We start from the raw sequence: 56,612 nt of genomic DNA on the forward strand, positions 1-56,612 counted from the left end.
GGAAGACATCACCGTGGTGGCGTACAGCATCGCCCCGGGCTCTGTCGGCGCCTACTACCCGGAGGCCAACGTACTGGTCCCGCTCGATTATCTGGACAAGGACAGCGGTACGCCGTCTTATAAATCGGTTCCGGTTCGCATCACCCTGCGCTCAAAAGAGATCCGCATGCTGTAACGCCGTTTGCGCAGAGAAAAAGATGGATATTAAACAGTTAAAATATTTAATCGCACTCGACGAGACCCGGCACTTTGGTAAAGCGGCCTCCCAGTGCAACATCACCCAGCCGACCCTCTCCATGCGTATCCGCAGCCTGGAGGAGGAGCTGGGGCTGGTGCTGATTGTGCGCGGACAGCGCTTTGAAGGGTTCACACCGGAGGGGGAACGCATTCTCGCGTGGGCTCGCGCGCTGCTGGCCGCGCACGACGGGTTACAGGCGGAAGCGTCGCTGTGCAAAGGCCAGGTGGTGGGTGAATTACGCCTGGGGATGGTGCCGCTGGCGAGCGTGGATCCGATGATCTTCATTCGCCTGCTGACGCAAAAATACCCGGAGCTGACCTACAGCCTCTATTCCATGTCCTCGGCGCAGATTGCCGATGGCGTCAGCCGCAACCAGCTCGAACTGGGGATTTGCTACCTGAACAGCATCGACACCAGCCTGTTCGATATTATCCAGTTGCCCAAAACGAAGATGGGCCTGCTGCACGACACCCGCCATTTCCGGTTAAGCCAGGAGAGACTGACCTGGCCCGATCTGACGGCGTTTCCGCTGGGGTTTCTGACGAAGGGGATGCACTACCGGGCGCATATGGAGGCCAGCTTCCAGTCTGCCGGCATCGAACCGACGTCGGTGTTTGAAAGCGACTCCACGTACCAGATCATTCAGGCGGTTCAGAGCGGCGTGTGTTGTGCCGTGATGCCACTGAACAACGGGCTGGAAGAGTTGAACAGCCATTTCAGGATAGTCCCGATTGCCGACGCGGATATCGAGGCCCCTGTCGGCCTGATTATGCGCCGACAGAGACCCGTCTCCTCGCTGGCGCTGCGCTGCTTTAACGACGCGCAGGGGATTTTTCAGTCGGACAGTACGGCGTAAGCCTGACGCGTCACCACGCTAAAACCGCCGATCAACACCGCGTCGCACACCTCCCGGTGTGCTGGTGAACTCACCAGCGCGTGGAGCGCATCGCGAATGGCGTTCAGGGTTTCAGGCAAGGTGTGATGCGAGGTGATTAGCGGCAACCCAGGCGTCAGGGGGGTGCGGTCAATGACCGCCAGCCCCGCAAGCCGTTCCGGCTCGTGATGCTGGAGCAATGCCCAGGTAACGCAGTCGATGGCCGCGATATCCCCTGCCCCGCGTTTGACCTCAATCAGCGACTGGCGATGGCTGCCGCTAAAGGACGTTTGCGCGAAAAACGGGCCGTCCTTCACCAGGGGAGCCACTTTTTTTCGCAGCGCATGATAGCCGGACTGCGAGTCGGCCGAATTACAGACCGCCCGGCGTCCGCGAAAATCAGCCAGCGAGAGATGCCGATCCTCCGCACGCACCGCCAGCACGCTGCGGTACTGATACCCTTCACAACCGGGTGCCGTGTAGTGAAAACAGCCAACCACCTGCACGTCAGGGAGCCGCGTGACCAGCGGATAACCACAGGTCTGGCTGAGAATAAGCCCGGGCTGTTGCCAGTGCGTCAGCAGTTCAGACTCCGGCCAGTCCGGGTCACCCTCGACGGGCACACCGCGCGCGGCCAGCAAACCTTTTACCGTCCGCCTGAGCGCGCGGGTGTCAGCGCGATCTACCGCGTACATGGGAAACGCCAGCAGGTTACTCATACTTCTCCCCTTGTTGAGCTCCGGGATGAACGGTGACATCGACGGGCGCGGCCCAGAACTGACGTAACCATTCGCCATAGCCCCTGACGAGAAAACCGTGGTTTCGCTCCCGGTACGCCTCCCGGTTCTGCTGGTAGATACGCTTCAGCGCGTACCAGGGGACGCCAGGTAAATCATGGTGTACTGAATGGTAGTTGAGATTTAAAAACAGCATCCGCCAGAACAGCCCGGCCTCGTTGATGACGGAGCGCGCGAACGGGTCATCGGCCGCACGGTGTTCGTAAAACGATCGGACCTTGGTCAGCGCCAGCGCCGGATAACTGACCGCCAGCACAAACCAGACGGGGGAAAAACCGACGTGCGTCATCCAGGCGAAGAGTGCCGCCAGCAGCGTGATGTGAACCAGCCACATCGTCATCGCCCGAAGCTGTAGATAACGAAACGCCGCGACGGCGCTGCCCAGCGTCTGCAGAATATCCAGCAGCGGCGCCAGCAGCAGCCGTCCGGCAAAGGTGTTTCGGGCGCGGATCGCACGCTTCTGCCAGGGGGAAAAGCGCGCCCAGCTCTCCTCGGTAAAATAGTACGACTCCGGATCATCCACCGGATGGGTCAGGCTATCGTACCGGTGGTGGGCCAGATGAGAATCCCGGTACAGGCCATACGGGTACCACACCGCCAGCGGGAGCGTGCCAAACAGCTGGTTAAGCCAGGCAAAACGCGTGGGGTGTCCGTGGATCAGTTCATGCTGCAGGGACATGTACCAGGCGGTAAACCCTGTCAGCAGCAGCGTGGCGGGCAGCAGGCCGAGCGTTTGCCAGAACGCCAGCGTGGCAAACCAGCCCGCATAAATCGTCACGATCAACAGCCAGGTGGGCAGTTCGCTTCGCCACAGAAATCCCGATGCGAGATGGTGGATTTGATTGCGTTGTTGCGGATGTAAATAGAGGGAGCTTCGTTTACCCATTCCTTCAGACGCCGTTTCGCCAGAGACAGTGCCCTGACGATCGGGGATAACATCTGAAATCACAAACAACTTAAATCGCTTTGCTTTGCCAGAAACGTGCAGTGCGGGCACGCTTGACTTATTTTGTAATAAAGGTACTTTTCAGGACATGAAGAAGATCCTGATTATTGTTCCTGACGGCGGCATGCTGTTTGAATCTGCCGGTATCGCCGACATTCTGATGCAGGCCAACCGGCTGCACCCGGAAGGACCGGCGAAGCCCTGCTATCGCATCATCATTGCGACCACCCAACCGCACCAGGTGATCCACGGTCAGTCCGGCCTCAATCTGCTGGCGGACTATCGCCTGCCGGACCTGGATCCCCGTGAGCCGCTGGATACCATCATCATTACCGGTCGCGGGGTGAACGAGCAGGAAAGCCTCGCGGTGGTGGACTGGCTGCATCTCGCCGCGCCCCATGCGCGGCGGGTCGCCTCCATTTGCGGCGGCGCGATGCTGCTGGCCCAGAGCGGCTTGCTGGACGGTCGTCGCGCGACCACCCACTGGCGGCTGCTGGAGACCATGCAGGCTCAGTACCCGTCAATCCGGGTCGAAGGCGGCCCGCTGTATATTCAGGATGGGCCCGTCTGGACCTCCGGCGGGGTGAGTTCCGGGTTTGATCTGACCCTGGCGCTGGTGGAAGACGACTACGGATTTACCCTCGCCCGCGACGTGGCGCAGGATATGGTGATGTATCTGCGCCGCCCCGGAGGGCAGCTGCAGTTCAGTCGCTACAACCTGCAGCAGCCCGGTACATCGGGTCCGATAAGCGAGCTGCAGGCCTGGATGCTGCAGAACCTCACCGCCGACCTGTGTGTGGAAACTCTGGCTGAAAAAGCGGCGATGAGCCCGCGCAATTTCACCCGCGTGTTTACCCGTGAGACGGGCGTCTCGCCTGCCCGCTACGTGACCGAAGCGCGTCTGGCCGCGGCCCGCCAGCTGCTTGAGCAGACCAGCGATCCCCTTGAGCGCATTGCTGAACAAAGCGGGTTTGGCACCAGTATCAATTTGCGGCGCGTGTTCGAGAAACAGCTCCACCTCACCCCGGGCGAGTATCGCCAGCGATTTCACTGCCGGAAAATGGCGTAATCTGATCCTTTTTTGTCGTTTACGCCATCCCGCCTGACGCCTACAGTGACTCCAGACAACAGAGATAAGGAGTGCACCATGGTTAAGGTCGGTATTAACGGTTTCGGCCGTATCGGACGTAATTTCCTGCGCGCGGCGCTGGGCAACCCGGATCTGCAGATTGTGGCCATTAACGATCTGACGGACAGCAAGACCCTCGCCCATCTGCTGAAACATGACTCCCTGCTGGGGAAACTGCCCGCTCCCGTTGAAGCGGCCGACGGCGCGCTGCAGGTCGACGGGCAGAGGATCACCGTATTCAGCGAACGCGATCCGGCGAATATCCCGTGGCGTGATGTCGGCGTGGACGTGGTGATTGAGGCCACCGGCTTCTTTACGGAACGGGAAAAAGCGGCGGTACATATCACCCACGGTGGCGCAAAACGCGTCATTATCTCCGCCCCCGGAAAGAACGACGACCTGACGATTGTTATGGGCGTCAATCATGACCAGTACGATCCCGCCCGGCACGTTGTGGTGAGTAACGGGAGTTGCACCACCAACGGTCTGGCACCGGCGGCTCAGGTGCTGCATCAGCAGTTCGGGATTGAGCATGGCCTGATGAACACGACGCATGCCTACACCAACAGCCAGGCGCTGCACGACCAGCCAGAGAAGGATCTGCGCGGCGCGCGCGCGGCGGCGCTGTCGATTGTGCCTTATTCCAGCGGCGCGGCGAAAGCGCTGGGGAAAGTGATCCCCTCCCTGGACGGTAAGCTGACCGGGTATTCCCTGCGCGTGCCGGTTCCGGTGGTGTCGATTGTCGACTTAACGGTGACGCTGAGCCGTAACGTGACCGTCGAAGAGGTAAATGAGGCCTTCCGCCACGCGGCCGCCAGTGGCCCGCTGAAAGGTATTCTGGGGTACAGCGATGAACCGCTGGTCTCCAGTGATTACCAGGGTGATCCGCGCTCCTCAATTATTGACGGGCTTTCCACGCTGGTGATTGGCGGGAATATGGTGAAAATCCTCGCGTGGTATGACAACGAATGGGGATTCTCAAACCGTCTGGTGGATCTGGCGGTGTGGATGGATAAGAAAGGGTTGTAATACCTGCATTAATCCCGGGTGGCGCTTGCGCTTACCCGGCCTACATATTATGTCATTATTCAAAATATCTCTCCCCCCCTCGCAGAATTAATAAATTAAGATTATCCTAAGCCTATTCAACGGCTGCTAATTCATCACATCAATTATAAAAAAGCATCCATTGACTTAGAAAATAGGTTAGTGGATATTCTTTATTTTACTTTTAAAAATGCGAGTGCGATCGCTGTCCACAGGTGACAACGTAGCCCATGATAAACTCTGTACACAACAGGGACAGGCTATGTATTACAGTAAATCGATTATCGAAAAAATAGGGTCCGATAAAGAACTTGCTTTAAGGCTTGATCGCGCCATAGCTGGAGTGAGAGACGGAGCTATTGAATATTTAAATAATCTTGGCGATGCTACAACACGCTTACTCTATTATACGTCTTGCTTCACGGATAATTACCAGGATGTATGTAAGCGATTAGGTTATGAAGATTTAAGGTTTTTAGCAGGAGTAGCACAACTCGTTAAGCATAGAGATATAATTTTTAGAATGGTTAGGATTTATATTGAAACGATACTTCATAACAAATCCAATAGCCAAAGAAAAAGCATTCTTGAAAGTATAATACCATTTACAACAAACTACTCAGTAAAGCAGGTCTCTAAAAATGGGTTGATTTATGCCGTCACGTCATACATCTGTTATGGTAATAACATGAACGCGGCCGTACAAAGTGCATTTGTGAAAAAGATTGGTTGGGGCACAGGAGGTGTAATTAGCGTATTAAACCTTTACGCTATAGTCCAGCATGCGGCAGACAGCGCAAATACACTGAAAAAATTCCAACCGTTGTTTTACCATGCGCTGTATGTTGAAAAGCTGGAAATGATGTATTTTCTTATTGAACCCGTGATAATGAAGACCGGATATCTTAACTTAAACACTGCATCCGATGGTGAAATTGCTGATGCGATAAATAAAATGATGCGATAATGTGGGAATCTATAAAAGAATTTTTGATGCAATTTTTAAAAAGTTTTTTAAAAGATATTATGGATGATTTTTTTTGGTATGGCACTGGAATATTCGCTGTCATTCTAGGTGCTGTCGCAGTGAGTTTTATAGAAGATGAAGAAATTGCACTAAGGATTTTTGGGATTATTTTATTAGTTGTTTACTTCATTGCATTTCGCTACAAAAACAAAGGGTAAATAAATGTCTACACCAGCACATATATGGCTCACAGATGAAAATAACGCCCCGATTACAGGGGAGTGTTTAATGCCTACGAGATTGGGCTCTACCGAACTAAAATCGTTTAACCACTCTGTGTGGATCCCCACCGATTCCAACACAGGAAAACTGACAGGAACACGACTTCATGTGCCAATTACCTTTGAAAAAGAAATAGATCGCATCACACCCTATCTATTTCGTGCCGTCTGTACAGGTAAAATCTTCAAAACAGCATTAATCAAAATGTATAAGATTAATGACGCCGGGATCGAGCGTGAATATTTCAATATCATTCTGGAAAATGTCAAGATAACAAGAATCTCCCCTTTACTGCACCCGTTAGGTATCGCAAGTGCTCATATGGAAGAAGTCGAACTGCGATATGAATCAATCGAATGGAAATATTGTGACGGAAATATAGTGTTTAAAGACACCTGGAATGAAAGAGCGACTGCCTAGAATAATGGATATCTATAAATACCCTCTCCCGAAGGAGAGGGAAAAAATCACTCCGCCTTAACTTTCACGCCCATAAATACAATCACCATCGCCGTCACCAGCAGGAAACCGCTGCCGGCGAAGACGCCTGTGGCACCGTTGAGATCAAACACCGCCCCGCCGCCGGCAGCGCCAGCGCTTATCGCCAGCTGGATTGAGGCCACCAGCAGCCCACCCGCACTTTCGGCTTCATCCGGTACGGTGGTGGCGAGCCAGGTTGACCAGCCCACCGGAACCAGACCAAAGGCAAAGCCCCACAGCGCAACCAGTAAGCCGTCCAGCATGGCCAGATGACCAAACGCCACCATGGTCAGCGCCAGTACGCCCATGGCGAACGGCACCAGCGCGAGCGTCAGATGCAGATTGCGTGACAGTAAATGCCCGGCAACCGACGTTCCCACAAAGTTGGCGATACCAAAGCCCAGCAGGATCAGCGAGATACTCTCCACGCCCACCTGACCAACCGTTTCCAGGAATGGACGCAGGTAGGTAAAGAAGGCAAAGTGGCCGCTGAAGATCAGGATGGTCGCCAGCATGCCGCCGATCATCCCCGGACGACGCAGCACGCGGAACAGCGTCCCAAGACTGCCGCTGCTCTCAGGTTTCATAGAGGGCAGCACCCACAGCTGCCACAGCAGCGCCAGCATGCTCGGCAGAATGCAGAGAATAAACACGTTGCGCCAGCCAATCAGGCTGCCAAGATAGCTGCCCAGCGGCGCCGCGACCACCGTGGCAATCGATACGCTGGAGAAGATCACCGCCAGCGCCTTCGGCACTTTATCGGCAGGAACCAGACGCATCGTCGTGGCCGTCGACATCGCCCAGAATCCCCCGATGGCAATCCCTAACAGCAGGCGTCCCATCAGCAGAACGTGCAGCGTGGGCGCAAAGGCTACCAGCAGACTGGAGATGATTTGCAGCACCGAGAAAAACATCAGCACCCAGCGGCGGTCGATACTCTTGGTCGCCGGAGTAATCAGCAACCCGGTGACCAGCGCCACCAGCGCGGTGGCGGTTACCGCCTGCCCGGCCATCCCCTCGGTGACGCCCAGGCTTGCGGCCATCGGCGTTAACAAACTGGCGGGCAGAAATTCTGCCGTGATCAAACCAAACACCCCCAGCCCCAGTGAATAGACGGCCCGCCAGGCGGGTTTTGCAGGCGCAACAGCCTCTCTCGCCGCGACACATGAACTCATCTGTTGATCTCCCGTTATGAAAATGTGACAACTGTCGCAAAAGCATAGAGGGTTCACCGTGGACGATCTATGACATATAATCTCCACTTATTGATTATTCGTCCGGAGTTTTGCCATGACCGCTCAGTCCCCCGATCTGATCAGCGAACTTTTGCACGGCATGCGCTTGTCGGGCGTGAAATATCGTCGCATTGAAGCCAGCGCGCCGTTCGGAGTGGCGTTCAACCAGGCCCCCGGCCGAGCGCAGTTTCATTTCGTCAGCCGCGGCAGCGCCCTGCTGCGTATGGAGAGTGGCGCAACGTTCACCTTAAGCAGCGGTGATGCCCTCTTTATTCCGAATGGCGACGCACACGCCCTGCTGTCGGACGAACAGGCCACCCTCACCCCGGTCACCGCGTTTCCCAGCGAGCCCATCTGCAGCTCAGTTTGCGCGATCACCTGCGAGCCGTGTCCGGACAGCGAGAACACCATCATCTTTAGCGGCTGTATGGATTTTGAACTGGGCGGGATGCAGCCGCTGATCAAAGCGATGCCGGAGGTGATGATGGTCAGCCGACTGATGTCCACGTGGCCGGAGATCCATCCGCTGCTGGCGGCGATGGAGCGTGAATCCCTGACGCGTCAGGCCGGTTTCGCCGGGATCCTCGCGCGTCTGGCCGACGTGGTGGCGGCATTAATCGTGCGCGGCTGGGTGGAAGGCGGCTGCGGGAAAGCCACCGGCTGGGTGCAGGTCCTGCGCGACCCGCGTCTGAGCCGGGCGATCTACGCCATGCACCAGCAGCCGGGGCTGAACTGGAGCGTGGCGGATCTGGCGAAAGAAGCCGGCACCTCCCGCTCCGTGTTTGCAGAACGCTTTCTTGCGGCGACGGGAACCACGCCGGCCAGATATCTCAGCGAGCTGAGAATGCGGCTGGCCATTCAGTATATTCGCCATGAGAACCAGCCCATTGAAACGGTGGCGCTGCGGCTGGGGTATGGATCGCTCGCGGCGTTCAGCCGGGCGTTTAAGCGGATTATCGGCCATGCGCCGGGGATACTGCGGGAAGCCAGCCAGACCCCGGAAGAGGCCTGACCGGCGTACGGCATCAGAAATAGTATTTAAAGCGCACGCGTCCGCCGTAGCGATCGTCGCTTCGGTCATCGCCATCGTTCGGATGCGCTTCCACCCAGGAAGCATACGCGCCAAGATAGATGTTGAAATTCTTCATCTGCATCACGTTAGGGATCAGGTATGACGCATGAATGGTGTGAATATCATAATCCCCGGGATCGGTCACCCAGCAGTCGCCGTCGCAGTCCGCGTCGAAGTTTGCGGTGTTGAAATTGTCGATCTGGTTATGCGCGTAGATATAGCCCAGTTCGAAATTGCGCCATAAGCCATTCACGCCCGCGGTGAAATCCGTCTCATCCGTGGCATCCATGTAGGCGGTATTCAGATTCGCCACGATCCCGTCATCCGGATCGGTTTTTTGCCCGTTCCAGGTCAGGGTGAAACCGTAGCCGGTGCGCTCAGACTGGTCTATCCATTTTCCTGACGCATCACGGTAGCCATAGGCGTTGTTGACGAGGTTGCTCTCCATCGCGATGGCCGTCGAGAAGTTCCCTTCCTGCCAGGCAATGACCGGCCGGACATAGGCGACGTTTTTATCGTTATCCAGGTCCACACCGTGATACTGCTGGTCCACAAACAGCGAACTGCCATCTTCCAGCAGGGTGTTAACCTCGAGATACCAGTTACCCAGCGTTTTGCTGAGCAGGAAGTTACCGCCGCTGTCGCTACGCCCGCGCCCCTCTTTCATCATGTAGATGTAGCCGTAGCCATCGCTGTAGAGATCGTTGGCGGTGTTGCCGGAATATTCAACGAAGGTATCCTGATTAAGCGGGAACATGTCATAGGCTTCGAAGCGGCCCACTTTCACCTTCCAGTCGTTTTCTGTGCCAAAGAAGAAAACGGCATCATCGAGGTTCATTTTGCCCGTTAAGTCAGCCAGCGGCTGCACGGAGAAGCCGGTGAAATTGCCGTTTGCCATCCGTTTATAGCCGTCAAAACCTAACAGCAGACGCCCGTTAATATCCCAGCGTTCATGGCTGCCGGGCGCCCAGTCTTTGTTGGCCGTCGTTTTCATGGAGGTTAAACTGCCGGTCTTGCTGGCTGCGTCCATATTAAATTCAACGTCGCCATAAAACTTAATATCACCGTAGCCGGATAACGTCAGCTTCGGTGCCGCTTGTGCTGTCGCAGGCTCCGTCGCTTCCACCACAACAGGATTTGCGACCGCGACCGTTTGCTGCTGTTTTTCCAGTACCTGAATTTGTGCCTCCGCCTTTGCCGCCCGGCTTTCGGCTTTTTCGAGACGCGCCTCCAGTTGCGCCAGTTTATCTTCCAGACGCTGGGTATCGTTTGCTGCCATTGCTCCGGTAGTACAAAACGCACTGACAATGAGTGCAAGGGTTTTCACTTTCATCGACTCCATCCTCGTGAGTTAATCATTATTTCCTGACGGACACAGAGAACCTCACCGATAATTCGCATGAATTATCGGCTTACTACTGAAAGCATTATGAGTTAGCGAATTCGCCTTTATTTAAATCATTCACCACGCCATTCATGACGTTTTCCGTTAATTTATAAAACTTAATGGAGAATGCAGTGAGTAAATAAAAGAGAGAGGGAATCAAGGTAAACAGCAGAATGACGCCCTGAACGGCGGATTCCGATTGTACCGTGCTGCTGGATTCATAATTGTACCAGGCCAGTACCCAGCCCAGAATAGCACCGCCGACCGCCACCCCTAATTTAATGACGAATATATTGGCCGCAACATTCATACCTGTAATTCGACGCTGGGTTTTCCATTCACCGTAATTATTTGCATCGGTGATCATCGACCACTGCAGCGCACCGTTACCGCCCTGAACAATCTGAATAAGAATGTGGGCAATTAAGGGAATAACCCAAAATTCCAGCGGCAGCCAGAAACAGGCCACGCCTAACACCGCATTCAGAATATTGATCCAGAACGAGAGTTTGACCTTGCAAAAACGGGTGCCAAATGGCTGTGCCAGTACGGAGCCCAACATCGAGGCCAGCATCCCGCCCAGCATAAAGTACGAGATGATGTCGGCTCCTTTGTTCAGAACGGTATTAACGTAATAGACCACCGCGCCGCCGCGGATCACCACCGCTACCAGCATCATAAAGTTGTAGATGGAGAGAATGCGCCACTGATCGTTACGAAAGAGGATCTTAACGTCACGGGCAATGTTGAGATTCTCTTCTTTGATAGGCTGCACGCGCTCTTTGGTGGTGACAAAACAGACGATAAACATCAGGCAGCCGATCGCGCCGAAGAGCGCCATCGCCACCTGAATACCTGTTGCTCTGTCGCCCGGGTAGAGGTAATCAGCCAGGGGCAGAATGAGGGCGGTGCCAAGCGCCCCGCCAATCGGGGTGATGGCAAAACGCCAGGACTGCAAAGAGAGGTTTTCGCGTGGGTCGGACGTTAACGCCGCCCCCAGGGAGCAATACGGGATATTAATGGCGGTATACATCAGGGTCATAAATATATATGCGCCGACGGCATAATAAATTTTTCCGGTTTCGGTAAAATCCGGAATGGAATAAACCAGCACGCAACTCACCGCAAAAGGAACGCATATTGCCAGCAGCCAGGGCCGAAAACGGCCCCAGCGCGTGGAGGTTGCATCAGCAATTGCGCCCATAATCGGGTCGGTAATCGCATCTAATAAACGCACCAGAAGAAACATGGTTCCCATGACGGCCGGGGGTAATCCATAGATATCCGTATAGTAATACGCCAGAATGGCCACCGATGAGTCAAATACAATATGACTCGCTGCATCGCCCAGGCTATAGCCTATTTTCTCTTTGACCGGAATTTTCTCTGCAATTGACATCGCGTGACTCCTCATTTATGAAACCGGTTTCTTTCGTAGCGACAATTTCGCCTGAGAGCCATGCGGCGATCCATTATGTTTTTTCACCTCGAACTTATGTTTTTTGCTTTATGTGATCGTGATAATTAAAAGAAAGCGTTCATCGGACACATTCTGTGCAACGGATCGCACTTTATTTTCTGTGCCGTTAGATATTCACAAAATCAATATTCCAGCGCGTCATACCGGGCATGAAACGCAACGGTAAATAGTCTGGATTTGTGCAAAATGCGATGTTCGGCACGCGAAGCGCGTCATATTCGACTAAGGTTTTCTGGTGATTGATGACAGCGTAACTGCTGCTCAGTGAAATAAGGAGAAGCACCAATGATAATCCCACAAAAGCTGCGCCCTCGCCTCTTACCTGTGGTTCTGGGCAGTGCGCTGCTCGCGGTGGCCGCTTCTGGCTACGCGGAAGAGATGAACGCAGGCCAGACGAATTCACCGGATATTTTGCTCGGGCCCCTCTTCAGCGACGTTCAGAGCGCCAAACTCTTTCCCGATCAAAAAACCTTTGCCGACGCGGTGCCAAACAGCGATCCCCTGACAATCCTTGCCGACTACCGTATGCAACGTCGTCAGTCCGGGTTTGACTTACGCCATTTCGTCGAGGTGAACTTTACGCTGCCGGGTGAAGGAGAAAAATATGTTCCGCCCGCAGGACAAAGTTTACGTGAGCACATTGACGATCTCTGGCCGGTGCTGACGCGCACCACCGACAAAGCCAGCAATAAATGGGATTCCCTTCTGCCGTTACCGAAGCCGTACGTTGTGCCTGGCGGACGTTTCCGTGAGGTCTACTACTGGGACAGCTATTTCACCATGCTGGGCCTGGCGGAGAGCGACCACTGGGACAAAATCAGCGATATGGTGGACAACTTTGCGTATGAAATTGACACTTTCGGGCATATTCCCAACGGCAACCGCAGCTATTACCTGAGCCGCTCCCAGCCGCCGTTCTTCTCGCTGATGGTTGAACTGCTGGCGACCCACGACAGCGATGCGCTGAAGAAATATCGTCCGCAGATTGAAAAAGAGTATGCCTACTGGATGGATGGCGTTGACGCCCTGCAACCCGGGCAAGCCAACAAACGCGTGGTGAAGCTGGATGATGGCGCTATCCTCAATCGCTACTGGGATGACCGCGATACGCCGCGCCCGGAATCCTGGCTTGATGATGTGAATACCGCCAAAAGTAACCCGAACCGTCCTGCGACCGAGATCTACCGTGATTTGCGTTCCGCTGCGGCCTCGGGCTGGGACTTTAGCTCCCGCTGGATGGATGACCCGCAAAAGCTCGCCACTATCCGGACCACCAGCATCGTGCCCGTGGATCTGAACGCCCTGATGTTCAAAATGGAAAAACTTCTGGCCCGGGCAAGCCAGGAGAGTGGCGATGCCGCCAGCGCAAGCAAATATGAGGCGCTGGCAACGGCACGCCAGAAAGCCATCGAGAGCCACCTGTGGAATGATAAAGAGGGCTGGTACGCTGATTACGATCTGAAGAGCAAAAAGGTACGTAATCAGCTCACCGCCGCGGCCCTGTTCCCGCTTTACGTGAAGGCCGCGGCGCAGGATCGTGCCGATAAAGTCGCAGCGGCAACCTCATCGCGCCTGCTACAACCGGGTGGGATTGCGACCACCACCGTCAACAGCGGCCAGCAGTGGGATGCACCAAACGGCTGGGCTCCGCTACAGTGGGTGGCCACGGAAGGATTGCAGAATTACGGACAAGATAAGGTCGCGATGGACGTGACCTGGCGCTTCCTGAAGAACGTTCAGCATACGTACGACCGTGAAAAGAAACTGGTCGAGAAGTATGACGTGTCGACTACCGGTACTGGCGGCGGCGGTGGAGAGTATCCGCTTCAGGATGGCTTCGGCTGGAGCAACGGCGTGACGCTGAAGATGCTGGACCTGGTATGCCCGAAAGAGAAACCGTGCGACAGCGTGCCGGAGAACCGGCCTGCAGCGAATGACGAGGTTGCGCCAGCAAAAGCTACGGCGCAGTAACGTGTATTGCCGGGTGGCGGCTACGCCGCCCGGCCTACATTTTGCCCTCAAAGGGCTTTGCTCAGAAACTGTAACTCGCCCCTAACTGATACGTCCGGTCACGCCCAATCCAGCAGTTTGTTGCGTCGTAACAGGTAAGCGTCTCTTTGTTGGTGATGTTCTGCGCGCTGGCTTTAAGCGTTAGCCCTGCAAGCGACGGCAGGATTTCGCCCATCCGGTAAGAGGCCGACAGATCGTACTGCGTGGTCCCGCCCAGTTTACCCGCATCGTTAGCTGGTGAAATCTCCATGGAGCCAGTGTAACGCGCCCCCGCACCCAGCATGAGCCCTTTCAGCGGCGTGTTTTCAAAGGTGTAATCTCCCCAGAGGTTAAAAGCATTCTCCGGCACCTGCGTCGGCCGTTTGCCCTGGTACTTATCATCTTCGGTATTGATTGCGTGGGTGTAAGCATAGTTGGCAATGAGCGTCAGATTATCCGTCGGACGGCTGACGACCGAGAGCTCTGCCCCTTTGGATTCCACCTCACCGGTCTGGCTGTAATTCAGGAACCCCGGATCGGAGGTGACGACATTTTTCTGACGGATGTTAAACACCGACGCCGTCAGGGTGGTGGCATAATCGGCCAGCAGGTATTTCACCCCACCTTCCACCTGTTTGCTGGTGGTCGGTTTCACCTCTTTCGCCGTGAGCGTTCCCTTTGGCGACACTGGCGCAAAACCTTCGGAATAGCTGATAAACGGTGAAATTCCGTTGTCGAAAGCGTAAAGCGCGCCCAGACGTTTAGTGACGCGATCCTGGGATACCCATGCCTTGTCGCCGTTCTGCAGGTAATTGGTGGTAACGGAGCGATAATCATCGTAGCGCAGGCTGGCCAGCAGATTTAAGCCGCCAAACGCGACCTGATCCTGCAGGTAATAGCCGTTCTGCTGATAGCTCAGACGGTTTTTCTGGGCGGTATAAAGCCCCAGCGCGTTTTCATGGATCTGCGAATAGTCAGGATCGCGCATATCGATACCCGGCGTGGCCGCCGCATACCGGTAGTGGAAGTGGGAGTTCAGCTTCTGATAGTCAAACCCGGCCAGCAAGTGATGTTCCCAGTCGCCCAGCGCCACGGTTTTGGTGACCTGGTTATCGATATTGAAGCTCTGCAGATCTTCATCCGTGGTATAGGCAAAGCGGTTGAGCTGATAGACCTCGCTTCCCGTGCCCGTTGCATAGACGCTGCGCTGATGCGTGTCGACGTCGAAATAGCGTGCCTTCTGGTTAAAGCCCCAGCCGCTGTCAAACGCGTGTTCAAAGCTGTAGCCCAGCATCCATTGCCGCTGCTTAAACCCGCTCCACTCATCGCCGGCGTAATCGCGCTTGCCCGCGTATTTCGAGCGCAGGTAAGAGAGCGGCAGCGGGTTCGATGGGGTCAGACCTGGGCTGTTCTGCGCCAGCGCATCCACGGTGAGGCGGGTTTTGCTGTCGGGCTGCCAGGTGACAGACGGGGCAACGAGATAATTTTCATAGCGGCTGGTGTGCGGCTGATCGTCATTTTCCGTCGCTTTGCCCAGCAGACGGTAGTTCCAGTCGCTGCCGGCAATCTGCCCGGTTGAGTCAAGATAACCCTCTTTCAGATTGCGGTTGCCGGTGTTGAAGCCGAACTCGGTTCGGGCTTCCCGCTGCGGCTTTTTACTTTGAATATTCACCAGCCCGCCCGGCGAGGCGCCGCCGTAGAGCACCGATGAAGGGCCTTTCAAAATATCCACGCTGTCAATCAACAGCGGATCGATACGGGCCTGAGTATTGCCGGTCACGTTGTAGGGCAACTGCAGCCCGTTGTAGAACTCCTGGTCGACGGTAAAGCCACGAATTTTATATTCGCTCAAATAGGAGGTATTCCCCCGCACCTCCGTCGAGACGCCCGGCGCATAGCGCAGAATTTCATTCACCGAATTCGCGTGACGCTTTTCAATTTCCGGGGCAGAGAGGGTCGTGATGACCTGCGGCGTTTTACTTTCTGCCACGGCCGATTTCGTGGCACTGTTTGTCCAGGTTGGCAGCGCGCTGCCCTGCTCTGAGCCCGTGACGACGATGGTTGATTCTTCGGCGAACGCCTGAACCTGTAATGCCAGCGTGATAGCGCCCGCCAGGGCGCATAGCGTAAAACGTGAGGTATGCATAATGTCGTCTTGTTGTTGAATGCAATTCGGAACGACAATTATTATCATTTAGATTAACAAATCAATATTCAGGCAAAAAAAACGGCCCTCCGCAGAGAGCCGTTTCCGTTAATTTATGCTCGTCGCAGTAACCTGAATATGCCCAGCACCACAATGGCGCCCACAACAGCGACCAGAAAACTGTGCAGGTCAAAACCACTTATGTTGCCGCCAAAGCCAAACATCGTCGCCAGCCAGCCGCCCACAACCGCACCAACGACCCCGAGTACGCAGGTCAAAATAAAGCCGCCGCCGTCGTTTCCCGGCATGATCAATTTCGCGATAGCGCCAGCAATAAGACCGAAGATAATCCAGGCGATGATACCCATAGCGATGCCCTCTTGCAGGTTTAACGCATGCGCAGAAAACCTTCTGCGCAGCTAACTTAAGTATAGGTTATCGCCAGAAAACCATTTTCTTCTCACCGACTTATCTTTGCTGAAGCCGAAAAAAAACTCACCGGTTTGTATTAAGTTTCATTGCGGCGTGCCGATAACGCTAAGACAGTCTGTCATTTATCAAGGAGCCATCCGGCGTGAGTCATTACAGTGAGCAGTTCCTCAAGCAAAATCCGCTGGCTGTATTAGGGGTATTACGCGACCTGCAAAAAGGCGAAGTGCCGCTGCGCATCAGCTGGTCGAATAATCAGTTCATCAGCAAGATCCTGGACGCCTCGCAGGAGCGGCTGGTGATTGATTTAGGCAGTCAGGAGTATGAAAACCGTGCGGCGCTGAAAGCAGAGAATCTCGCGGTGATGGCCGAAACCCAGGGAGCTAAAGTGGAGTTTGTCCTGTCGCGACTGGAACTGCGCGAATACCAGGGACTTCCGGCCTTTGTGACCCCGCTTCCCTCCAATCTCTGGTTTGTTCAGCGTCGTGAATATTTCCGCATCAACGCCCCGCTTCATCCCGCCTATTTTTGTAAGGCCAAAATGCCGGACAAAAAAGAGATCCGCTTCCGTCTCTTCGATCTGTCGCTCGGCGGTATGGGCGCACTGATGGATACGCCGAAACCTGACGGACTGGTAGAAGGCATGCGGTTTACACAAATCGAACTGGATATGGGTGGCTGGGGCCGTTTTTATTTCGACGCGCAGTTGATTGCTATCAGCGATCGCACCGTTGTGGACAGCAAAAATGAAACCATCACCACCCCGCGTCTGAGTTTCCGTTTCCTCAACGTCGGCCCCGGTGCAGAGCGTGAGCTGCAGCGCATTATCTACTCACTGGAGCGAGAGGCGCGGGAGCGCGCCAATAAAATTCTGTAAGGAAAATCGGGCAGCGTGACCGCCGCCCGTCTGCGGCATTACATGGCATCCATCGCTTTCTGTACTTTCCAGATATAACGAGGCGCCTGTGGTGCCGGATGATTTTTCACCACATGCTCAAAGAATTCGTCTTTGTCCATGCCGTTAATCTCTTCTATTGCCTCTTTGCGGTCTGATGAGAAGGTCCTGAGCAACGCGCCGGCACCGTTGACGTAAGAGACCACCAGCGCGTACTGCATCACATCCGGATCCTCAATGCCCTTCAGCACGCCATGTTCCATAATGCTCAGATAGGCTGTGCCCATTGAAATGTTGCGCTCCGGGTTCTTCAGCTCGCTGGTTGACGGCTGGCCGCTCCAGCCCATATAGCGGTACACTTCTCTCCCCGCCGTTGACGCTTTAAGCTGCATCAGCCCTACCGCGTTGGACTTGCTGACAAGCGTGGGGTTACCTCCGGACTCCACCGCAATAATCGCCGTGATCAGACGCGGGCTGACGCCCCAGGCCTTCCCGGCTTGTTCACTGATCGGCATCCACTGCATCGCCCGCTTCACCGGCACTTCCGGGTTCCACGGCGGATTTTGATAATCATGCTTTGAACTACAGCCAGCGAGCAACACAATCAAAAAAGCAAACCATCTTAATTTCACGTCATCTATCCTTATAGCCGGTCATCGCGGTGCGCCGCCCTTGAAGCAGGCAGCGTATAAGCGGCATGATATAGACAATTAGTTTCTCATTCAGCAAGGAATTGCCATGTCTCAGTTTCATCTCATCGCGCCATCCGGCTACTGCATTAACCAGGACGCGGCACAGCGGGGCGTTCAGCGTTTGCTGGAGTCCGGCCATCAGGTAGAAAATCAGACGATTATCCCCCGCCGCCAGCAGCGTTTTGCCGGCACGGAGGCGCAGAGGCTGAATGATATCAACAACCTGGTGAACCTGAAGGGTGCAAACCAGATCGTTCTGGCGGTACGCGGCGGATATGGCGCGAGCCGTCTGCTGGAGAGTATTGACTGGCAGGGCCTGGCGCAGCGTCAGCAGCAGGATCCGCTGCTGATCTGCGGCCACAGCGATTTCACCGTCATCCAGCTTGGGCTGCTGGCGCTGCATAACGTCATTACCTTCAGCGGCCCGATGCTGGCCGGTAACCTCGGCGCGCCGGAGCTGGACGCGTTTACCATGGACCATTTCTGGCGCGCGCTGCGTAATCCGACCTACAGCGTGGAGTGGCAAGGCAATGGACCGCACTGGGAGTGTGAAGGCCAGCTCTGGGGCGGCAATCTGGCGATGCTGGTCTCGCTCATTGGCACGCCGTGGCTGCCGCACATCGAAGATGGCATTCTGGTGCTGGAAGATATCAACGAACATCCGTTCCGCGTCGAGCGCATGCTGTTGCAGCTTTATCATGCCGGTATTCTTGAGCGCCAGTCCGCCATTATTCTGGGCAGCTTTAGCGGCTCTGCGCCTAATGATTATGACGCGGGTTACACCCTTGAGACCATGATCGACTTTGTTCGCTCGCGGCTGGATATTCCGGTCATTACCGGTCTGGATTTCGGTCATGAGCAGCAAACCGTCACCCTGCCGCTGGGGGCGCACGCCTCCCTGATTCATAATGATTCGGGCAGCCGGCTCACCCTCAGCGGCCATCCTGTCATAAAGGCATAAAAAAGCCGTCAAACCCGCTTAATAAAACGCTGTTGCCGTGGTTAATATGTTAGGGTTTTAGTAACAGCGTTAACATTGAGGTGGGAGTAAGAGAACATTGGATGCCGCAGCGATAATCAGTCTTTTCATTCTGGGTTCGGTCCTTGTAACCAGCAGTATTTTATTAAGTTCATTTTCATCGCGTCTCGGCATACCTATTCTTGTTATTTTCCTTGCCATCGGCATGCTGGCTGGCATTGATGGCATCGGTGGTATTCCTTTCGATAACTACCCTTTCGCCTATATGGTGAGTAACCTTGCGCTGGCCGTGATCCTGCTTGACGGCGGGATGCGCACCCAGGCGAGCTCCTTCCGCGTGGCCTTAGGGCCTGCACTGTCGCTGGCAACCGTCGGTGTGTTGATAACCTCAGGCCTCACCGGGATGATGGCCGCCTGGCTTTTCCATCTCAATATCATGGAAGGACTGTTGATTGGCGCTATCGTCGGCTCAACCGATGCGGCAGCCGTGTTCTCCCTGCTCGGTGGTAAAGGGCTTAACGAACGCGTGGGCTCCACGCTTGAGATTGAATCCGGCAGTAACGATCCGATGGCGGTGTTTCTCACCATCACGCTTATCGAGATGATTCAGCAGCACGAAAGCGGGCTGAGCTGGATGTTTGCGTGGCATATCCTGCAGCAGTTCGGCCTGGGGATACTCATCGGCCTGGCGGGAGGGTATCTGTTACAGCAGACCATCAACCGCATATCGCTGCCGCTGGGGCTCTACCCGCTGCTGGCGCTGAGCGGCGGCATTCTTATTTTCGCCGTCACCACAGCGCTGGACGGTAGCGGCATTCTCGCCGTTTATCTGTGCGGGTTCCTGATGGGCAACCGCCCTATCCGCAACCGTCATGCCATTTTGCAGAACTTCGACGGCCTGGCCTGGCTGGCGCAGATCGGCATGTTCCTGGTGCTGGGGCTTCTGGTGACGCCCTCGGACCTGCTTCCCATCGCCATTCCGGCGCTGCTGCTGTCGGCGTGGATGATCTTCTTCGCCCGTCCGCTGTCGGTGTTTGCGGGGCTGCTGCCGTTTCGCGGCTTCAACCTGCGCGAGCGCGTCTTTATCAGCTGGGTGGGCCTGCGCGGCGCGGTGCCGATTATCCTTGCCGTCTTCCCGATGATGGCCGGTCTGGATAACGCCCGGCTGTTCTTTAACGTGGCGTTCTTCGTGGTGCTGATTTCGCTGCTCTTCCAGGGAACGTCCCTCGGGTGGGCGGCGAAAAAAGCCAAAGTGGTGGTACCGCCTGTGGGCTGGCCGGTGTCCCGCGTCGGGCTGGACATCCACCCGGAAAACCCGTGGGAACAGTTTGTCTATCAGCTCAGCGCCGACAAATGGTGCGTGGGTGCCTCACTGCGCGATTTGCACATGCCCGCCGACACGCGGATTGCCGCCCTGTTCCGCGATAATGTCCTGCTGCACCCGACCGGCAGCACCCGTCTGCGCGAAGGGGACATTCTGTGCGTGATAGGCCGCGAGCGCGACCTGCCCGCGCTGGGCAAGCTGTTCAGCCAGTCGCCGCCGGTGGCGCTGGACCAGCGTTTCTTCGGCGATTTTATTCTGGAAGCCAGCGCCAAATTTGCGGATGTGGCCCTGATTTACGGTCTGGATGAGGGGGCTGAAGACGGTGATAACCAGCAAACGCTGGGCGAAATCATCCAGCAGCGGCTTGGCGCGGCCCCGGTAGTGGGTGACCAGGTGGAGTTTGCCGGGATGATCTGGACAGTTGCCGAAAAAGAAGATAACGCGGTACGGAAAGTCGGCTTGAGGCCGAGGGAAGAGGACGTGGAGTAGTTTTTTTGCCGGGTGACGGCTTCGCCTTACCCGGCCTACAAAACCCTCGAACGTAGGCCGGGTAAGCGTTAGCGCCACCCGGCGAACTCAAGTTACACCGTCACAACAGGCACTCGCGGTGCCAGCGCGCACATCAGTTCATACCCTACAGTCCCCGCCGCGGCGGCCACGTCATCAATTTTGATTTCGTTACCCCACAGCTCGACCGGTGAACCGATGCCCGCCTGCGGGCATGGCGTCAGGTCAACGGCCAGCATATCCATCGATACGGTGCCCACCGTTCCCGTGCGGACGCCATCCACCCATACCGGCGTCCCGGTCGGGGCGATGCGCGGATAGCCGTCAGCATAGCCGCCTGCCACAATACCAATCCGCTGCTCACCCGTCGCCCGGTAGCGGCTGCCGTAGCCCACCGTGTCGCCGGCCTTCAGCGTCTGCACGCCAATGATTTCACTGCGCAACGTCATCACCGGCTTCAGGCCGCTGTTGGCAATATCCTGCCACTGGCCTGAGGGTGACGCACCGTACAGTACAATCCCCGGACGCACCCAGTTGTAATGCGCCTCAGGATGCCACAGGGTCGCTGCGGAGTTTGACAGCGAGCGCGGGCAGTCCAGCCCCTCTGCAGCCTGCTCAATACGGACCATGGCATCAGCAATGCCGTCCGGTTTTTCCGCATCGGCAAAATGGGCCATCAGCGTCATTTCACCCACGTTCTTCAGGGCGCGCAGCTGCTGCCAGACGGTATGTACCCGCTCAGGCTGGAAGCCCAGGCGGTTCATGCCGCTGTTCACCTTGAGATAAATATCCAGCGGCGCATGGAGCTTCGCATCCTGAATCGCCTTAATCTGCCAGTTGCTGTGAACGCTGGTGGTCAGCCGGTACTTATCCAGCAGCGGCAGGTCGTCGGCATGGAAGAACCCCTCCAGCAGCAGAATGGGCCCTTTCCAGCCGCGCTCGCGCAGCAGAATGGCCTCTTCCAGATTCAGTAACGCGAAGCCGTCGGTGGCGCTCAGCGCGCTCCAGATACGGTCAATGCCGTGGCCGTAGGCATTGGCTTTCACCACCGACCACACGCGGGCGCCAGGTGCTGCCCGGCGAACAATCTGCAGGTTATCCTTCAGGGCCTGCAGGTTCAGCTGAGCGAGAACAGGACGGGACATGACAGCTCCTTAGTTATGCGCGCCGTGCAGGTGCTGTGGACGCGAAGGCGTAAACCCCGACTGATAGCGTGCTGCACTTAAATCGTCAAACGGAATTGCCGGCGTGCGCCCGGAGATCAGATCGCTCAGCAGCTGGCCCGAGCCACAGGCCATCGTCCAGCCAAGCGTACCGTGTCCGGTATTGGTCCACAGGTTTTTGTATGGCGTGCGTCCGACTATCGGCGTGCCATCTGGCGTCATTGGACGCAGACCGGTCCAGAAGGTTGCCTGCTCAACAAAACCGCCGCGCGGGAAGAGATCGCCCACCACCATCTCCAGCGTCTCACGGCGCGGCTGCAGCAGTTCGGTGTTAAAGCCGACAATCTCCGCCATGCCGCCTACGCGGATGCGGTTATCAAAGCGGGTAATGGCAATTTTGTAGGTCTCATCCAGAATGGTCGACACCGGCGCCCCGCTCTCCTCTTTCACCGGAATGGTCAGCGAGTAGCCCTTCAGCGGATAAACCGGAATATCGAGAATGCCTTTCAGCATCGCGGTGGAGTACGAGCCAAACGCCATGACGTAGGCATCGGCTTTGATCACCTCTTCACCACACTTCACGCCATAAATTTTTTCCCCTTCCGACAGCAGTTTGTCGACAGAGGTGTTGAAGCGGAACGTCACGCCCGCCTGCTCGCACATTTGCGCCAGACGCTGCGTAAAGAGCTGGCAGTCACCGGTTTCGTCATTCGGCAGACGCAGACCGCCCGTCAGTTTATGCGCTACTTCCGCCAGGGCCGGTTCAACCTGACCAAGCTGGCTGGCTTCCAGCAGCTGATACGGTACGCCGGCATCTTCCAGCACGGCGATGTCACGGGTCGCATTTTCGTACTGTTGCGCCGTGCGGAACAGCTGCAGCGTCCCGCCCTGACGACCTTCATACTCAATCCCGGTTGAGGCGCGCAGCGCTTTCAGGCAGTCACGGCTGTATTCCGCCAGGCGCACCATGCGCCCTTTGTTCTCCATATAGTGGCGGGTGTCGCAGTTGCGCAGCATCTGCCACATCCACTTGAGCTGGAACTGCGTGCCGTCAAGGCTGATGGCCAGCGGCGCATGGCGCTGGAACATCCATTTAATCGCTTTCAGCGGAACACCCGGAGCCGCCCACGGCGCCGCATAGCCCGGGGAGATTTGCCCGGCGTTCGCCGCGCTGGTTTCCAGCGCAGGGCCTGGCTCACGATCGATAACGGTGACGTCATGTCCCGCCTGACTTAAATACCAGGCGCTGGTTACCCCAACGACACCACTTCCCAGTATGACAACACGCATAGCCACTCCATTATGTGCAAAAGAACAATCTTCTAATTACAGATTGATAACCTAGTTGAAAATATTATTCAACATACGACTTTTTTATGGTGACTTGCCTCACACATCCCCCAGCATCAGGGGATAGGGCTAATTTGGGATCTCCTGCTGCGCGTTATTTTTAGCCAGCATAATATGCTGAGAGATACCGTTTTTTTGCCGTATCAAAAACGCGAAATCGCAAAGAAAAAATTTCTGCCCCAGCACGCTTTTTAACACGTTGATCTATGCTTGAAAGGAGGCTCTCCAGACAGAGAGAGCACCCACAACGAGGGCGCGCTAATGGCTACTATTGATTCCCTGAACAAGGACAACACACGTCTGAGCGATGGACCCGACTGGACCTTCGAGCTGCTGGATGTCTACCTCGCCGAAATCGACCGGGTCGCGAAGCTGTATCGCCTGGATACCTATCCCCATCAGATTGAAGTCATTACGTCCGAACAGATGATGGACGCCTACTCCAGCGTCGGGATGCCAATTAACTATCCGCACTGGTCGTTCGGTAAAAAATTCATTGAAACGGAGCGGCTGTATAAGCATGGCCAGCAGGGGCTGGCGTATGAGATTGTTATAAACTCCAATCCGTGTATCGCCTATTTAATGGAAGAGAACACCATTACCATGCAGGCGCTGGTGATGGCGCACGCCTGCTACGGGCATAACTCTTTTTTCAAGAACAACTACCTGTTCCGCAGCTGGACGGACGCCAGCTCCATCGTCGATTACCTCATCTTCGCGCGTAAATACATTACCGACTGCGAAGAGCGCTACGGCGTGGACGAAGTGGAAAAACTGCTCGACTCCTGTCACGCGCTGATGAACTACGGCGTTGACCGCTACAAACGCCCACAGAAAATCTCCCTGCAGGAGGAGAAAGCCCGGCAGAAAAGCCGCGAAGAGTATCTGCAAAGCCAGGTGAATATGCTGTGGCGTACCCTGCCGAAGCGTGAGGAGGAGAAAGCGGTCGCCGAAGCGCGTCGTTATCCGTCTGAACCGCAGGAAAACCTGCTCTATTTTATGGAGAAGAACGCCCCGCTGCTGGAGTCGTGGCAGCGTGAGATCCTGCGCATCGTGCGCAAGGTGAGCCAGTATTTCTACCCGCAAAAGCAGACCCAGGTGATGAACGAAGGCTGGGCGACATTCTGGCACTACACCATTCTCAACCATCTTTACGACGAGGGAAAAGTCACCGAGCGGTTTATGATGGAATTCCTCCACAGCCACACCAACGTGGTGTTCCAGCCGCCCTATAACAGCCCATGGTATAGCGGTATCAACCCGTATGCGCTTGGTTTTGCCATGTTCCAGGACATTAAACGTATTTGTCAGTCGCCAACCGAAGAAGACAAGTACTGGTTCCCGGATATCGCCGGCTCTGACTGGCTGGAAACGCTGCATTTTGCGATGCGTGACTTTAAGGATGAGAGCTTTATCAGCCAGTTTATGTCGCCGAAGATCATGCGTGATTTCCGCTTCTTCACCGTGCTGGATGATGACCGTAACAACTACCTGGAGATTTCAGCGATCCACAACGAAGAGGGTTACCGGGAGATCCGCTCTCGCCTCTCTTCCCAGTACAACCTGAGCAACCTTGAACCGAATATTCAGGTATGGAATGTGGATTTGCGCGGTGACCGTTCCCTGACGCTGCGCTATATTCCGCACAACCGCGCGCCGCTGGATAAAGGACGCAAAGAGGTGCTGAAGCATGTGCATCGCCTGTGGGGCTTCGACGTGCTGCTGGAGCAGCAGAATGAAGACGGGAGCGTCGAGCTGCTGGAGCGTTGCCCGGCGCGGTTGAATACGCTGTAGTTTTTTTGCCGGGTGGCGGCTACGCCTTACCCGGCCTACGGGTTTTGTAGGCCCGGTAAGGCGTAGCCGCCACCCGGCGAAAAAAAACCTCTCATACGAGAGGTTTTTTATTTCAGCGACTCTGAATCGCTAAATCACCCGGCAGGGTTTTCTGCATCCGGTGCCAGATTTCACCGGAATCGTGGCCGTAGCGACGCACCGTTTCATAAACCTGATCGTGCAGGCCTTCGGAACAGAGCTTGCTCAGCTTATGGTAGAAGCCCAGCGCCAGACTACGCGCCTCAGGGTTGGCAAAGTAGTGGCGGCCGATGCGGGTATAGAGCCCTTTCATACCGTTAAGGATAAGACCGTATACCGGGTTGCCGGAGGCGAACGCCAGACCGCGAAACACGTTGTAATCGAGGGTGGCAAACGCGTCGGCGTGATCTTCCACCTCGTTCGCGCTGGCCAGCACCGCAAGGGCATCGTCCGGGTGCTGACGAAAAGCCGTGCGAATAAAGATCGTCGCGATGTTGGTGCGAACGGAGAGCAGATTATCAATGAGCTGCGGCACGCTTTCATGATCGAGGCGCGCCAGCGTTTCAAGAATATTCAGCCCGGAGGTTTCCCAGAAATTGTTTACTTTTGTTGGCTTACCGTGCTGGATCGTCAACCAGCCATCGCGCGCCAGCCGCTGGAGCACTTCACGCAGCGTGGTGCGAGTGACGCCAATCAGTTCAGAGAGTTCGCGTTCAGCAGGAAGAATGGACCCCGCAGGGAAACGATTATTCCAGATGCTTTCAATGATGTACTCTTCCGCGAAACCCGCCGGGCTCTGCGCCTTAATGACCATAGTGAGATTTCCATTACACAGCTTTAGCAAATTGGACTCATCATACCAGAGGCACGCAGTGGCAGGTAGCGCGGCAACGAGAGAAAAGAGGGATCACCGTTTCATTTTTGTGAAATTTACAATGCGCGCTGATCCGCGTCCGGGCCGTGATTTTTGCGTATACTGATGTTTTGTCTTACTTGACGGGGAAGGACGTCTGTCGTGGAAATTTCTTTTGGTCGCGCACTGTGGCGCAATTTTTTAGGCCAGTCTCCTGACTGGTACAAACTGATACTTCTGGTGTTCCTGGTTGTTAACCCTCTCCTCTTTTATGTGAACCCGTTCGTTGCCGGGTGGCTGCTGGTGGCGGAATTTATCTTCACCCTGGCGATGGCGCTGAAATGTTATCCTCTGTTGCCCGGCGGCTTGCTGGCGTTTGAAGCCGTGGTTATCGGCATGACCCGCGCGGAGCACGTCAAAGCGGAGCTGGCGTCAAATCTTGAAGTGCTTCTGCTGCTGATGTTTATGGTGGCGGGCATCTACTTTATGAAACAGCTGCTGCTGTTTATCTTCACGCGTCTGCTGCTCAGCATTCCGTCGAAAATGTTCCTCTCGCTGGCGTTTTGCCTGGCGGCTGCCTTCCTGTCAGCCTTCCTGGACGCGCTGACGGTTGTCGCGGTGGTGATAAGCGTCGCGGTGGGATTCTACGGAATCTATCACCGTGTCGCTTCATCTCGTCCGGGCGAGGATCTGCAGGATGACAGCCACGTCGAAGCGCATAACCGTGAAGTCCTGGAACAGTTTCGCGCCTTCCTGCGCAGCCTGATGATGCATGCCGGCGTCGGTACCGCCCTGGGGGGCGTTATGACGATGGTGGGTGAGCCGCAAAACCTGATCATTGCCAAAGCGGCAGGCTGGCACTTCGGCGATTTCTTCCTGAGAATGGCACCGGTGAGCGTACCGGTGCTTTTCTGCGGTCTGGCGACCTGTCTGCTGGTGGAGAAATTTCGCCTCTTTGGTTATGGGGCGCAACTCCCGGAGCCGGTGCGCCAGGAGCTGCATAAATTCGATCTTCAGAGCCGAAGCCAGCGGACGCGCCAGGAGACGCTGCGTCTGATTGCCCAGGGAATTATCGGCGTCTGGCTGATTGCGGCGCTGGCGCTCCATCTTGCCGAAGTGGGACTGATTGGCCTGTCGGTCATTATTCTCGCCACCACCTTTACCGGCGTGACCGATGAACATGCCATCGGTAAAGCCTTTACCGAAGCCTTGCCGTTTACCGCCCTGCTGGCGGTATTCTTCGCCGTCGTGGCGGTGATTATCGACCAGCACCTGTTCGCGCCGATTATAGCCTTTGTTTTACAGGCCGCACCGGACGCGCAGCTCTCGCTGTTTTATCTGTTTAATGGCCTGCTCTCGTCGATCTCCGATAACGTCTTTGTCGGGACGGTCTACATCAACGAAGCCAAAGCCGCCATGGAGCAAGGCGTCATCAGCGCCGGTCAGTTTGAGCTGCTGGCCGTGGCGATCAATACCGGCACCAACCTGCCGTCGGTGGCAACGCCCAATGGCCAGGCCGCTTTCCTGTTCCTGTTGACCTCTGCCCTCGCGCCACTCATACGGCTTTCTTATGGAAGGATGGTATGGATGGCGCTGCCCTATACGCTGGTGCTCACGTTCGTGGGATTGCTTTGCGTCAAAATTACCCTCATTCCCTGTACGCAGTGGATGATACAAGCGGGTATACTTGCGGCGCAGTAAAACAGGTATCGGTGGCGCGATAAATGAATTAGTTTACAATGCGCTTTCTAAGCATGTTCCAGGGAAATGATTATGTTGAGATTTTTAAACCAGTGCTCCCGCGGTCGCGGAGCGTGGTTGTTAATGGCCCTGACCGCCTTTGCGCTGGAAATGGTCGCGCTGTGGTTCCAGCATGTTATGGGGCTCAAGCCTTGCGTGCTTTGTATTTACGAACGCTGCGCGCTGTTTGGCATTATGGGTGCAGGCCTGGTCGGCGCCATTGCGCCGAAATCGCCGCTTCGTTATGCCGCGATTGCGATCTGGTTGTACAGCGCCTGGAAAGGGCTTGAACTCTCCTGGCAGCACACCATGATGCAGCTGCATCCGTCACCGTTTATGACCTGTGATTTTGCCGCCCGCTTCCCGAGCTGGCTGCCGCTGGATAAATGGCTGCCGCAGGTGTTCGTTGCATCCGGTGACTGCTCCGTTCGTCAGTGGGAATTCCTGACCCTGGAGATGCCGCAGTGGCTGGTGGGTATTTTTGCCGCCTACTTCGTCGTGGCGCTGCTGGTGTTGATTGCTCAGCCGTTCAAACCGAAGAAACGCGATCTTTTTGGAAGGTAAACGCAAAACGGCAACCTCGGTTGCCGTTTTTAGTGTTTGCGCCCTCTCCCGTGGGAGAAGGTTGGGCTGAGGGCATCAGGCCGCACAGACACAAATAAAAAAACCGCCTCGGCGGTTTTTTTTATTCTCAACGGGTCGGGTGATTCATGATGTGGTCTTCCCAGTCACGCACCTCGGACTCTTTCACCGCAATGTGGCGTACTGAGATACGTTCGCCGTGCATCGCCGCTTTTGAACCGGTGAGCAGCGGATGCCATGCCGGCAGATCTTTCCCCTCCGCCAGCAGGCGATACGCGCAGGTATGCGGCAGCCATTCAAAGGTGGGCAAGTTCTCACGGGTTAACTTGATGCAGTCTGGCTCGAACTCGAAGCGGCGCTCATAGTTGCGGCACTGGCAGGTTTTAATGTTTAACTGCTTGCAGGCCACGTTGGTGAAGTAAATTTCGTCCGTGTCTTCATCCATCAGCTTGTGCAGGCAGCACTGCCCGCAGCCGTCGCACAATGATTCCCATTCCGCGTCAGTCATGTCGTCGAGAGTTTTGCTTTGCCAGAAAGGGATGTTGTTCATCGGGATGTCCACACGTCAAAAGAAAGCGCACCTTATAACGAGTCTGGCACGTTGTTGCAAGTTTTGCCGCCCTCTTCAGGCGGCAAAGTGGGATTACAGCACGCGGGTTTTCAGCGCCAGGCCGTTAAAACCGACTTCCAGTTCATCACCGCTCGCCAGCGGGCCCACGCCTTCAGGGGTACCGGTCAGGATCACATCCCCCGGCTTCAGGGTAAAGTAGCGGCTCATGTAGGCAATCAGCGGCACAATCTTATGGATCATGTCAGCCGTGGTGCCCTGCTGGCGGATCTCGCCGTTAACCTTCAGGCTGAGCTCTGTGTTCTGCGGATCGTTGGTAAATTCGCTCACCGGAATAAACGCCGAGATGGGGCAGGAATTATCAAACCCTTTGGCTTTTTCCCACGGCTGCCCGGCTTTCTTCAGCTTGCCCTGGACATCGCGCAGGGTCAGATCCAGCGCCACGCCGTATCCGGCAATCGCTTTCTGCACATGCTCTTCAGAGGCCTGTCGCAGCGTCGCGCCAATCAGCACGGCGAGTTCAACCTCGTGATGCACCGAACCGAGCCCCTGCGGCAGCGCCAGCGGCTGGCGGATATCGCACAGCGCCGTTTCTGGCTTGATGAACAGGACCGGCTCTTCTGGCGTCGCGCTGCCCATCTCCTGGATATGTTTGGCATAGTTGCTGCCCACGCAAACCACTTTGCTGACGGGATAATCCAGTAATGCCCCTTGCCAGTTATGATGTTGATACATGGTCGACCCCTAAACGGTTGATGTGTTGTGCCCGGAAACAGTTGAGGCTATTTTTTCCCGTTCGCCTCAAGATGCTGTTTTAATAAATTCTCGGGTGGCGGTGGAAGCTGTAAATAATAGCCTTGTTCGGCTAATGCCGTTTTCACTTTATCCAGATCGGCATTCACCAGTTTCTTACGACCATCGAGCGGCAGCAGCATCACCAGCTGTGGTCGGCCAAAGTTCTTCATTAATTCTTCAGGCACGCGTGAAAAATCGTCTTTCTTTTCGACATAAAGATAGGTCTGGTCACGGCTTGTACTTCTGTAGATCACACAAAACATGTTTTTACTCTGAATTAATGGGTGGTTGCTTGCCTCAATATACTCCTGACTATAACATGCCTGATACTCTTCGGAATATCGCAGCGAGTGGTTGCGGTTAATAGCAAATTGAGTAAGGCCAGGATGTCAAACACGCCCATCGAGCTTAAAGGCAGTAGCTTCACCTTATCAGTGGTACATTTGCATGATGCAAAACCCGAGGTTATTCGTCAGGCGTTAGAAGACAAAATCGCCCAGGCTCCCGCCTTTCTGAAACATGCCCCTGTTGTGATCAATGTCAGCGGTCTTGAGGCGCCGGTTAACTGGAAGCTTCTCCAGCAGGCGGTCTCCTCTACCGGACTGCGTATTGTGGGCATCAGCGGCTGTAAAGATCCCGAGCTGAAAGCGGAAATCGACCGTGCGGGGCTGCCGCTTCTGAATGAAGGCAAAGAAAAAACCCCGCGTGCGGCACCCGTTGCCGTCGAAACGCCCCCTCCTGCGGTGCAAAACGTTACAACCATCACAAAAACGCGAATGATTGATGTGCCGGTTCGTTCCGGTCAGCGCATTTATGCGCCAAACTGTGATCTAATTGTTACAAGCCACGTCAGCGCTGGCGCTGAGCTGATTGCAGATGGCAATATTCACGTTTACGGTATGATGCGTGGACGTGCGCTCGCCGGGGCAAGTGGCGATCGGGACGCGCAAATTTTTTGTACTCATCTGACGGCGGAACTGGTCTCCATCGCAGGTGAATATTGGCTGAGCGACAAGATCCCAGCCGAATTTTATGGCAAAGCGGCTCGCCTGCTTCTGGCAGACGACGCGTTGACCGTTCAACCGTTGAATTGATCCCTTTTTAACAAGGAATTTCTATGGCACGCATTATTGTTGTTACTTCGGGTAAAGGAGGCGTTGGCAAGACCACCTCCAGCGCGGCCATCGCTACTGGTTTGGCCCAGAAGGGAAAGAAAACCGTCGTTATCGACTTCGATATCGGTCTGCGTAACCTCGACCTCATCATGGGATGTGAGCGTCGCGTCGTGTATGACTTCGTTAACGTCATTCAGGGCGATGCCACGCTGAACCAGGCGCTGATTAAAGACAAACGCACCGAGAACCTCTACATTCTCCCGGCTTCTCAGACGCGTGACAAAGACGCCCTGACCCGTGAAGGGGTGGAAAAGGTGCTCGACGAGCTGAAAAAAATGGAGTTCGACTTCATTGTCTGCGACTCCCCTGCCGGCATCGAAACCGGTGCCCTGATGGCGCTCTACTTCGCCGATGAAGCGATCATCACCACCAACCCTGAAGTGTCATCCGTGCGTGACTCAGACCGCATTCTGGGGATCCTCGCCTCTAAATCCCGTCGTGCGGAAAATGGCGAAGACCCGATTAAAGAACACCTGCTGCTTACCCGCTATAACCCGGGTCGCGTGAACAAAGGTGATATGCTGAGCATGGAAGACGTGCTGGAGATCCTGCGCATTAAACTGGTGGGCGTTATCCCGGAAGATCAGTCCGTGTTACGCGCCTCTAACCAGGGTGAGCCCGTGATCCTGGATACAACGGCAGATGCAGGTAAAGCGTATGCTGATACTGTTGACCGTCTGCTGGGAGAAGAACGTCCTTTCCGCTTCATTGAAGAAGAGAAGAAAGGTTTCCTCAAACGCCTGTTCGGAGGATAAGTTATGGCATTACTGGACTTTTTTCTCTCGCGGAAAAAGAACACCGCCAACATCGCAAAAGAACGTCTGCAAATTATCGTTGCGGAGCGTCGTCGTAGCGACGCCGAGCCTCACTACCTGCCGCAGCTGCGTAAGGACATCCTGGAAGTGATCTGTAAGTATGTGCAGATTGACCCGGAGATGGTGACGGTGCAGCTGGAACAAAAAGACGGGGATATTTCGATTCTGGAGCTGAACGTGACGCTCCCGGAAGCGGAAGAGTCCCGTCCGTAGGTTTGTGATTTCATAGCCCCGGTAAGCGCAGCGCCACCGGGGGAATATGCCGGGTTATCACCCGGCATATTTTTATCTCGGATAACCTTCCAGCAGCGTATTCAGGCGATCGGCCATCAATTCCCCACGCCAGCCCGCCATCATTTCCGGTAAGCCAGTCTGCGGCTTCAGCTTCCAGTGCCAGTTCAGCAGCTGATTAATCTGTCGGCGTGATGCGAGCAGTTCAGCACTCAGCTTGCTTTCCGTAGCAACGGCCTGAACCAGGGCTTTAATGTCCTTGAACGCCTTGCGGTAGCCCGGCATATCCATCAGATTCAGCAGCGGTTCCGGCAGCTTGTCATCAGGCAATTCCTGCGCTTTCGCAACCAGCGCCAGCAGGGTTTTACCGTGGAAACGGATCTCACTGCCCGAAAGCCCAATGCTGTCCAGTTCGCCCAGGCTGCCCGGCATATAGCGTGCCACCGCCCAGAGATGCTCTTCACGCACCACAAAGTTAACCGCCAGATCGCGCTCGCGCGCTTTACGCAGACGCCAGTCCGCTAACAGCTGCAGGCAGGCCAGCTGACGCGTACGCAGTTGCCACGCGTTGCTGATATCGCGCCAGGCCTCTTTCGGGTCCACCACTTCCTGGCGACGCTGCTGGGTCATACGGCACTCATCCAGCGCGGCAGGCAGCCAGCCAGAGGCTTCCGCCTCTTTCATCAGCTGTCCGGCAATCGGCAACAGGTAAAACACATCTGCCGCCGCATATTCCAGCTGACGCTCGGTAAGCGGACGCGCCAGCCAGTCGGTACGGGATTCGCTTTTATCCAGCGTCAGCCCCGTGTACTCCTCCACCATGGCGGCAAAGCCCCATGAGAGAGGACGATTACTGAACGCGGCAAGGATCTGCGTATCAATCAGCGGCTGGGGCATGATGCCAAAGGTGTTCAGAAAGACTTCCAGATCTTCACTGCCTGCGTGCAGGTATTTGGTCACGGCGGTATCGAGCAGCAGGTCGCGCATCGGCGTCCAGTCGGTAATACCTAGAGGGTCAATCAACGACACGTGTTTACCGTCGTACATCTGTATCAACCCCAGCTGCGGATAATATGTCCGGGTACGGACAAACTCGGTATCCAGGGCAATGGCAGGAAAGTCGCGCGTCACTTCGCACAGCGAAGCCAGCTCGTCATTGGTCGTGATCATCTGGTAATTCAAAACGGGTTCTCTTTTGTTTGCGCCCATAAAAAACGCCGGCTTAACCGGCGTCTGGGCGATTAGCGTGAAGCTCAGGCCTTATTGTCTACTTTGCCACGGGCTTCGTCACGTAATTCTCGTCGTAATATCTTTCCGACGTTGGATTTCGGCAGCTCATCGCGGAATTCAACCAGTTTCGGCACCTTGTAGCCCGTCAGCTGACGACGACAGAACGTGACCAGTTCTTCCTCGGTGAGAGAAGGATCTTTCTTGACCACAAATATTTTGACCGCTTCACCGCTGCTGCCGGAAGGCACCCCGACGGCCGCCACCTCGAGTACGCCGCTGTGCTGCATCACCACGTCTTCGATCTCGTTCGGATAGACGTTGAAGCCGGAGACCAGGATCATGTCTTTCTTACGATCGACAATGCGCAGGAAGCCCTCTTCGTCCATCACCGCGATATCGCCGGTATGGAGCCAGCCGTCTTTGATGATTTCATCGGTGGCATCAGGACGCTGCCAGTACCCCAGCATGACCTGAGGTCCTTTGACGCACAGTTCGCCTGGTTCACCCGGCGCGACTTCATTATCGTTATCATCGACCAGTTTGGCCTCCGTGGACGGCACCGGCAGACCAATGCTGCCGCTGTGATAGTCGATATCATGCGGGTTCACGCTGACCAGCGGCGCACATTCCGTCAGACCATACCCCTCAAGCAAATACTGCCCGGTGAGCTTTACCCAGCGCTCAGCGACCGCCTGCTGAACCGGCATGCCGCCGCCCGCAGAGAGGTGCAGCGTGGAGAAATCCAGCTGCTGGAACTCTTTGTTGTTCAGCAGCGCGTTAAACAGGGTGTTTACCCCGGTCATGGCGGTGAACGGGTATTTCGCCAGCTCTTTCACCAGCCCCGGAATATCGCGCGGGTTCGTAATCAGAACGTTCTGGCCACCGAGCTCAATAAACAGCAGGCAGTTCATGGTCAGTGCGAAAATGTGATACAGCGGCAGCGCGGTAATGACCAGCTCTTTGCCAGGATGCAGCAGCGGCCCGTAAGTGGCATTCACCTGCTCAAGGTTTGCCAGCATGTTGCGGTGGGTCAGCATCGCCCCTTTGGCCACGCCGGTGGTACCGCCGGTGTATTGCAGGAACGCCAGGTCTTCCGATACCAACTCCGGCTTAACGTACTGCATACGGTAGCCCGCATGCAGGGCTCGGCGGAAAGAGATGGCATCCGGCAGGTGGTATTTTGGCACCAGACGTTTGATGTATTTAACGACAAAGTTAACCAGCGTGCCTTTGGCGGTGGAGAGTTGATCCCCCATGCGCGTCAGGATGACGTGTTTAACCTGGGTTCTGTCGACCACTTTTTCCAGGGTATGGGCAAAGTTGGAGACAATCACAATCGCGGCCGCGCCGCTGTCGTTCAGCTGATGCTCCAGCTCGCGCGGGGTGTATAGCGGGTTGACGTTGACGACAATCATCCCGGCACGCAGGATACCAAACAGCGCCACCGGATATTGCAGCAGGTTTGGCATCATCAGCGCGACGCGGTCCCCTTTTTGCAGTCCCAGCCCTTCCTGCAGATAAGCCGCAAACGCCCGGCTACGCTCCTCAAGCTTACGGAACGTCATCACCTCGCCCATATTCACAAATGCGGGCTGGTCCGCGTAGCGCCTTACCGAATGCTCAAATAATTCCACCAGGGATTGATAACGGTCAGGATTGATCTCCGCAGGCACATCTGCGGGATAACGGTTAAGCCAAACCTTTTTCAATGCATCACCTCTGAACTGAGTGTTCGTCGTCATCACAACCCCGATAATAAACAGTTTGTTAACATTATATTAACTCAGCGTACCAGTTTATTAATTGTCCAGATTTAAGGTTGCGAAGCGCGTCACTCTTTTTTTTCGTTGTAGCCGTAAAAAAACAGAGACAGCGGCTGAGCCGCTGTCTCTTTTCTAACAATAACAGTAAGTTACTCAGTAACGATGGTCTGTACCTGTGCAGGTCCCGGGTTATACCAGCCCCAGCCCGGGTAGCCGTAACGGTAAGGGTGTGGACCCCACATCCACGGATCGATCGGCTGAGGCGGCATGATCACCTGCTGTGCCAGCCGCCAGCGTTTATAGCCGTTAACCTGCATGGTCATAAATTTATACGGCGTATTACCGATTTTGCCCTGCACCGCGCCGGTTATCGGCCCGACGACGGTCACCAGCTGTCCGCGAAAATCGACCGGATCGAGGAAACCACTGACGTCCGCATAGATACGTCCGCGGGAGGCCTCACCCAGCACAGGGCGTGCGCCGCTGTCCAGGGGAACGGTCGCGATCTCCAGACGGGTTTTCCCCTGCTGGTTTTGCACATCAACCACTTTCCCGCCGAAGCGCGCTTCCTGCCCGACGTAGAGCTCAGGGGCATTCATCACCCGCACCAGATCCTGCTGTGGTGTCGGGCTGGAGCCCTTAATCGCATCAGGCACGGAAACGCATCCGCTCAGTGCTATGGCAACAGCGCCTGCCATAAAAAGGCGTACTACTTTAGTCTGAACCGCCATGATGCGACTCCTTTTTCTCAGTTCCTGTTACTGAGATTCACTCGCGGCCCGGAAGTTTCTTCCATGCGACGGTGTTTCGCAAATAAACCGGCTCCGCGTGTTCCACGGCAACGGTTTTTCCTGCTGCAAGCAGCTGGCTGGCAATCGGAAGCATATCCTCTGCCGCAGGCAATAGCATGTTGCCGTCCACCAGCGTCACCCCGGTATCCTTCGCCATATCAGGCCACGCAGGCCAGCCCGTGCCGACGGTCGCCCACTCACCGGAGAGCTGTTTCAGTCGTTCGGTCACCGCTTGTGGCTTAAGTACCGCTTCCGTCTCTTCGCCGTGCCACACGCCCTGCGCGTCGCGGGTGTATTCAGCCCAGTAGACTTCGCCCATACGGGCGTCAATGGCGGCCAGGACGCGGGTGGCCCCGGTCATACGCCAGGCACCCTGCGCCATGGTGGCGAGGGTAGAGACGCCAATCATCGGCAGCTCAGCGCCCAGCGCCAGCCCTTGGGCAATGCCAATGCCAATACGCACGCCGGTAAAACTGCCCGGGCCACGGCCAAAGGCCAGCGCGTCGAGGTCGGTTAAGGCGGTATTGCTCCGGGTTAAGATCGCCTTAACCAGGGGCAGAATGCGCTGGGTGTGTTCCCGTGGGCACTCTTCGAAGTGAGCAGAAACAGCACCGTCGTTCAACAGAGCAACAGAGCAAGCCTCTGTTGCGGTATCAATAGCCAGAATTCGCATCAGTCGTCGCGCTCTCGCAAGGGTCAGTCACAAAATGGCGCGCATCTTAGCACACTCCGGGGTAAATTACTCCGCCGTTGGGTTTGCCAGGAAACGCACCGCGCGTTTTATGTCCCGCGTCCGCGGTGCGGGCGGCAGGCTGGCGAGGAAGGTTGCGCCGTACGGGCGCATCACCAGCCGGTTATCACAGATGACCAGCACGCCGCGATCGGTGACGTCGCGGATCAATCGCCCTACCCCTTGCTTAAGGGTGATCACCGCGTCCGGCAGCTGTACCTCGTCAAACGGATCGCCGCCGCGCAGGCGGCAGTCTTCCATCCGCGCCTTCAGCAACGGGTCGTCCGGGGAGGTAAATGGCAGCTTATCGATGATCACAAGCGACAGGGTGTCTCCGCGTACATCCACCCCTTCCCAGAAGCTGCTGGTGGCCACCAGCAGAGCATTACCGGCGCTGACGAACTGCTGCAGCAGTTGCCCTTTGCTGGTTTCTCCCTGCAGCAGTACCGGCAGGGTCATGGTGGCACGGAACTGCTCAGCGAGGTCGCGCATCATGGCGTGAGAGGTGCAAAGCATAAAGCAGCGGCCGTTGTTGGCCTCGATCATCGGTTTTAGCATTGCCGCCAGGTGGCGCGCCGCACCCGGCTGGTTTGGCAGCGGAAGATTACGCGGCACGCAAAGCAGCGCCTGTTTTTCGTAATCAAACGGGCTGGGCAGCAGCAGCGACTCCGCCTGTTCAATGCCAAGCCGTTCCGTGAAGTGATGCAGATCGTCATTCACCGACAGGGTTGCCGACGTGAAGATCCAGCTGCCAGGCTTTTGCGCCATCACCTCTTTAAATTTATCCGCCACCGTCAGCGGCGTGAGCGCCAGCGTGAAATGGCGCGAGGTGCATTCATACCAGTAGCTGAACCCCGGCTGGTTAATCTCTTTTAGCCGTTTGAGCCGCCCGCGATAGAGCGTGGCGCGCTCGAATGCGGCATCCAGCAGCGCGGAGCGGCCAAGCGACAGTTTCGCGACGTCGTAGCAGAGCTCCAGGGCGTCATCGAGCAGCAGCAGCGCGCGCTGGATATTTTTATCTGCCAGCAGCTCGCGCAGGTTCCCGCGATAGCCTGGCTCGCCGAGCTGTAACCGGAAGTCCTGCGCGCTTTGAGCCAGGCGATCGGCACACTTCTGCAACTGCTGGGTATCTTTTAATTCAGTGCGGTAAGCGATGGTGAAATCTTTCGCCAGATCCAGCAGCTGGCGGCTGGAGAGCGACTGGCCAAAATACTGGCTGGCGATATCCGGGAGCTGGTGGGCTTCATCGAAGATCATGACCTCCGCCTCCGGGATCAGCTCACCAAAGCCGCTGTCCTTGACCACCATATCCGCAAGGAACAGGTGATGGTTGACCACCACCACATCGGCATCCATCGCCGTTTTGCGCGCTTTCACCACAAAGCAGTCTTTGTACAGCGGGCAGTCGCTGCCGAGGCAGTTGTCGTTGGTGCTGGTCACCAGCGGCCAGGCCGGCGAGTCTTCCGGCACGCTCGCGCAGGTGCTGATATCCCCCTCTTCCGTCTGGTTGGCCCAGGCGCGAAGGATAATGACGTCGCTCAGGGTCTGCACCGGCAAATCGCCGCCCGCCAGCGCCTGTTGCTCAAGACGCTCGAGGCAGAGATAGTTAGAGCGCCCCTTCAGCAGCGCCAGCCGGCCTTTGTATTTCAGCGCTTTTGCCACCGTCGGCAAATCCCGGCTGTAGAGCTGATCCTGCAGCGCTTTCGAGCCGGTCGAGATGATCACCTTTTTTTTCGCCCGCAGCGCGGGAGCAAGGTAGGCGTAAGTTTTCCCCGTACCGGTTCCGGCCTCCACCACCAGCGGCTGAGCCTTATCAATGGCCCGCGCCACGGCATGTGCCATCTGCCGCTGAGGTTCACGCGGTTTGAAGCCGGGAATGGCTTGTGCTAACTGACCTTCAGGGGAAAAATCGTCTGCCACGGTGCTCTCTCACTGTATTTTTGCACAGGGATTATGTCAGCCCATCCTCTCCAGTGCCACCCCAAATAGTGACGACGACGGAACAATATGGCAGTCTTGCGGCCTGATGACGAAAAATAACGAGGAAACGTTTATGACAATTGTGCGCATTGATGCCGAAGCCCGCTGGTCTGATGTAGTCATTCATAACCAGACGCTCTACTACACCGGCGTACCGGCGAATCTGGACGCGGATGCTTTCGAGCAAACGGCGAACACCCTGGCGCAGATCGATGCGGTGCTTGAAAAGCAAGGTAGCGACAAATCGCGCATTCTGGATGCGACGATTTTTCTGGCAAACAAAGACGATTTCGCGGCCATGAACAGAGCCTGGGATGCCTGGGTGGTGGCGGGTCACGCGCCTGTACGTTGTACCGTACAGGCCACGCTGATGAAGCCGGAATACAAGGTAGAGATTAAGATTATCGCGGCTGTGTAGGCCGGTTACTCTTCCTCTTCATCCTCGAAACGCGCCACGATCCGCTCGCCGGTATGGGTGGCGCGAAGTTCTTCCGCCACCTGGGAAATGGCCTGCCCGCTGCTCATTCCCTGGGACATCAGTTCCTGAATTCGCTCAACCGCTTTCTGCTGTTGCTCGTGGCTCAGAGAAGGTAAACCTGCAAACATCGTCAACTCCTGCTAAATTATTCGCGCTAATTATTTCACGCTGCCCGGTAGTATGCCACACATGAACATGCGCTTGCCCACTGTTATTACCCTGCCCTGGCGTACTGACGCCGCTGAGTTCTGGTTTGCCCGTCTGAGCCATCTTCCTTTTGCGATGTTGCTGCATTCCGGCCATGCGGATCATCCCTATAGCCGCTTTGATATCCTGGTCGCCGATCCGCTAAAGACGCTGACGACCCATGACCTGCCGTCCACGGACGATCCGCTGCTGCGGCTTCAGGAGGCTATCGATGCGCTGGGCCTGGCTACTATGCCGAATCCCGATCTCCCCTTCCAGGGCGGTGCGCTGGGCCTGTTTGGCTACGATCTGGGCCGTCGCTTTGAAACGCTGCCCTCGGTGGCGAAAGCGGATATTCCGCTGCCGGATATGGCCGTAGGGCTTTATGACTGGGCGCTGATTGTCGACCACCATAAGCAGGTGGTCTCTTTGCTCAGCCATTCGGATGTCGACGCGCGCCTGGCCTGGCTGGAAGCGCAGCAGCCTGCCGCCGCGCCGGATTTCCGCCTGACCTCTGACTGGCGTTCAAACATGACACCCGAGGCATATGCAGAAAAATTCGCCCGCGTGCAGGCGTATCTGCAAAGCGGCGACTGCTATCAGGTAAATCTCGCCCAGCGTTTCCAGACAACCTATGAGGGCGATGAATGGCAGGCTTTTACCCGCCTTAACGCCACTAACCGGGCACCGTTCAGCGCCTTTATCCGTCTCGAACAGGGGGCCATTGTCAGCCTGTCGCCTGAGCGCTTTATCCATCTTGCGGAGGGCAACATTCAGACGCGGCCGATTAAGGGCACATTGCCACGCCTTGCCGATCCCGATGCTGACCGCCAGCAGGCGGAAAAACTGGCCGCCTCACCGAAGGACCGCGCTGAAAACCTGATGATTGTCGATCTGATGCGCAACGATATTGGCCGGGTGGCCGTGCCGGGCAGCGTGCGGGTGCCGGAACTGTTCGTCGTCGAGCCTTTCCCGGCGGTCCATCATCTGGTCAGCACCATTACCGCGCGGCTGCCGGCCGCGCGGACGGCCTGCGATCTTCTGCGCGCCGCGTTCCCGGGCGGCTCGATAACCGGCGCACCGAAAGTGCGGGCGATGGAGATTATCGATGAGCTGGAGCCCCACCGCCGCAACGCCTGGTGCGGGAGTATTGGCTACATCAGCCTGTGCGGCACCCTGGATACCAGCATTACTATCCGCACGCTGACCGCCTGTAACGGAAACCTTTACTGTTCGGCTGGCGGCGGCATCGTGGCCGACAGCCAGGTCGATGCGGAATATCAGGAAACCTTTGATAAAGTTAACCGTATTCTGAAACAACTGGAGTAACCACGGGTGGAAAAAGAGAACCTGACGCTGGATGCCTTTTTATCGCGCTTTCAGCTATTACGGCCCCAGGTCAACCGCGAAGCGCTGAATCAGCGCCAGGCGGCGGTGCTGATCCCGGTCGTGCGGCGTGCGCAGCCGGGCCTGCTGCTCACCCAGCGCTCTGCCCATCTGCGCAAACACGCCGGTCAGGTTGCTTTTCCTGGCGGCGCCGTCGACAGCTCCGATGCCTCGCTGATTGCCGCCGCGCTGCGGGAAGCGCAGGAAGAGGTGGCGATTCCGCCGGAGGCGGTAGAGGTCATTGGCGTGCTGCCGCCCGTCGACAGCGTCACCGGTTTCCAGGTCACGCCGGTGGTGGGCATTATCCCGCCGGACCTGCAGTATCATGCCAGCGTAGATGAAGTCTCCGCCGTGTTTGAGATGCCGCTGGAAGAAGCCCTTCGGTTGAGCCGTTATCATCCGCTGGATATCCACCGCCGGGGTCATGACCATCGGGTGTGGTTGTCCTGGTATCAGCATTATTTTGTCTGGGGCATGACGGCGGGCATTATTCGTGAACTGGCGTTGCAAATCGGCCTGAAGCCTTGACTATACTTTACATTCCACCTTCTTTTGTCTGGTTTGCGATCTGCGTCGCGCTATTAGCAAAACCCATCGTCAACCATTAGTTTAATTCATGTGAATAGTTAAGCCGAGGTCGGTGTTCCCTCTTACACTATGCGCAGTTATAACATCGTTACTGGAACCCCGGTAACCCTGTCAGGAGTGTGAAAGTGATTAGTATATTCGACATGTTCAAAGTGGGAATTGGCCCTTCGTCTTCCCATACTGTTGGCCCGATGAAGGCCGGTAAACAGTTCGTCGATGATCTGGTCGAAAAAGGATTACTGGAAAGCGTTACCCGTGTCGCCGTGGATGTTTACGGCTCACTGTCATTGACGGGTAAAGGCCACCACACCGATATCGCCATTATTATGGGTCTGGCAGGCAATATGCCGGATACCGTGGATATTGATGCCATCCCGGCATTCATCCGCGATGTGGAAACGCGCGGCCGTCTGCTGCTGGCAAACGGTCAGCAGGAAGTTGACTTCCCGCAGGATGACGGCATGCGTTTTCGCAGCGACAACCTGCCGCTGCATGAAAACGGCATGACCATTCACGCATTTAGCGGTGAAAAAGAGATTTACAGCAAAACGTACTACTCCATCGGCGGTGGTTTCATCGTGGATGAAGAGCATTTTGGCAAAGATAGCGTCGGCGACGTCAGCGTTCCGTATCCTTTCAAATCCGCAACCGAGATGCTCGGTTACTGCAAACAGACCGGTCTGTCTCTGTCCGGCATGGTGATGCAGAACGAACTGGCGCTGCACAGCAAAAAAGAGATTGAAGACTATTTTGCGAACGTATGGCAAACCATGCGCGCCTGTATCGATCGCGGGATGAACACCGAAGGCGTGCTGCCGGGTCCACTGCGCGTACCGCGTCGTGCCTCTGCCCTGCGCCGTATGCTGGTGACGACGGACAAGTTCTCCAACGACCCGATGAACGTGGTCGACTGGGTGAATATGTTTGCCCTGGCGGTTAACGAAGAGAACGCCGCCGGTGGCCGCGTCGTGACGGCGCCGACCAACGGCGCGTGCGGAATTGTTCCGGCCGTGCTGGCCTATTACGACCACTTTATTGAACCCGTGACGCCAGACATCTATATCCGTTATTTCCTGGCGGCAGGTGCCATCGGTGCCCTGTACAAGATGAACGCGTCTATTTCTGGCGCTGAAGTCGGCTGTCAGGGTGAAGTGGGTGTCGCCTGTTCTATGGCGGCGGCGGGTCTTGCAGAGCTTCTGGGTGCAAGCCCTGAGCAGGTCTGCGTGGCGGCAGAAATCGGTATGGAACACAACCTCGGTCTGACCTGTGACCCGGTCGCGGGCCAGGTGCAGGTGCCGTGTATCGAGCGTAACGCGATTGCGTCGGTGAAGGCCATCAACGCCTCACGTATGGCGATGCGCCGTACCAGCGAACCTCGCGTATCGCTGGATAAGGTAATTGAAACTATGTACGAAACGGGCAAAGACATGAACGCGAAATACCGCGAGACGTCCCGTGGTGGCCTGGCCATTAAGGTGCAGTGCGACTAATACTGCCTTTCGCCCATCTGCAACGGATGGGCGAAATTTCCTCTTCATTCTCGTCTCCTCCCGCTTTCCCCACTACACTTTCACAGTTGCGTCCGGCTTTTGTGGCTGGTGGCTTATCAGGCGTTCGTTCATGCAAACTGCGCAGACGATCATTAAACACTATCGCCGAAAACGCGTTATCGTCTGCGTGACGATTGCGCTCCTGACGCTCATCCTGACGTTGGGCGTTCGCTTTATTTCACAGCGCAATGTTAACCAACAGCGGATCCTCGCGTTTACCAGCCATACCGTTCGCGCCCTTGATAACGTGCTGCTCGATTTAGATAAGCGCCGCAACGTGCTGCAGCCGCTGGTGGGGCAGCCTTGTCAGCAGGCGCACCTGGCCCTGAGAAAGCAGGCCGCCATTTTGCAGACAGTACGCTCTATCGCCCTGATTAAAGACGGTATCCTCTACTGCTCGAGTATTTTCGGCAGCCGCAATGTGCCCGTGCGTGATTTCCTGAGGGAACTCCCCGCCAGCGCGGCGAAGCTCATTTTATCGACTGACCAGTGGCTGCTTAAGGGCAGCCCGATACTTATCCAGTGGTTTCCGGTCTCTCAGAACGGGGAAGATGGCATCATTGAGATTATCAATATCGACCTGATCACCAAAATGATCCTTGAGCCCCAGCGCCCGCTTATCAATGACGTGGCGCTGACTGTGGGCGATCGCTTTTTGCGCTACGGCCAGCGCGTCACCGACAGCCTGTCATTTGATGAGGATGGCTCGATTGTCCAGCAGTCCTCATCCCGACATCCTTTCACCATCACGATCAGCGGGCCGGGTCCCGGAGAACTGGCCCTGAAAAGTCTCCCCGCCCAGCTGCCGCTGGGGCTCATACTTAGCCTGCTGTTGGGCTATCTCGCCTGGCTGGCCACGGCAAACCGGATGAGCTTCACGTGGGAGATCGATATGGGGATTGCCTCGCGGGAATTTGAACTTTTCTGCCAGCCGCTGATGGATGCCCGTACCCAGAAGTGCACCGGCGTTGAGATCCTGCTGCGCTGGAACAATCCCCGTCAGGGGTGGATCTCCCCGGAAGTGTTTATTCCGCTGGCAGAAGAACATAACCAGATTGTCCCCCTGACCCGTTATGTGATTGCCGAAACCGTACGCCAGATAGGTTACTTCCCGGCAAGCGCGGGTTTTCACATCGGCATTAACGTCGCCGCCAGCCATTTTCGTCGCGCGGTATTGCTGCAGGACCTGAACCGTCTGTGGTTCAGCGCCAACCCCCAACAACAGCTGGTGATCGAATTAACGGAACGGGACGCGCTGCTGGATGCGGACTATCGCATCGTGCGCGAGCTGCATCGCAAAGGGGTGAAGCTCGCCATTGACGATTTTGGTACCGGAAACAGCTCCCTCTCCTGGCTTGAGAAGCTGCACCCGGACGTGCTGAAAATTGATCAGTCCTTTACCACCGCCATCGGTACTGATGCCGTGAATTCAACGGTGACGGATATCATTATTGCGCTGGGTCAGCGGCTGAATATCGAACTGGTTGCAGAAGGGGTTGAGACGGAGGAGCAGGCACGATATTTACGCCGTCATGGCGTTCCTGTCCTGCAGGGGTTTTTCTATGCGCGGCCGATGCCGCTACAGGACTTTCCGGACTGGCTGGCGGGAAGGTCTCCCCCGCCAGCCCGCCATAACGGGCACATTGTGCCCTTAATGCCGCTGCGTTAAGCAGGCTTACTCATCTTCGTCGTGGGCAGATTGTTCTTTAACAATGCGGACCATATCAACGCGATAGTCGTTGGCTTCGACAATCGTGATGTGCAACGGCGGCAGCTCAATCACATCGCCGACACGCGGGATTTGCCCGTTAACGGCGATAACCAGACCGGCAACGGTCGCGATGTCTTCTTCATCGTTGACCACGTTTTCCAGCCCCAGCGTGTGCGAGAGCGCGTGCAGATCGGTGGTCCCTTTCACCAGCCAGCCATCGCCATCGGCGACGATCTCCGGGGTTTCGTCCTCGTCCGGGAATTCACCGGCAATGGCTTCCAGCACGTCAAGCGGCGTGACCAGCCCCTGCACCACCCCAAACTCGTTGGTGACGATAACAAAGCTGCCACGCGCGCGGCGAAGCACCCCGAGCAGGTTGATCGGGTCAAGCGTTTCCGGCACGACAATCGCCGGCGATGCCGCCGCAACGGCTTCGACATTAACGCCCTCTTCCAGGGCAACCAGCATCTCTTTCGCCCGTACGACGCCGATGATCTCGTCCAGCTCGCCACGACACACCGGGAACAGGCTGTGCGGGGAAGAGAGCAGCTGCTGGCGAATTTCATCCACACTCAGGTTAGCATCGACCCAGCTGATCTCACCGCGCGGAGTCATGATCCCGCGCAGTGACCGCGAGGCCAGGGAGAGCACGCCGTTAATCATGTAACGTTCCTGTTCCACAAACGCCCCTTCCGGGACCGGAACCGGGTTATGGTTTTCGGAATCAGACTGAACGTTCACCTGACGACGGCCGCCCATCAGACGCAGAATGGCATCTGCGGTACGGGCGCGCAGCGGCTGACTGGACTGCTGCTTAATAAAGTTACGGCGCGCAATCTGGTTGAACAGCTCGATCAGGATCGAGAAGCCAATCGCGGCGTACAGGTAGCCTTTCGGAATATGGAAGCCAAAGCCTTCGGCCACCAGACTCAGACCAATCATCAGCAGGAAGCTAAGACACAGTACCACCACCGTTGGATGCTGGTTCACGAAACGCGTCAGCGGTTTCGAGGCCAGAAGCATGACCGCCATCGCAATGACCACCGCGGCCATCATCACCGGCAGATGGTTCACCATGCCGACCGCCGTGATCACCGCATCCAGCGAGAACACTGCATCAAGCACCACGATCTGCAGCACTACCACCCAGAAGCTGGCGTAGCCTTTACCGTGCCCATCATCATGCTGGCGGTTTTCCAGCCGCTCATGGAGCTCTGTTGTCGCTTTAAAGAGCAGGAATATCCCCCCGATCAGCATGATCAAATCACGGCCGGAGAAGGTGTAATCCATGACGGAGAAGAGCGGTTTGGTCAGCGTGACCATCCAGGAGATGACGGACAGCAGGCCCAGTCGCATGACCAGCGCCAGCGAGAGTCCAATCAGACGCGCTTTATCACGCTGTTTTGGCGGCAGTTTATCCGCGAGGATGGCGATAAACACCAGGTTATCGATGCCGAGAACAATCTCCAGCACCACCAGCGTGAGCAATCCCACCCAGATTGACGGGTCCATTAAGAATTCCATGTAAAGCTCCTGCTAAAGGAATGACGAAACGGTGCCCCACGCAATGTGGGCAAAACAGAGGCAGATAGCGTTGATACGTGGCGAGGATCGCCGGTGAAAAAGGCGCGAGATGGCCTGAAAGATGACTGACGTCGGTGACGGTCCATATAGTGGGCTGTAGCCCTATACTCCTGAACAAGTAAACGGAGGCTAAACATATCAGAGACAATGTGTTTTTAGCAAAGATTTACGTTCCTTTGCAAAAACGCGAAAAGACGAAATATGTGTTGAGTAATTTCTGATTTTCGAAACCTAAATTACGGATCTTCATCACATAAATTATTTTTTCACTATCTAAAATAATTCGCGGAAGTCTTAGTTTTTTAACTCTAACCCTTATCTGAATCGATTCGGTTCGCCAATACGATTCTCAGTACGTCTGCCCGGCAGGCGTATTAATGATAATAAAAGGAGGTAGCAAGTGACCATTGCTATTGTCATAGGCACACATGGTTGGGCTGCTGAGCAGCTACTCAAAACGGCAGAGATGCTGTTGGGCGAGCAGGAAAACGTCGGCTGGATCGATTTCGTTCCCGGTGAAAACGCCGAGACGCTGATTGAGAAGTACAACGCTCAACTCGAGAAGCTGGATACCAGCAAAGGGGTGCTGTTTCTCGTTGATACATGGGGCGGCAGTCCGTTCAACGCTGCCAGCCGCATTGTCGTCGATAAAGAGCATTATGAAGTTGTCGCCGGGGTCAATATCCCGATGCTGGTGGAAACCTTCATGGCACGCGACGACAATCCATCTTTCGATGAACTGGTGGCTCTGGCCGTTGAAACCGGCCGCGAAGGGGTGAAAGCCCTGAAAGCACAGCCGGTTGAAAAACCCGCCCCTGCGCCTGCTGCAGCACCGAAAGCGGCAGCGCCAGCAAAACCGATGGGTCCGAACGATTACATGGTCATCGGCCTGGCGCGTATTGATGACCGTTTAATCCACGGCCAGGTGGCAACACGCTGGACCAAGGAGACCAACGTTCGGCGCATTATCGTGGTCAGTGACGAAGTGGCCGCCGACACCGTTCGTAAAACCCTTCTCACGCAGGTTGCTCCTCCTGGCGTTACCGCGCACGTCGTGGATGTCGCCAAGATGATTCGCGTTTACAACAACCCGAAATACGCGGGCGAACGCGTGATGCTCCTGTTCACTAACCCGACAGACGTTGAGCGCATTGTTGAAGGCGGCGTGAAAATCACTTCCGTGAACATTGGGGGGATGGCATTCCGTCAGGGCAAAACGCAGGTCAACAACGCCATTTCAGTCGATGCGAAAGATATCGAGGCATTTAACAAGCTGAATGCGCGCGGTATTGAACTGGAAGCCCGTAAGGTTTCCACGGACCCGAAACTGAAAATGATGGATTTGATCGGCAAAGTTGGGAAATAAGCCCGCGCCGGTTTTTCACATAATGCTTATGTAATAGGAGAAGTACAATGGAGATTACCACTCTTCAGATTGTGCTGGTGTTCATCGTCGCGTGTATTGCGGGTATGGAGTCCGTACTTGATGAATTTCAGTTCCACCGCCCTCTGGTGGCCTGTACGTTGATTGGTGCCGTTCTGGGTGACATGAAAACCGGTATCATCATCGGTGGTACCCTGGAAATGATCGCCCTGGGCTGGATGAACATCGGTGCGGCGGTTGCGCCTGATGCCGCGCTGGCGTCCATTATTTCTACCGTTCTGGTTATTGCCGGTCATCAGAGTATCGGTGCCGGTATCGCCCTGGCGATCCCGCTGGCCGCAGCAGGCCAGGTACTGACCATCATCGTGCGTACTATCACCGTGGCCTTCCAGCACGCAGCGGATAAGGCGGCCGAAAACGGCAACCTCACGGCGCTCTCCTGGATCCACGTATCGTCCCTGTTCCTGCAGGCGATGCGTATCGCCATTCCGGCCGTGATCGTCGCGATTTCTGTGGGGACCAGCGAAGTTCAGGGCATGCTCAACGCCATCCCTGAAGTGGTCACCAGCGGTCTGAATATCGCGGGCGGTATGATCGTGGTTGTCGGTTATGCGATGGTCATCAACATGATGCGCGCAGGCTACCTGATGCCGTTCTTCTACCTCGGCTTCGTGACTGCGGCATTCACCAACTTCAACCTGGTTGCACTGGGTGTGATTGGTGCAGTGATGGCGATTCTCTACATCCAGCTCAGCCCGAAATATAACCGCGTCGCGGGTGCCCCAGCGCAGGCTGCTGGTAACAACGATCTCGATAACGAACTGGACTAACAGGTGAGCGAAATGGTTGATATGACAAAAACTACCACCGAGAAAAAACTCACTCCGGGTGATATTCGTGGCGTGTTCATCCGTTCTAACCTGTTTCAGGGTTCATGGAACTTCGAACGTATGCAGGCGCTCGGTTTCTGTTTCTCTATGGTGCCGGCGATCAAACGCCTGTACCCGGAAAATAACGAAGCCCGCCGTCAGGCGATTAAGCGTCACCTGGAATTTTTTAACACTCATCCCTATGTCGCGGCTCCCGTTCTGGGCGTAACGCTTGCGATGGAAGAGCAGCGTGCTAACGGCGCAGAGATTGACGATGGTGCCATCAACGGTATCAAAGTCGGTCTGATGGGTCCGCTGGCAGGCGTGGGTGACCCTATCTTCTGGGGTACCGTTCGTCCGGTCTTCGCGGCGCTGGGTGCCGGTATCGCGATGAGCGGCAGCCTGCTTGGTCCACTGCTGTTCTTCATTCTGTTCAACGCCGTGCGTCTGCTGACCCGTTATTACGGCGTGGCCTACGGCTACCGTAAAGGGGTGGACATTGTTAAGGACATGGGCGGCGGCTTCCTGCAGAAACTGACTGAGGGGGCATCCATCCTCGGCCTGTTTGTCATGGGGGCGCTGGTCAACAAGTGGACGCACGTGAACATCCCGCTGGTGGTGTCGACCATCACGGGCCAGGATGGTCAAACCCGTGTGACCACCGTGCAGACCATCCTCGACCAGCTGATGCCTGGCCTGGTGCCGCTGCTGTTAACCTTCGCCTGTATGTGGCTGCTGCGTAAAAAAGTGAACCCGTTGTGGATTATCGTTGGCTTCTTCGTCATCGGTATCGCGGGCTACGCTGTCGGTCTGCTGGGTCTGTAATACAATGCGTTAACCGCCGGGGGCATGCCCCCGGCTTTTTTTATCTGGAGGATGAATGACTGTCACGGACATCGTACTGGTTTTATTTATTGTTGCCCTTCTGGCTTACGCGATCTATGACGAGTTCATCATGCCCCGCCGCCACGGCGAGACGCTGCTCTCCCTTCCCCTTCTGCGACGCGGACGCGTGGATGCGTTTATCTTCGCGGGTCTGATCGTCATTCTGATTTACAATAACGTCACCAGCCATGGTGCAATATTAACCACATGGTTATTATGTGCGCTGGCATTAATGGCGATCTATCTGTTCTGGATCCGCACGCCAAAAATCATTTTTAAATCCCGTGGGTTTTTCTTCGCCAATGTCTGGATAGAATATAACCGTATTAAAGAGATGAATTTATCCGAAGACGGTGTGCTGGTGATGCAATTAGAACAGCGCCGCCTGCTTATTCGGGTAAAGAATATTGACGACCTGGAAAAGATATACCACTTACTTATTAAAACTCAGTGAGTTAGATATATAGCATCGGCTATATTCTGTGTCTGATTCGCACACGAAATATAGCCTGAGCTATATCCCCACCGTTAATTTGATCGCTTTTTTTAACGTTATTTTCACGCTTAAAGACAAATGAAAATCGTTATCAATCATCAGTCTAAATAATGCTTCTTCATTGTTGTTTTATATTCTCAAAATATGTTAAGGTTGCGCCCGTCGTTGGGGAGTAGCCGATTTCCTGTGCGCAGGAAATGTGCGTGTCAACATACTCGTTGAAAAACGTGGCACGTACGGATCGCTATCAGCACATTTTCTGTGCAGTGCGATCAGGCGAGACCATAGATACATCAACTGCTGTTTACTGGGGGCAGTGATGTGTCATATGGATATCCCCGGTCTGGACGCTGTTATGAATATCTCCGCTACGATCCTTCTCGCTTTTGGCATGTCCATGGACGCGTTTGCTGCTTCCATCGGAAAAGGCGCCACGCTTCACAAACCTAAATTCTCAGAAGCCCTGCGTACTGGTCTCATTTTTGGCGCTATCGAAACGCTGACTCCGCTTATCGGCTGGGGCCTGGGCATGCTCGCCAGCCAGTTTATATTAGAGTGGAACCACTGGATTGCATTTGTCCTGCTGGTATTTCTCGGCGGTCGAATGGTGATTGAAGGTTTTCGCGGCAGTGATGATGACGCTGAGGAGCCCCAGCACCGCCACGGATTCTGGCTGCTGGTCACGACGGCCATCGCCACCAGCCTGGATGCGATGGCCGTCGGCGTCGGTCTGGCATTCCTGCAGGTCAATATTATCGCCACCGCGCTGGCCATTGGCTGTGCCACGCTGATTATGTCCACGCTGGGCATGATGGTCGGACGGTTTATCGGCCCGCTGCTGGGTAAACGCGCCGAGATCCTGGGGGGGATTGTGTTAATTGGCATTGGCGCCCAGATCCTCTGGGCACACTTCGCTGGTTAATCTTCGCGCTGCCAGATGTGGATACTGAAATCCGTCTGGCAGCGGAATGTGGACTGCGCCGCTAGCGTTTCCCACACCTCCGGTTTTGCCCGCCACGCGAACGGCGTCATCTGCAACAGCGCGCTGGCCTCTTCTCCCTTCAGCGTCATCTCATACGCGACAGTTTGCGCCTGCTTCAGGGCAAAACCGGCCAGCTGTTCTGAATGGGGAGCATGCAGACGCACCTCATCGTAGATTAGCCCCTTCAGCTCCATCAGATGACGCGGTCCTGGCGTCACGGTAACCACCCATCCGCCAGGCTTCACGACGCGCGCCAGTTCCTCGGCCTTACAGGGCGCGTAAATGCGGACAACCGCGTCCATGCTAGCATCGTCAAACGGCAGCCGGTGGCTGGACGCCACACAGAACGTCACGTCAGCGTAACGCTTTGCCGCCGCGCGAATCGCCACTTTCGAGACATCCAGACCGAAGGTCTGCGCGCCCTTCTCACGTGCAATCTCCGCAAACCGTGCGGTGTAGTACCCTTCCCCACAGCCGATATCGAGCAGGGCGGTTGCTGAGCCAGCGAGGATGTCATTCAGTGTATGTGCGACCGTCTCACGCAGCGGCAGATAATGCCCGGCATCAAGAAACGCACGGCGCGCCTGCATCATCTCTGCGCTGTCGCCTGGATCGCGGGAGCGCTTGTGCTGCACCGGCAGAAGATTTACGTAGCCTTCTTTCGCCATATCAAACTGATGCCCCTGCGGACAGGTATAACTTTTATCTGAACGCGTCAGGACCGCGTGGCAAAGGGGACAACTGAAGGACATGGTGACTCCGGAGCATAATCAAAGGGCGAAGTGTACCGCTATTCGCCCTGCTTATAAACGCCCGGTTAGCGCATAACGATCAGGTGATCGGAGCCCGCCGGTAAGCCGTCAGGTTTCACATTTTCCAGACGCAGCACGTTACCCATAATCTCGCTGAAGACGGGAGCAGAGACGGCCCCCCCATAGTATGCCCCGTTTTGTGGATCGTTTATCACCACCACCAGGGCAAAGCGCGGATCGCTGGCAGGGGCAACCCCCGCGGTGTAGGCGACATATTTATCGACATATTTTCCGCTATCGTCAATTTTCTTTGCCGTACCGGTTTTCACCGCGACCCTGTAATCGCGCACGGCGGCCTTCACCCCGCCGCCGCCGGGTAGCGCGACGCTCTCCATCATGTGCTCTACCTCATGCGCAATCTCTTCTGGCATAACGCGGTGTCCCATAACGGGGGGATCGATACGGGTAATGGAAAGAGGACGCTCAAGCCCGAAGCCACCAATGGTGGCGTAGACGTGCGCCAGCTGCAGCGGCGTGACCATCAGTCCGTAACCGAAAGCAAAAGTCGCGCGGTCGAGCTGGCTCCAGTATTTACGCTGCGGCAACAGTCCCGCGCTCTCCCCCGTCAGGCCAAGCTCGGTTGGGGTGCCAAAGCCAAAGTTTCGATAGGTATCGAGAAGATGCTGGACCGGCATTGCCAGGGAGAGGCGGGACACGCCTGTGTCGCTCGATTTTTGCAGAATGCCGGTCATGGTCAGTTCGGGATAATAACCGACGTCGCGGATACGATGCCCGTCAAGGGTGTACGGGTGCGTGTCAATCACACTGTCCGGCTTGACCAGCCCCTGCTGCAGGGCGGTCATCAGCACCAGCGGTTTGACGGTCGAACCAGGTTCGAACGTATCGCTGATTGCGCGATTACGGAAATCGTTTATTGTCGCCCCTTCCCGATTATTGGGATTGAAATCCGGATAGCTGGCCATGGCGAGTATTTCCCCGGTGGGGATATTAATTAACACGGAGGCGCCCGACTCGGCCTTGTTCCAGGCCACGGCGTTATCGAGTGCATCTTCGGTGATGGTTTGCAGCCGCTCATCTATACTCAACTGGATGTTATGCGCCGGTACGGGGGCAACTTCGGTCAGGTTTTCAACCACGCGACCATAGCGGTCCTCCCGCACCTGCCGCACCCCCGCCTTGCCCGTCAGTTGCGTATTGAAGCTCTTCTCTACACCTTCAATGCCCTGCCCGTCGATATTGGTGAAACCAATCAGGTTCGCAGCCACATGGCCAGCCGGATAAAAACGGCGGGACTCATCGCGTAAATTGATGCCGGGCAAATTCAGTTTGTCGATCCACTTTGCCTGCGCGGGATCCACCTGGCGGGCAAGGTAAATGAAACGCCCCTGGGGATTGGCGTTGATGCGTGCCGAGAGGGTATCCAGCGAGAGATGCAGCGCGTTCGCTAACGCCTGCCAGCGTTCATCAACGCCGACGCCGCCTTTTGCCAGCACCGTTTTGGGATCGGCCCAGACGGCCCGGACGGGCACACTCACCGCCAGCGGACGGCCTTCGCGATCCATTATCATGCCGCGCGGCGCATCAATCGCCAGCTGACGGAGGGAGCGCATATCTTCCTGCTTCACCAGATTGTCAGGCTTGACGATTTGCAGCCAGGCAACGCGGCCCAACAGAAACGCCAGACTACAAAAAATCGCCAGACAGAGCAGAGCAAAACGCGCCGGGGTGAAATTTCCGGCGGCCGTTATCAATTTCTTTTTCACCTGTACCCCAGGGCTGTAAAACAACGCCCTGATTTAACGGGAAAAGCCGGTAAGAAGGTGGCAAAACAGTGCTACGAACCTCGCAGCTTTGCAACAAGTTACTAACAAGGCCGCAGATCGTAATATTTTGAAAGATAAGGGACATAAAAAAGCCCCGCGTGATGCGAGGCTTTATATCTGAGATTGAAACGCGGCGCGTTTCAGTCAGCAGCGGTTCGATCAGATAGCAGTTACGTTAACTGCAGCAGGGCCTTTCTGGCCATCCTGAATTTCGAACTCAACGTTCTGGCCTTCAGCCAGAGTTTTGAAGCCGTTACCCTGGATTGCAGAGAAGTGTACGAACACGTCTTTGCTGCCGTCAGCAGGAGTAATGAAACCAAAACCTTTAGACTCGTTGAACCACTTAACTTGACCTTTAATCTTTGCCATTTGCAAAATTCCTTAGAGTGTTTTCTTAGCCCGCAGGCATTAACTGAGATAAAACTGAGACATTACTGCATGAGGCACTAATATAAGGTTCGGCAGAGAAGCGGTATTCAACGACAACGTGTTTACTCAGGACTTCTTTACTGAAAATGCCACACATAAACAGAACTGTACCTCGTTTGACCCAAAACGTGTTATCACACACAATGTTTAATATGGCAAGCCATTTTTAAACATGTCTCGATCCGCCGCACAAATTCGAACAGTGCCTGCCAGGTTCTGCACAATTATGCGCATCGCGAACAGACAGCCCTGCTACGTTACAAAGCCCCAGCGCCGCTCTCACAGTCGCTGTAATCTAAGACATTTTTAACATAGCTCAATCATTCCAAAGCGTCCAGCGAACGGGAAAAGAAATCTTACGCAATGATTGAGTTAGAACAAATTGTGAAAAGTTATGCTTAAATCATTGTAACGCGACCAAATTGTTTCAGGGAAAAAACCGTGTTAATAATCTGCCCGCTGCTGTATTAAAATGCACCAGGTTATAAACAGTGTTATGCACCAAAATAATGAAATTTTTATGACGCTGCATCAAAAGAAGGCAAGCAAAACGTTTCGATAAAAATAAAACAATCTCACGCACCCGTTTATACAGAATATATGCTCAAACCTGTCGCTTCGTTTATAAGGATAAATATTCACCAATTTTCAATATTCTGAAGGAATGGTTAACTGGTGCTAAATTATCCAGCACAGTAATTAACTCCTGCACGGGTTCATCCAGCGCTTCATCCGCCAGATCAAACACGCCCCAGTGAATGGGAAACGCCAGTGGCGACCCCAGCTGCTGCCATAACGCCACTGCCGATTGCGGATCCATATGATGGACAGCCATGAACCATCTTGGGGCATAGGCACCAATCGGTAATGCGGCCACATCAACCGGCCCCAGACGTTCCGGTATCAACAGCAGTTCAGGAGAATACCCGGTGTCACCGCTGAACCAGAAACGGTGGTGTCGTCCTTCCATAACCCAGCCGCACCATAACGAGCGATTGCGGTTCCACGGCGTGCGCATACTCCAGTGCTGCGCCGGTACAGCGGTGAGCGTCATTCCCTGCCAGGTGAAACTTTGCCACCAGTCGAGTTCAACCACCTGTTTTGCTCCCCGACGTCGAAACCAGGCAGCCAGGCCAAGAGGAACAAAGAGTTGCACATTGGGAAAACGCCTGAGAATACGGCGAATGGTCGCGTCATCAAGATGATCGTAGTGATTATGGGAGATGACGACCGCATCAAGTCGCTGAAGCTTGTCGACAGACAGTGCGGGAGGCGTCCTGCGCTGTGGTCCGAGAAAAGGAAGCGGAGAAGCACGCCATGAAAATACCGGGTCGGTCAGGAGGATATTGCCGTCCATCTGCAGCAACACGCTCGCATGCCCCAGCCACCATACGCCATCTTCATGCGGTTGCGTCAGCACAGCGGGTTGCCACCACTGGCGGATAAAATTGTCATAACCCAGTGTGGGCGGTTTCGGTAGACCGGCCTCTTTACGCGCTTTACGCCAGCGGTCAAGGTCGCCGGGTTGATGTCCACCAGGTTGGGTATTACGAAAACCGTTTGGGGTGTGATGGTTCAGGGAGGGGTCATACCAGGGATTTTTCCAGACCACGGCCACCTCCCAACGCAAAAAGATTAACGCTCAGCCACCAGGCGGATAAAGTCGTCTTCGTCTTTCTTGTCTTCAGCAACCGCGTCTTTGGGCGCGTCTTTCTCTTCCGGTTCGTTCGCTTCACACAAACGGCGAAGCAACGCATTCTGGCGCTTTTGCTGATCGAGCAGCGCTTCCAGCAGTTCGATCTGCTCGTTCGTACGTGAACTGGCGCGGTTCACGAAAAACCAAACAACCAGGCCCACAAGCAGCACCACCAAAGACATCATCAGGGATGCCATATTCAGCAGCCCTGAATTCAGTAACTCACCCATTTCACCACCTCAATAAAAACGTCTATTTTACCACTGGCGCGAAGGAAGGAAATCACCTTGAGAAAAAATGCGTATTACCACGGAATAAACTTATTGATTGCGCAAACGCCGCTAAAAAACTGTACATCCTGATCGCACATCACATTGATAGTCTGCGTCCATAACACCACGCACGCTATCAGCACGATAATCAGAATCACCCAGCGTATTTTTTTCACTCCACACTCCGTTTAAAGACCTGATGCCACCAGGTTAACACGCTTATCTTAAACAAGGACTAACTGTACCGCCATCACCCCTTTTTAAGAATTCTGCACTTGTTTCAGAGCGTAAACCGTTTAGGCTGAATGTATGATAACAACGATAAAAGAGGTAATGATGCGATTAATCATTCGAACAATTATTGCACTGGCCGTCGTCTGGACGGGTCTTCTGTTAACGGGTTACGGCGTGCTCGCGGGAAGCAACGAAAATGCAGCCGGACTCGGCATTCAATGTAAATACTTAACCGCGCAAGGACTGAGCACGGCGCAATATCTGCATACTGATAGCGGGATTATTGGTTTAACCAACTGCCCTGTGCTGCGTAAAACGTCCGTTGTCATTGATAATGGCTAACCCCTCTCCTGGCCTCAGACACAAAAACGCCGCAACAGATGCGGCGTTTTTTATGCTAACAACGATTAAAACGGGTAGTCGTGATAACCCATCTGTTCAGAAATTTTACGCGCGGCCGTGTGCAGAATCGCTACGTACTCGTGCAGACGCTCTTCGGAGAAGCGCAGGGTCGGGAAAGAGATACTCAGGCCCGCAATCACCACACCAAAGCGGTCAAACACCGGCACGCCGATGCAGCGCAGCCCTTCTTCCTGTTCTTCGTTATCCTCGCCATACCCCTGCTCACGCACCTGATCGAGCACCGTTAACAGCGCATCCGTATTGGTTATGGTTCGTTCAGTGCTGCGTTTGTACTCCACGCCCTCGAGGATCTGCTTCACCTCATCGCGATCGCGCCACGCCAGCAGAACCTTACCGATAGCGGTACTGTAGAGCGGGTTGCGACGTCCAATGCGTGAATACATACGCAGG

The 56,612-nt window shown here is 55.5% G+C and carries 57 protein-coding genes, 2 pseudogenes and 1 riboswitch (2 of these 60 running past the window's edge); of the genes and pseudogenes, 29 read left to right on the top strand and 30 right to left on the bottom strand.

The window, feature by feature from the left end:
* Both C1N69_RS13235 and C1N69_RS13240 read left to right on the top strand, forming a co-directional pair.
* On the top strand, positions 1-175 hold the final stretch of the coding sequence (locus tag C1N69_RS13235) for an FdhF/YdeP family oxidoreductase (protein WP_155031351.1). The gene continues 2,114 nt to the left of window position 1, outside the view; the window shows 175 of its 2,289 coding nt (coding positions 2,115-2,289); the start codon falls outside the window, past its left edge; the stop codon is at positions 173-175.
* A gap of 22 nt (positions 176-197) precedes the next feature.
* Complete coding sequence (locus C1N69_RS13240) at positions 198-1,094, top strand: LysR family transcriptional regulator (protein ID WP_059386828.1); 897 nt, start codon at positions 198-200, stop codon at positions 1,092-1,094.
* Here C1N69_RS13240 and C1N69_RS13245 read toward each other — a convergent pair.
* Both C1N69_RS13245 and C1N69_RS13250 read right to left on the bottom strand, forming a co-directional pair.
* Positions 1,073-1,831, bottom strand: coding sequence for a phosphate/phosphite/phosphonate ABC transporter substrate-binding protein (locus tag C1N69_RS13245; protein WP_155031352.1), 759 nt, complete (start codon positions 1,829-1,831; stop codon positions 1,073-1,075). The two genes, C1N69_RS13240 and C1N69_RS13245, sit on opposite strands and share 22 nt — an antisense overlap.
* The gene (locus C1N69_RS13250) at positions 1,824-2,795 is read right to left on the bottom strand and encodes a fatty acid desaturase (RefSeq protein WP_088244434.1); all 972 of its coding nucleotides are present in this window, start codon (positions 2,793-2,795) and stop codon (positions 1,824-1,826) included. Before C1N69_RS13250 ends, C1N69_RS13245 begins: the two co-directional genes overlap by 8 nt.
* A 148-nt stretch (positions 2,796-2,943) precedes the next feature.
* Here C1N69_RS13250 and C1N69_RS13255 point away from each other — a divergent pair, with 148 nt between their 5' ends.
* From C1N69_RS13255 to C1N69_RS13275, 5 genes are all read left to right on the top strand, one after another.
* Positions 2,944-3,924 carry a GlxA family transcriptional regulator gene (locus tag C1N69_RS13255; RefSeq protein ID WP_155031353.1) on the top strand — a complete coding sequence of 327 codons (981 nt, stop codon included), beginning with the start codon at positions 2,944-2,946 and terminating at the stop codon, positions 3,922-3,924.
* A 78-nt stretch (positions 3,925-4,002) separates the two neighbouring features.
* Positions 4,003-5,013: a type I glyceraldehyde-3-phosphate dehydrogenase gene (gene gap, locus C1N69_RS13260; RefSeq protein ID WP_025756858.1), complete on the top strand. Its 1,011-nt coding sequence runs from the start codon at positions 4,003-4,005 to the stop codon at positions 5,011-5,013.
* 280 nt (positions 5,014-5,293) lie between these two features.
* A complete protein-coding gene (locus C1N69_RS13265; RefSeq protein ID WP_155031354.1) occupies positions 5,294-5,998 on the top strand; it encodes a hypothetical protein in 705 nt (234 codons plus the stop codon).
* Positions 5,998-6,216, top strand: coding sequence for a hypothetical protein (locus C1N69_RS13270; RefSeq protein WP_155031355.1), 219 nt, complete (start codon positions 5,998-6,000; stop codon positions 6,214-6,216). The genes C1N69_RS13265 and C1N69_RS13270 overlap by 1 nt, the downstream gene beginning before the upstream one ends.
* Before the next feature lie 4 nt (positions 6,217-6,220).
* Positions 6,221-6,700 (top strand): Hcp family type VI secretion system effector, encoded by a 480-nt coding sequence (locus C1N69_RS13275; RefSeq protein ID WP_047958922.1) that lies wholly within the window; start codon positions 6,221-6,223, stop codon positions 6,698-6,700.
* Positions 6,701-6,747: 47 nt separating this feature from the next.
* On the opposite strand, the gene C1N69_RS13280 is transcribed toward C1N69_RS13275, so the two are convergent.
* The gene (locus tag C1N69_RS13280) at positions 6,748-7,935 is read right to left on the bottom strand and encodes an MFS transporter (protein WP_025756859.1); all 1,188 of its coding nucleotides are present in this window, start codon (positions 7,933-7,935) and stop codon (positions 6,748-6,750) included.
* 115 nt (positions 7,936-8,050) lie between these two features.
* Here C1N69_RS13280 and C1N69_RS13285 point away from each other — a divergent pair, with 115 nt between their 5' ends.
* Positions 8,051-9,007, top strand: a complete 957-nt coding sequence (locus C1N69_RS13285) for an AraC family transcriptional regulator (protein WP_047958923.1) — start codon at positions 8,051-8,053, stop codon at positions 9,005-9,007.
* Between the two features lie 13 nt (positions 9,008-9,020).
* Here the strand turns inward: C1N69_RS13285 and C1N69_RS13290 are convergent, their stop codons facing one another.
* Both C1N69_RS13290 and C1N69_RS13295 read right to left on the bottom strand, forming a co-directional pair.
* Positions 9,021-10,400 carry a carbohydrate porin gene (locus C1N69_RS13290; RefSeq protein WP_155031356.1) on the bottom strand — a complete coding sequence of 460 codons (1,380 nt, stop codon included), beginning with the start codon at positions 10,398-10,400 and terminating at the stop codon, positions 9,021-9,023.
* A gap of 94 nt (positions 10,401-10,494) precedes the next feature.
* A complete protein-coding gene (locus C1N69_RS13295) occupies positions 10,495-11,853 on the bottom strand; it encodes a glycoside-pentoside-hexuronide (GPH):cation symporter (RefSeq protein WP_047958925.1) in 1,359 nt (452 codons plus the stop codon).
* Between the two features lie 366 nt (positions 11,854-12,219).
* Between C1N69_RS13295 and C1N69_RS13300 the strand changes: the two genes are divergently transcribed.
* The gene (locus C1N69_RS13300; RefSeq protein ID WP_155031357.1) at positions 12,220-13,905 is read left to right on the top strand and encodes an alpha,alpha-trehalase; all 1,686 of its coding nucleotides are present in this window, start codon (positions 12,220-12,222) and stop codon (positions 13,903-13,905) included.
* 61 nt (positions 13,906-13,966) lie between these two features.
* Here C1N69_RS13300 and C1N69_RS13305 read toward each other — a convergent pair whose 3' ends face one another.
* Together C1N69_RS13305 and C1N69_RS13310 are read right to left on the bottom strand one after the other, a co-directional pair.
* Positions 13,967-16,069, bottom strand: coding sequence for a TonB-dependent siderophore receptor (locus C1N69_RS13305; protein WP_155031358.1), 2,103 nt, complete (start codon positions 16,067-16,069; stop codon positions 13,967-13,969).
* A 113-nt stretch (positions 16,070-16,182) separates the two neighbouring features.
* Positions 16,183-16,437: a GlsB/YeaQ/YmgE family stress response membrane protein gene (locus tag C1N69_RS13310; protein ID WP_008502662.1), complete on the bottom strand. Its 255-nt coding sequence runs from the start codon at positions 16,435-16,437 to the stop codon at positions 16,183-16,185.
* Between the two features lie 206 nt (positions 16,438-16,643).
* Here C1N69_RS13310 and ycgR point away from each other — a divergent pair, with 206 nt between their 5' ends.
* Positions 16,644-17,375, top strand: a complete 732-nt coding sequence (gene ycgR / locus C1N69_RS13315) for a flagellar brake protein YcgR (RefSeq protein WP_025756866.1) — start codon at positions 16,644-16,646, stop codon at positions 17,373-17,375.
* A gap of 38 nt (positions 17,376-17,413) precedes the next feature.
* Here ycgR and emtA read toward each other — a convergent pair whose 3' ends face one another.
* The gene (gene emtA, locus C1N69_RS13320) at positions 17,414-18,025 is read right to left on the bottom strand and encodes a membrane-bound lytic murein transglycosylase EmtA (RefSeq protein ID WP_025756867.1); all 612 of its coding nucleotides are present in this window, start codon (positions 18,023-18,025) and stop codon (positions 17,414-17,416) included.
* Positions 18,026-18,131: 106 nt separating this feature from the next.
* On the opposite strand from emtA, the gene ldcA reads away from it, so the two are divergent.
* Both ldcA and C1N69_RS13330 read left to right on the top strand, forming a co-directional pair.
* The gene (ldcA, locus tag C1N69_RS13325) at positions 18,132-19,046 is read left to right on the top strand and encodes a muramoyltetrapeptide carboxypeptidase (RefSeq protein ID WP_155031359.1); all 915 of its coding nucleotides are present in this window, start codon (positions 18,132-18,134) and stop codon (positions 19,044-19,046) included.
* A gap of 97 nt (positions 19,047-19,143) precedes the next feature.
* Positions 19,144-20,877 carry a potassium/proton antiporter gene (locus C1N69_RS13330; protein WP_025756869.1) on the top strand — a complete coding sequence of 578 codons (1,734 nt, stop codon included), beginning with the start codon at positions 19,144-19,146 and terminating at the stop codon, positions 20,875-20,877.
* On the opposite strand, the pseudogene C1N69_RS23165 reads toward C1N69_RS13330, so the two are convergent.
* The 3 genes and pseudogenes from C1N69_RS23165 to C1N69_RS13340 form a co-directional block, all read right to left on the bottom strand.
* A pseudogene (locus C1N69_RS23165) lies at positions 20,815-20,955 on the bottom strand (hypothetical protein); the annotation flags it as partial. The gene C1N69_RS13330 and the pseudogene C1N69_RS23165 sit on opposite strands and share 63 nt — an antisense overlap.
* A 14-nt stretch (positions 20,956-20,969) precedes the next feature.
* Positions 20,970-22,040 (bottom strand): catabolic alanine racemase DadX, encoded by a 1,071-nt coding sequence (gene dadX / locus C1N69_RS13335; RefSeq protein WP_025756870.1) that lies wholly within the window; start codon positions 22,038-22,040, stop codon positions 20,970-20,972.
* A gap of 9 nt (positions 22,041-22,049) precedes the next feature.
* The gene (locus C1N69_RS13340; protein WP_155031360.1) at positions 22,050-23,348 is read right to left on the bottom strand and encodes a D-amino acid dehydrogenase; all 1,299 of its coding nucleotides are present in this window, start codon (positions 23,346-23,348) and stop codon (positions 22,050-22,052) included.
* 321 nt (positions 23,349-23,669) lie between these two features.
* Here C1N69_RS13340 and C1N69_RS13345 point away from each other — a divergent pair, with 321 nt between their 5' ends.
* Positions 23,670-25,202: a SpoVR family protein gene (locus C1N69_RS13345; RefSeq protein WP_025756872.1), complete on the top strand. Its 1,533-nt coding sequence runs from the start codon at positions 23,670-23,672 to the stop codon at positions 25,200-25,202.
* 112 nt (positions 25,203-25,314) lie between these two features.
* On the opposite strand, the gene fadR is transcribed toward C1N69_RS13345, so the two are convergent.
* A complete protein-coding gene (gene fadR, locus C1N69_RS13350; protein ID WP_025756873.1) occupies positions 25,315-26,034 on the bottom strand; it encodes a fatty acid metabolism transcriptional regulator FadR in 720 nt (239 codons plus the stop codon).
* Positions 26,035-26,235: 201 nt separating this feature from the next.
* Here fadR and nhaB point away from each other — a divergent pair, with 201 nt between their 5' ends.
* Positions 26,236-27,774 (top strand): Na(+)/H(+) antiporter NhaB, encoded by a 1,539-nt coding sequence (gene nhaB, locus C1N69_RS13355; RefSeq protein WP_047958930.1) that lies wholly within the window; start codon positions 26,236-26,238, stop codon positions 27,772-27,774.
* Between the two features lie 72 nt (positions 27,775-27,846).
* On the top strand, positions 27,847-28,377 hold the full coding sequence (gene dsbB / locus C1N69_RS13360; protein ID WP_045285485.1) for a disulfide bond formation protein DsbB: 531 nt from the start codon (positions 27,847-27,849) through the stop codon (positions 28,375-28,377).
* Positions 28,378-28,504: 127 nt separating this feature from the next.
* On the opposite strand, the gene C1N69_RS13365 is transcribed toward dsbB, so the two are convergent.
* The 3 genes from C1N69_RS13365 to C1N69_RS13375 form a co-directional block, all read right to left on the bottom strand.
* Positions 28,505-28,945 (bottom strand): YcgN family cysteine cluster protein, encoded by a 441-nt coding sequence (locus C1N69_RS13365; protein WP_095450103.1) that lies wholly within the window; start codon positions 28,943-28,945, stop codon positions 28,505-28,507.
* A gap of 93 nt (positions 28,946-29,038) precedes the next feature.
* Positions 29,039-29,698, bottom strand: coding sequence for a fumarylacetoacetate hydrolase family protein (locus tag C1N69_RS13370; RefSeq protein ID WP_155031361.1), 660 nt, complete (start codon positions 29,696-29,698; stop codon positions 29,039-29,041).
* Between the two features lie 47 nt (positions 29,699-29,745).
* Positions 29,746-30,021 (bottom strand): YcgL domain-containing protein, encoded by a 276-nt coding sequence (locus tag C1N69_RS13375; RefSeq protein ID WP_025756878.1) that lies wholly within the window; start codon positions 30,019-30,021, stop codon positions 29,746-29,748.
* Positions 30,022-30,144: 123 nt separating this feature from the next.
* On the opposite strand from C1N69_RS13375, the gene minC reads away from it, so the two are divergent.
* Genes minC through minE form a run of 3 tightly spaced genes read left to right on the top strand, consistent with a single transcriptional unit; the run spans position 30,145 to position 31,961 of the window.
* Positions 30,145-30,852 carry a septum site-determining protein MinC gene (minC, locus tag C1N69_RS13380; RefSeq protein ID WP_025756879.1) on the top strand — a complete coding sequence of 236 codons (708 nt, stop codon included), beginning with the start codon at positions 30,145-30,147 and terminating at the stop codon, positions 30,850-30,852.
* Positions 30,853-30,875: 23 nt separating this feature from the next.
* The gene (minD, locus tag C1N69_RS13385) at positions 30,876-31,688 is read left to right on the top strand and encodes a septum site-determining protein MinD (RefSeq protein WP_013096144.1); all 813 of its coding nucleotides are present in this window, start codon (positions 30,876-30,878) and stop codon (positions 31,686-31,688) included.
* A 3-nt stretch (positions 31,689-31,691) separates the two neighbouring features.
* A complete protein-coding gene (gene minE, locus C1N69_RS13390; protein WP_008500504.1) occupies positions 31,692-31,961 on the top strand; it encodes a cell division topological specificity factor MinE in 270 nt (89 codons plus the stop codon).
* 72 nt (positions 31,962-32,033) lie between these two features.
* On the opposite strand, the gene rnd is transcribed toward minE, so the two are convergent.
* The 5 genes from rnd to C1N69_RS13415 form a co-directional block, all read right to left on the bottom strand.
* Positions 32,034-33,161: a ribonuclease D gene (gene rnd / locus C1N69_RS13395; protein WP_095441644.1), complete on the bottom strand. Its 1,128-nt coding sequence runs from the start codon at positions 33,159-33,161 to the stop codon at positions 32,034-32,036.
* Between the two features lie 71 nt (positions 33,162-33,232).
* A complete protein-coding gene (fadD, locus tag C1N69_RS13400; protein WP_123072414.1) occupies positions 33,233-34,918 on the bottom strand; it encodes a long-chain-fatty-acid--CoA ligase FadD in 1,686 nt (561 codons plus the stop codon).
* 203 nt (positions 34,919-35,121) lie between these two features.
* Positions 35,122-35,703, bottom strand: a complete 582-nt coding sequence (locus C1N69_RS13405) for a Slp family lipoprotein (protein ID WP_155031362.1) — start codon at positions 35,701-35,703, stop codon at positions 35,122-35,124.
* Positions 35,704-35,740: 37 nt separating this feature from the next.
* Positions 35,741-36,436 carry a tRNA (adenosine(37)-N6)-threonylcarbamoyltransferase complex dimerization subunit type 1 TsaB gene (gene tsaB, locus C1N69_RS13410; protein WP_155031363.1) on the bottom strand — a complete coding sequence of 232 codons (696 nt, stop codon included), beginning with the start codon at positions 36,434-36,436 and terminating at the stop codon, positions 35,741-35,743.
* Between the two features lie 66 nt (positions 36,437-36,502).
* Positions 36,503-38,413 carry a DNA repair helicase YoaA gene (locus tag C1N69_RS13415; RefSeq protein ID WP_047958934.1) on the bottom strand — a complete coding sequence of 637 codons (1,911 nt, stop codon included), beginning with the start codon at positions 38,411-38,413 and terminating at the stop codon, positions 36,503-36,505.
* Between the two features lie 133 nt (positions 38,414-38,546).
* Here C1N69_RS13415 and C1N69_RS13420 point away from each other — a divergent pair, with 133 nt between their 5' ends.
* Complete coding sequence (locus C1N69_RS13420) at positions 38,547-38,891, top strand: RidA family protein (protein WP_029742004.1); 345 nt, start codon at positions 38,547-38,549, stop codon at positions 38,889-38,891.
* A 5-nt stretch (positions 38,892-38,896) separates the two neighbouring features.
* On the opposite strand, the gene C1N69_RS13425 is transcribed toward C1N69_RS13420, so the two are convergent.
* Positions 38,897-39,079 carry a YoaH family protein gene (locus C1N69_RS13425; RefSeq protein ID WP_025756884.1) on the bottom strand — a complete coding sequence of 61 codons (183 nt, stop codon included), beginning with the start codon at positions 39,077-39,079 and terminating at the stop codon, positions 38,897-38,899.
* Between the two features lie 61 nt (positions 39,080-39,140).
* On the opposite strand from C1N69_RS13425, the gene pabB reads away from it, so the two are divergent.
* From pabB to C1N69_RS13445, 4 genes are all read left to right on the top strand, one after another.
* The gene (pabB, locus tag C1N69_RS13430) at positions 39,141-40,466 is read left to right on the top strand and encodes an aminodeoxychorismate synthase component 1 (protein ID WP_047958935.1); all 1,326 of its coding nucleotides are present in this window, start codon (positions 39,141-39,143) and stop codon (positions 40,464-40,466) included.
* A gap of 6 nt (positions 40,467-40,472) precedes the next feature.
* A complete protein-coding gene (locus C1N69_RS13435) occupies positions 40,473-41,051 on the top strand; it encodes a CoA pyrophosphatase (protein ID WP_025756886.1) in 579 nt (192 codons plus the stop codon).
* Positions 41,052-41,236: 185 nt separating this feature from the next.
* Positions 41,237-42,601: an L-serine ammonia-lyase gene (sdaA, locus tag C1N69_RS13440; RefSeq protein ID WP_025756887.1), complete on the top strand. Its 1,365-nt coding sequence runs from the start codon at positions 41,237-41,239 to the stop codon at positions 42,599-42,601.
* Between the two features lie 130 nt (positions 42,602-42,731).
* Positions 42,732-44,330, top strand: a complete 1,599-nt coding sequence (locus C1N69_RS13445; protein WP_155031364.1) for an EAL domain-containing protein — start codon at positions 42,732-42,734, stop codon at positions 44,328-44,330.
* A gap of 6 nt (positions 44,331-44,336) precedes the next feature.
* On the opposite strand, the gene yoaE is transcribed toward C1N69_RS13445, so the two are convergent.
* Positions 44,337-45,896 carry a CNNM family cation transport protein YoaE gene (yoaE, locus tag C1N69_RS13450; protein WP_025756889.1) on the bottom strand — a complete coding sequence of 520 codons (1,560 nt, stop codon included), beginning with the start codon at positions 45,894-45,896 and terminating at the stop codon, positions 44,337-44,339.
* Positions 45,897-46,356: 460 nt separating this feature from the next.
* Here yoaE and manX point away from each other — a divergent pair, with 460 nt between their 5' ends.
* The 5 genes from manX (at position 46,357) to mntP (ending at position 50,512) form a co-directional block, all read left to right on the top strand.
* Positions 46,357-47,322, top strand: a complete 966-nt coding sequence (manX, locus tag C1N69_RS13455; RefSeq protein WP_025756890.1) for a PTS mannose transporter subunit IIAB — start codon at positions 46,357-46,359, stop codon at positions 47,320-47,322.
* Between the two features lie 47 nt (positions 47,323-47,369).
* On the top strand, positions 47,370-48,170 hold the full coding sequence (manY, locus tag C1N69_RS13460; RefSeq protein WP_003859914.1) for a PTS mannose transporter subunit IIC: 801 nt from the start codon (positions 47,370-47,372) through the stop codon (positions 48,168-48,170).
* A gap of 12 nt (positions 48,171-48,182) precedes the next feature.
* A complete protein-coding gene (locus C1N69_RS13465) occupies positions 48,183-49,034 on the top strand; it encodes a PTS mannose transporter subunit IID (RefSeq protein ID WP_006810994.1) in 852 nt (283 codons plus the stop codon).
* A gap of 55 nt (positions 49,035-49,089) precedes the next feature.
* Positions 49,090-49,548: a DUF986 family protein gene (locus C1N69_RS13470; RefSeq protein ID WP_155031365.1), complete on the top strand. Its 459-nt coding sequence runs from the start codon at positions 49,090-49,092 to the stop codon at positions 49,546-49,548.
* A gap of 197 nt (positions 49,549-49,745) precedes the next feature.
* Positions 49,746-49,935, top strand: a riboswitch (yybP-ykoY riboswitch).
* A 10-nt stretch (positions 49,936-49,945) separates the two neighbouring features.
* The gene (gene mntP, locus C1N69_RS13475) at positions 49,946-50,512 is read left to right on the top strand and encodes a manganese efflux pump MntP (RefSeq protein WP_025756892.1); all 567 of its coding nucleotides are present in this window, start codon (positions 49,946-49,948) and stop codon (positions 50,510-50,512) included.
* Here mntP and rlmA read toward each other — a convergent pair.
* The 7 genes and pseudogenes from rlmA to mgrB all read right to left on the bottom strand — a co-directional run bounded on the left by rlmA (position 50,509) and on the right by mgrB (position 55,741).
* Positions 50,509-51,324 (bottom strand): 23S rRNA (guanine(745)-N(1))-methyltransferase, encoded by an 816-nt coding sequence (rlmA, locus tag C1N69_RS13480; RefSeq protein WP_126801097.1) that lies wholly within the window; start codon positions 51,322-51,324, stop codon positions 50,509-50,511. The two genes, mntP and rlmA, sit on opposite strands and share 4 nt — an antisense overlap.
* Positions 51,325-51,389: 65 nt before the next feature.
* On the bottom strand, positions 51,390-53,108 hold the full coding sequence (ftsI, locus tag C1N69_RS13485) for a peptidoglycan glycosyltransferase FtsI (RefSeq protein WP_047958941.1): 1,719 nt from the start codon (positions 53,106-53,108) through the stop codon (positions 51,390-51,392).
* Between the two features lie 219 nt (positions 53,109-53,327).
* A complete protein-coding gene (cspE, locus tag C1N69_RS13490) occupies positions 53,328-53,537 on the bottom strand; it encodes a transcription antiterminator/RNA stability regulator CspE (RefSeq protein WP_001062678.1) in 210 nt (69 codons plus the stop codon).
* Positions 53,538-53,549: 12 nt separating this feature from the next.
* Positions 53,550-53,694, bottom strand: a pseudogene (locus C1N69_RS13495) (DUF2627 domain-containing protein).
* Positions 53,695-54,219: 525 nt separating this feature from the next.
* Entirely contained in the window at positions 54,220-55,209 is a 990-nt protein-coding gene (locus tag C1N69_RS13500; RefSeq protein ID WP_155031366.1) for an MBL fold metallo-hydrolase, read from the bottom strand.
* 23 nt (positions 55,210-55,232) lie between these two features.
* The gene (locus C1N69_RS13505; RefSeq protein WP_047958942.1) at positions 55,233-55,523 is read right to left on the bottom strand and encodes a YebO family protein; all 291 of its coding nucleotides are present in this window, start codon (positions 55,521-55,523) and stop codon (positions 55,233-55,235) included.
* 74 nt (positions 55,524-55,597) lie between these two features.
* The gene (gene mgrB, locus C1N69_RS13510; protein WP_006175995.1) at positions 55,598-55,741 is read right to left on the bottom strand and encodes a PhoP/PhoQ regulatory lipoprotein MgrB; all 144 of its coding nucleotides are present in this window, start codon (positions 55,739-55,741) and stop codon (positions 55,598-55,600) included.
* Between the two features lie 160 nt (positions 55,742-55,901).
* Here mgrB and C1N69_RS13515 point away from each other — a divergent pair, with 160 nt between their 5' ends.
* Positions 55,902-56,141, top strand: coding sequence for a YobH family protein (locus tag C1N69_RS13515; protein WP_025756897.1), 240 nt, complete (start codon positions 55,902-55,904; stop codon positions 56,139-56,141).
* Between the two features lie 65 nt (positions 56,142-56,206).
* Here the strand turns inward: C1N69_RS13515 and kdgR are convergent, their stop codons facing one another.
* Positions 56,207-56,612 carry the 3' portion of a DNA-binding transcriptional regulator KdgR gene (kdgR, locus tag C1N69_RS13520; RefSeq protein WP_025756898.1) on the bottom strand. Its footprint extends 386 nt past the window's final position, so only the last 406 of its 792 coding nucleotides appear in the window; the start codon falls outside the window, past its right edge; it ends in the stop codon at positions 56,207-56,209.

Source organism: Enterobacter sichuanensis, assembly GCF_009036245.1.
GTDB classification, from domain to species: domain Bacteria; phylum Pseudomonadota; class Gammaproteobacteria; order Enterobacterales; family Enterobacteriaceae; genus Enterobacter; species Enterobacter sichuanensis.

Coding starts and splice junctions, on each gene's coding strand:
- tsaB (WP_155031363.1), bottom strand. CDS start 36,436: ATGCGAATTCTGGCTATTGATACCGCAACAGAGGCTTGCTCTGTTGCT.
- C1N69_RS13305 (WP_155031358.1), bottom strand. CDS start 16,069: ATGCATACCTCACGTTTTACGCTATGCGCCCTGGCGGGCGCTATCACG.
- C1N69_RS13470 (WP_155031365.1), top strand. CDS start 49,090: ATGACTGTCACGGACATCGTACTGGTTTTATTTATTGTTGCCCTTCTG.
- C1N69_RS13365 (WP_095450103.1), bottom strand. CDS start 28,945: ATGAACAACATCCCTTTCTGGCAAAGCAAAACTCTCGACGACATGACT.
- gap (WP_025756858.1), top strand. CDS start 4,003: ATGGTTAAGGTCGGTATTAACGGTTTCGGCCGTATCGGACGTAATTTC.
- cspE (WP_001062678.1), bottom strand. CDS start 53,537: ATGGCAAAGATTAAAGGTCAAGTTAAGTGGTTCAACGAGTCTAAAGGT.
- minE (WP_008500504.1), top strand. CDS start 31,692: ATGGCATTACTGGACTTTTTTCTCTCGCGGAAAAAGAACACCGCCAAC.
- yoaE (WP_025756889.1), bottom strand. CDS start 45,896: ATGGAATTCTTAATGGACCCGTCAATCTGGGTGGGATTGCTCACGCTG.
- C1N69_RS13295 (WP_047958925.1), bottom strand. CDS start 11,853: ATGTCAATTGCAGAGAAAATTCCGGTCAAAGAGAAAATAGGCTATAGC.
- C1N69_RS13255 (WP_155031353.1), top strand. CDS start 2,944: ATGAAGAAGATCCTGATTATTGTTCCTGACGGCGGCATGCTGTTTGAA.
- C1N69_RS13345 (WP_025756872.1), top strand. CDS start 23,670: ATGGCTACTATTGATTCCCTGAACAAGGACAACACACGTCTGAGCGAT.
- fadR (WP_025756873.1), bottom strand. CDS start 26,034: ATGGTCATTAAGGCGCAGAGCCCGGCGGGTTTCGCGGAAGAGTACATC.
- C1N69_RS13375 (WP_025756878.1), bottom strand. CDS start 30,021: ATGTTTTGTGTGATCTACAGAAGTACAAGCCGTGACCAGACCTATCTT.
- rlmA (WP_126801097.1), bottom strand. CDS start 51,324: ATGTCCTTCAGTTGTCCCCTTTGCCACGCGGTCCTGACGCGTTCAGAT.
- C1N69_RS13290 (WP_155031356.1), bottom strand. CDS start 10,400: ATGAAAGTGAAAACCCTTGCACTCATTGTCAGTGCGTTTTGTACTACC.
- C1N69_RS13340 (WP_155031360.1), bottom strand. CDS start 23,348: ATGCGTGTTGTCATACTGGGAAGTGGTGTCGTTGGGGTAACCAGCGCC.
- C1N69_RS13280 (WP_025756859.1), bottom strand. CDS start 7,935: ATGAGTTCATGTGTCGCGGCGAGAGAGGCTGTTGCGCCTGCAAAACCC.
- C1N69_RS13370 (WP_155031361.1), bottom strand. CDS start 29,698: ATGTATCAACATCATAACTGGCAAGGGGCATTACTGGATTATCCCGTC.
- C1N69_RS13420 (WP_029742004.1), top strand. CDS start 38,547: ATGACAATTGTGCGCATTGATGCCGAAGCCCGCTGGTCTGATGTAGTC.
- C1N69_RS13515 (WP_025756897.1), top strand. CDS start 55,902: ATGCGATTAATCATTCGAACAATTATTGCACTGGCCGTCGTCTGGACG.
- minC (WP_025756879.1), top strand. CDS start 30,145: ATGTCAAACACGCCCATCGAGCTTAAAGGCAGTAGCTTCACCTTATCA.
- manY (WP_003859914.1), top strand. CDS start 47,370: ATGGAGATTACCACTCTTCAGATTGTGCTGGTGTTCATCGTCGCGTGT.
- C1N69_RS13245 (WP_155031352.1), bottom strand. CDS start 1,831: ATGAGTAACCTGCTGGCGTTTCCCATGTACGCGGTAGATCGCGCTGAC.
- C1N69_RS13265 (WP_155031354.1), top strand. CDS start 5,294: ATGTATTACAGTAAATCGATTATCGAAAAAATAGGGTCCGATAAAGAA.
- minD (WP_013096144.1), top strand. CDS start 30,876: ATGGCACGCATTATTGTTGTTACTTCGGGTAAAGGAGGCGTTGGCAAG.
- ldcA (WP_155031359.1), top strand. CDS start 18,132: ATGTCTCAGTTTCATCTCATCGCGCCATCCGGCTACTGCATTAACCAG.
- C1N69_RS13405 (WP_155031362.1), bottom strand. CDS start 35,703: ATGGCGGTTCAGACTAAAGTAGTACGCCTTTTTATGGCAGGCGCTGTT.
- C1N69_RS13275 (WP_047958922.1), top strand. CDS start 6,221: ATGTCTACACCAGCACATATATGGCTCACAGATGAAAATAACGCCCCG.
- mntP (WP_025756892.1), top strand. CDS start 49,946: ATGAATATCTCCGCTACGATCCTTCTCGCTTTTGGCATGTCCATGGAC.
- dsbB (WP_045285485.1), top strand. CDS start 27,847: ATGTTGAGATTTTTAAACCAGTGCTCCCGCGGTCGCGGAGCGTGGTTG.
- C1N69_RS13250 (WP_088244434.1), bottom strand. CDS start 2,795: ATGGGTAAACGAAGCTCCCTCTATTTACATCCGCAACAACGCAATCAA.
- C1N69_RS13270 (WP_155031355.1), top strand. CDS start 5,998: ATGTGGGAATCTATAAAAGAATTTTTGATGCAATTTTTAAAAAGTTTT.
- dadX (WP_025756870.1), bottom strand. CDS start 22,040: ATGTCCCGTCCTGTTCTCGCTCAGCTGAACCTGCAGGCCCTGAAGGAT.
- C1N69_RS13285 (WP_047958923.1), top strand. CDS start 8,051: ATGACCGCTCAGTCCCCCGATCTGATCAGCGAACTTTTGCACGGCATG.
- C1N69_RS13505 (WP_047958942.1), bottom strand. CDS start 55,523: ATGGGTGAGTTACTGAATTCAGGGCTGCTGAATATGGCATCCCTGATG.
- C1N69_RS13445 (WP_155031364.1), top strand. CDS start 42,732: ATGCAAACTGCGCAGACGATCATTAAACACTATCGCCGAAAACGCGTT.
- C1N69_RS13240 (WP_059386828.1), top strand. CDS start 198: ATGGATATTAAACAGTTAAAATATTTAATCGCACTCGACGAGACCCGG.
- pabB (WP_047958935.1), top strand. CDS start 39,141: ATGAACATGCGCTTGCCCACTGTTATTACCCTGCCCTGGCGTACTGAC.
- C1N69_RS13465 (WP_006810994.1), top strand. CDS start 48,183: ATGGTTGATATGACAAAAACTACCACCGAGAAAAAACTCACTCCGGGT.
- C1N69_RS13310 (WP_008502662.1), bottom strand. CDS start 16,437: ATGGGTATCATCGCCTGGATTATCTTCGGTCTTATTGCTGGCGCTATC.
- C1N69_RS13300 (WP_155031357.1), top strand. CDS start 12,220: ATGATAATCCCACAAAAGCTGCGCCCTCGCCTCTTACCTGTGGTTCTG.
- C1N69_RS13425 (WP_025756884.1), bottom strand. CDS start 39,079: ATGTTTGCAGGTTTACCTTCTCTGAGCCACGAGCAACAGCAGAAAGCG.